This window comes from Moraxella sp. VT-16-12 (assembly GCF_002224245.2).
Classification (GTDB): Bacteria; Pseudomonadota; Gammaproteobacteria; order Pseudomonadales; family Moraxellaceae; genus Moraxella.
The window spans coordinates 1-56199 of record NZ_NKHK02000011.1 but is presented as its reverse complement, the minus strand read 5'-3'; the positions used below and the strand labels follow the sequence as shown (position 1 = coordinate 56199).

Genomic DNA, 56199 nt, shown 5'->3' with positions numbered 1-56199 from the left:
CCTGCCAACATCAATCACCCAGAATGTGAGCCGATGATTATTGGGCGTAACTTTTTGGTCAAAATCAACGCCAATATCGGCAACTCTGCCCTAGGGTCTAGCATTGAAGAAGAAGTCGCCAAAATGACATGGGCGACACGTTGGGGGGCGGATACCATCATGGATTTATCCACCGGTAAAAACATCCATGAAACGCGCGAGTGGATTATCCGTAATTCGCCTGTGCCGATTGGGACAGTGCCGATTTATCAAGCCCTTGAAAAGGTGGGCGGTGTTGCCGAAGATTTGACGTGGGAGATTTTTAAAGACACGCTCATTGAGCAAGCCGAGCAAGGCGTGGATTATTTTACCATTCACGCTGGTGTCTTGCTTCGCTATGTGCCACTGACCGCGGGTCGCTTGACAGGCATTGTCAGCCGTGGCGGCTCTATCATGGCACAGTGGTGTTTGGCTCACCACAAAGAAAACTTTTTGTACACGCATTTTGATGAGATTTGTGAAATCATGAAGGCTTATGACGTGTCATTTAGTTTGGGTGATGGATTGCGACCGGGCTGTATCCAAGATGCCAATGATGAAGCACAGTTTAGCGAGCTACGCACACTTGGCGAGCTGACCCAAAGAGCGTGGGAGCATGATGTGCAGGTGATGATTGAAGGGCCAGGACACGTGCCCATGCACATGATTAAAGAAAACATGGATTTGCAGCTTGAAGTGTGTAAAGAAGCACCATTTTATACGCTCGGTCCGCTCACCACCGACATTGCCCCGGGTTATGACCACATCACCAGTGCCATTGGAGCGGCGATGATTGGTTGGTATGGCACAGCAATGCTTTGCTATGTAACGCCAAAAGAGCATTTGGGTCTGCCCAACAAAAAAGACGTCAAAGATGGCATCATCACCTACAAAATCGCTGCCCACGCCGCTGACCTTGCCAAAGGACATCCTGCCGCTCAGGTACGCGATAATGCCCTATCTAAGGCACGCTTTGAGTTTCGTTGGGAAGACCAATTTAATTTGGCACTTGACCCAGATACTGCTCGTTCTATGCACGATGAGACCATGCCCAAAGAAGCTCATAAATCAGCACACTTTTGTTCTATGTGCGGCCCGAAGTTTTGCTCCATGAAAATCACCCAAAATGTGCGTGATTATGCCGCCAAGCAAGAGATGGAGCAAGGCATGCAAGAAATGAAAGCAAAGTTTCATGAAGAAGGCAGTAAGCTGTATCATGAAGTGTAAAAGATAATGGTGTGTATTTGATGAATTTAACTGATTTAAAATCAATAAGTTAAAAACTTTTTAAAATTTTATTTAAAAAATGCTTGACTTGGTTTTAAAATCCTATATAATACGCACCACAACAAGCGAGATTGGTAACAATCAAGTTTGATTGGGTGGTTAGCTCAGTTGGTAGAGCGTCTGCCTTACAAGCAGAGGGTCAGCGGTTCGAATCCGTTACCACCCACCATAGTTTTTTAACTTTACTGATAAAGTTAAGCGACCTAGCAGCGGTAGTTCAGTTGGTTAGAATACCGGCCTGTCACGCCGGGGGTCGCGGGTTCGAGTCCCGTCCGCTGCGCCATTTTTAACTGGTTTTTCCAGTTTAGCCCCCAAATCTCCCCTGATTTGGGGATTTTTTTATTAAAATTATTTAGCGGTTTTTTAAATTGTGTCAAAAGTTGATGTCTGCCATTTGGTACACATCATAAGCAGGCACTTCGTAAGGGTGGGCTTGCCTATAAGCCTGCACCACAGCATGAATTTTATCATCAGGTACGATGGTTTCTACACGCCATTCAGGCACATACTCTACCTTATCAATCTCACCGATGGCAGGATTTGAGCCTTTTAGGGGCTTAAACTGCCCCATGCCAAGCACCTGCCAAGAGCAATGACTGTATCCATCATACATGCCTGCTCCTGCATTAAATAGGGCGGTTTTGACCACTTCTACATGACTTTCTGGAATGTATGCAATAAATTTATACATTTAAGTTTACCAATAAGTATTGAGTTGTTTTAACTGAATTTACAAAAACTAAAACTTTATAATTTTAAAAAAACCCAAAGAAATCTTTGGGCTTTTACTAACAATTTTGACCAAACATCAGTCAAGTGGAACACCAATGCGTCTTGCCACTTCTTCATAGCCTTCTACCACATCGCCCAAGCCTTGGCGGAAACGGTCTTTATCCAGTTTTTTCTTAGTGTCTTTGTCCCATAGGCGACAGCCATCTGGCGAAAACTCATCACCCAAGACCACACGCCCATGAAACAGCCCAAATTCCAATTTAAAGTCCACCAACATCAAGCCTGCTTCATCAAAAATCTGGCTGAGTATCTCATTGACCTTGTGAGTGATGGCGTGCATTTGGTCAAGCTCATCGGCAGTGGCATAGCCTAGGGCAATGGCGGTGCTTGGGGCGAGCATGGGGTCGCCTAGCTTGTCATCTTTATAAAACAGCTCATAAGTCGGCGGTAATAGTGGCAAGCCTTCTTCTAGCCCCAAACGCTTCATCAAACCACCAGCAGCGTAGTTACGCACCACGCACTCCACAGGTATCATTTTTAGGTGCTTGACCAGCACTTCATCATCAGACAGCTGACGCTCAAAGTGCGTTTCAATACCCGCATCAGCCAATTTTTGCATGATAAAAGCGTTAAAACGGTTATTGACTTTGCCTTTGCGGTCAAGTTGGGCGATTTTTTCGCCATTAAAAGCAGACGCATCATTGCGAAAATGCAAAATCAGATAATCAGGATTGTCAGTTTTGTAAACAGATTTGGCTTTGCCAGTGTAAAGTAAGTCTTGTTTTTGCATGTCGTTTCTCAAAATTGGTGGGTGTTTTCAATCTATTATGATGATGTATCAAAGCACAACTACTGCACTTTTGGTGGCTTAGGCAGTGCGTACTGTGAGCCTGATTCGTTGGTGATGTCTAGTGTATTTTGACCAACGCTTGGGGTTGGGTACAGTGGCACAAACTCAGCACTACGCTGATTGGCAGGCAGTTTGATGGGGTCAAGTTTGTGGCTTTTTTGATAATCCAAACTGCCATTGTCTCGTTTACCTGTCCAACCTTTGATGGTGCTACAACCTGACACAGCCAGTGTGGCGACTAGCATCAGGGTGCTTATCTTTGTCATGTTCATGGGTTTGTTTCCGTGTTGATTAGCTGTGCTTTGATTAGGGCTTTGTCAATGATGGCTTGGGATTGTTCTGACAACCACACCAAAGGCAAACGAATGCCTTTATCAATCTTGCCCATTTTGTACAAGGCGTATTTGGTTGGTTGTGGGCTGGCTTCACAAAACAAGTCGGTGTGCAAATGCTTAATGGTGTCGTTGATGGCGTTTGCTTCATCAAATTTGCCATCTAGGGCAAGCTTAAATATCTGTCCCATCGCCTTTGGGGCGACATTGGACGTTACCGAGATGTTGCCTTTGCCACCAAGACGCACCAGCTCCACCGCTGTTGGGTCATCGCCAGAAAGTACCACCATGTTGTCGCCCACTCGCTCAATCAGGCTCTTGCCACGCACCAAATCACCAGTGGCATCTTTAATCGCCACAATGTTGGGTATCGTCATCAAACGTGCGACCGTATCTTCTGTCATGTCCACCACCGTCCGCCCCGGAACGTTGTAGAGCATTTGGGGCACATCCACCGCTTCGGCGATGGTTTTGTAATGCTGATAAATGCCTTCTTGGCTAGGTTTGTTATAATATGGCACAACAAGCAACGCACAATCCGCCCCCACTTTTTTGGCATGAGTGGTCAGCTCAATGGCTTCGGCGGTGTTGTTTGCCCCAGTACCTGCAATCACAGGCACACGACCGCCAACGTATTTCACAAAAAACTCAATCACCGCACAATGCTCGCTCATGGATAAAGTTGCACTTTCGCCCGTTGTGCCAACCGCCACCAACGCATCAGTCCCTTGCTCAATCTGCCAATCAATCAGCTCACCCAAACGTGGATAATCTACCGCACCATCTTTTGTCATGGGCGTGATAAGGGCGGTAATTGACCCTTTGAGTTTTGCCTTAATGGCATGATAATCATAAGTTGCCATGTTATTAACCCGTAACATTAAAAGCCCTAGTTTAGCATTTTCAAGGTCATTTTTGAATGTTTGATGAAAAAAATATTGGATAATTTATATTTTATATTAATTTATCATCTTTTATTTGCAATATAAAATATATTGTTTTTGTGTCTTTGTCAGGTTAAGTAGGTGTTTGATAATATTGCTGATATTTTTTAGCAGTATTGGATATTTGGTGTGAATGTGTCATCTTGATGATTTAAATAAAAAAATCACCTAAAAATATTGACAGCCACAAACCCCATCCGTCCAACAACAATCAACGAACAGGGCATAAGTGCCATTTATTTTGGGTGCATACTGGCGTTTTGGTAAGCGGTTTTGTCTTTTTGCCACACAGCCATTTTTATTCAATTCTTAGCCCCAAAATCGCTGGCGTGCCATCACGAATAATGCCGATTGTTACCACACCTTGCTTAGGTAAGCTGACTAAGGCTTGACCAAAGGCGGTGATGTTGGGGGTAGGGCGTTGGTTGAGACTGACGATGATGTCGCCTACTGACAATCCTGCTCGCTCTGCAATGCTGCCTATCTCCACACTGCTAATCACCATGCCACCTGACACATCATAGCGAGCGAGCATGGCGTTTTCACTGGGGGTGAGTTCTTTTAGGCGAATGCCAAGACGTGGTTTGTCGTCATTTTGTTCTTTGATGGTCAGCTCTTGGGGGCTGTGGTCAAATCTGCCTTGTAAGGTTAGGGATTTTTTATTGCGTTGAATGTTTAGGTGAAATGGGTCAGCAGGTTTGGCACTGCTAATTGCCATCACCAAATCAGACGCATGAATGATGTTTTGACCGTTAAAGGTCAGTACCACATCGCCTATTTTTAGTCCAGCTTTTTGGGCAGGCGAGTCAGGAGCAATGCGAGTTACCAACGCACCTTGTGGACGAGACAGTCCATAGGCTTCTGCTAAATTGCGGTCAATGTCTTGTAAACCTATCCCAAAATAAGCACGGCTTACCTTGCCTGTTGCCTTAATCTGTCTGTAAATGTCTATCGCCATGTCCATCGGAATGGAAAATGACAGCCCCATATGTCCGCCTGTGCCACTAAAAATGCGAGAATTAACACCGACCACTTCGCCTTTTTGATTAAATAAAGGACCGCCAGAGTTGCCTTGGTTGAGTGCCACGTCCGTTTGAATAAATGGCACAACCGCTTCACGGCTAAAATTACGACTTTTGGCGGATACGATTCCTGCCGATGCTGAATAATCAAAGCCAAATGGCGAACCAATCGCCAGTACAGGCTCACCAACTTTTAAGGCGGTGCTGTTACCAACTTTTAAGGCGGGATAACCTTTGCCTTGGATTTTTAGGACGGCAATGTCTGAGGCGGCGTCTGAGCCGACCAAAACAGCATCTAGCTCTGAGCGGTCTTTGAGAGTAACGGTGATGGTTTTTGCACCATCTACAACATGGTGATTTGTTAAAATGTATCCATCAGAGCTGATAAAAAACCCTGTGCCGTAGCCATATTCTATGGTGGGAATGTCAGGCACATTGACACGATTGCCAAAGAATTGGCGTAACACTTGGGCTTGGTGAGCCAATGCCAACTCTTCTTCGCTGACTGATTTGGTGATACTGACTCGCACCACACCATCAGAGACTTGCTCCACCAAAGAAGAAAAATCCACCGCAAGGGCAGCATGGGCTTGGGAGATGATGGGTAAAGGAGCAATGGATAAAAATAAAGCAAGTGTCAAGGTACGTAACTTATTTAGCATAAAAAATCCTATGTAATCACAAATTTTAACAGTCTATTGTAAATGAAAATTATCATCATGCCCTAAAATACGCCCATTCGTCAAGTTGGGATTGTGTTTTTATCTTGCTGATTTCTTTTTGTGGCATTTTAGCAAACAAACTGATTATGTTATAATAAAATTGCTTTTCATTTACTTAACCAATTGAGAAAATTATGAACATTATGACACTCACTGACAATGCTGCCAAAAAACTTGCCAAACTCAAATCCGCTGAAGGTAACGACAAACTCATGCTTCGTGTTTATGTAACAGGTGGCGGCTGTTCGGGGTTTTCTTATGGCTTTGATTTTGCCGAAGAGCTAGACGACGACGACGCCACGTTTGACAATGGCGATGCCACCTTGGTGGTGGACAGTCTAAGTTATCAATATTTGCACGGCTCAACCATTGACTATGTAGAAGGACTAGAAGGCTCACGTTTTGTGGTGGAAAATCCCAATGCCACGACAACATGTGGCTGTGGGTCGTCTTTTTCTATTTGAGTTTGACAAGTTACAAATCTTTTATCACTCTTAAATCAGCTTTTTATTCAATATTGGAAACGTCATGCAATTTTCTACTTTTGGTCAAAAATTCACTCGCCAAAGCGGTATTTTACAACTGATGGACGATTTGGGGCAAGCTTTGGCATCTGATAAGCCTGTCAATATGCTGGGCGGTGGCAATCCTGCGATGATTCCTGCGGTTAATGAAGTTTATCAAGCCACCTTAGAACAACTGGTGGCAGATGGTACGGCACTTAATAGTGTGGCGAATTATTCCACGCCACAGGGCGATAAGGCGTTTGTAGATAGTTTGGTGGACTTTTTTAATCGTCATTATGACTGGGGTTTGACAGCAGATAACATCGCCTTAACCAATGGTTCGCAAAATGCCTTTTTTTATCTGTTTAATCTGTTTTCAGGCGATTTTGGTGGCACGGATAAAAAAATCCTTCTGCCACTTGCACCTGAGTACATCGGCTATGCAGATGCTCATGTGGACGGCACGCATTTTGTGGCGGTAGAACCCATCATTGATGAGTGTACGCACGATGGGCAGGCGGGGTTTTTTAAATACCGAGTGGATTTTGAGCGATTGAAAAATCTGCCTACTTTGCAAAACGGGCAAATTGGGGCGATTTGTGTCTCACGTCCCACCAATCCTACGGGCAATGTGCTGACCGATGATGAGATGGATAAATTATCCGCCATTGCTCAGGCTCATGACATACCGCTCATCATTGATAATGCGTATGGTATGCCATTTCCAAACATCATCTACACCGACACAACCTTAAATTTTGATGACAATACGATTTTGTGTTTTAGTTTATCAAAAGTGGGTTTGCCAAGCGTGCGTACAGGCATTATCGTGGCAAATCCTGCGGTCATCAAGGCAGTATTGGCGATGAACGCCATTATCAACTTAGCTCCCACTCGCTTTGGGGCAAGCCTTGCCAAGCCATTATTTGATAATGATGAGATTATTCGTTTGTCCCAAACCGCCATTTTGCCGTTTTATCAACGTCAAAGCAAACTTGCTGTGCGTCTGTTAAAAGAGCAATTTGCCAATTTGCCTGTATATATCCACAAGCCAGAAGGGGCGATGTTTTTGTGGGTGTGGTTTAAGGATTTGCCCATCACCAGCCAAGAGTTGTACGAACGCCTAAAAGAACAAGGCACGCTCATCATTCCTAGCCGTCATTTTTTTGTGGGGATAGATACCACGCAGTATTGCCACGCTCATGAATGTATCCGCTTATCAGTTGCTCAAAGCGATGAAGTTTTAACAGCAGGGATAGCGATGATTGGTGAAGTGGTGCGGTCGGTATATGAATGATGACGTCTGCTGAGACAATCATTTGTTTTGTTGGGTGAGTTTTGTCAAATTTATTTTACCAAAATCTTGATGGAAAAAAATAATGAACAAGCACAAAACTTTAATTCATATTGCTGTTTTAGCGGCTACCATCATTGGCTCTATTTTATATTTTTATATTTTCAATGATTATCAAGAAATATTTAAAAACTCTTGGCTTTCATTGATTTTTATGGTGATTGTCATTCATGTATTGATAGAATTATTTTTTAAGCTGCTTTTAAGGGTTTTTCAAGAGAAGATTCCCCATATTTTTAAAAAAGAAAATGCTCTACCTGCCACACCAATGCAATGGCAATTCTATAATTTTGCAATGATATTCTTTACAGGTTTGCATATTTTATTTTTTGTGGTGTTGGTCGTTGCTATTTTAATACTTGGTGGATTGTGGTTATGGGTATATTATTTTGGTAGCTAAATGTTTTCCTTGCCCAATCTTAAAAATCATGTGATAATACAAAGTTTAATTTCTGGTTATCAATTTACTATTTTTCTTTTTAAATCAAAGGCTTACTATGGCTCAATATATTTACACCATGAACAAGGTGTCAAAAATTGTTCCCCCAAAACGTGAAATTTTAAAAGACATTTCACTGTCTTTCTTCCCCGGTGCCAAAATCGGTGTGCTGGGTCTAAATGGTGCGGGCAAATCCACACTTTTACGCATTATGGCAGGTGTGGACACAGAGTTTAACGGTGAAGCCCGAGCTCAGGCAGGCATTAAAGTGGGCTATCTGCCCCAAGAACCCCAGCTTGACCCAAATAAAGACGTGCGTGGTAACGTAGAAGATGGCGTGCGTGAAGCTCTAGATGCCCTAGAACGTCTAAATCAAATCTATGCCGAGTACGCCGAGCCTGATGCTGATTTTGATAAATTGGCTGCCGAGCAGGGCAAAATGGAAGACGTCATTCAAGCGTGGGACGCTCACAACCTAAACACTCAGCTAGAAAAAGCTGCCGATGCCTTGCGTTTGCCACCTTGGGACGCTGATGTGTCTAAACTCTCTGGCGGTGAAAAACGCCGTGTTGCTTTGTGCCGTTTGCTGTTATCTAAGCCTGATATGCTCTTACTTGACGAGCCGACCAACCATTTAGACGCAGAGAGCGTGGCATGGCTTGAACGCTTTTTAAAAGATTATTCTGGCACGATTGTGGCGATTACCCACGACCGCTATTTTCTTGATAATGTCGCCGAGTGGATTTTGGAGCTTGACCGTGGCTATGGCTATCCTTATAAAGGCAACTACACCGAGTGGCTGGAACAAAAAAATAAACGCCTAGAACAAGAACAAAAACAAGAAGAAGCCTTTGCCAAAGCCTTAAAGCAAGAGTTAGAATGGGTGCGTAAAAACCAAAAAGGTCAGCAAGCCAAATCTAAATCTCGTTTAGAGCGTTTTGAAGAGATGAACTCTCGTGAATTCCAACAACGCAACGAAACCGCTGAAATCTATATCCCGCCAGGACCACGTTTGGGCAACAAAGTCATTGAAGTTAAAAACATTTCCAAATCCTTTGGCGACCGCCTGCTGTACGAAAACCTGTCATTCACCGTGCCACCGATGGCAATTGTGGGTATTGTTGGTCCAAATGGTGCGGGTAAAACCACGCTGTTTAACATGATTACTGGCAAAGACACCCCTGACACAGGTTCGGTGGAAGTGGGCGAAAGCGTCAAAGTTGCCTATGTCGGTCAGGTGCGTGATGAGCTAGACGACAACAAAACCGTGTGGGAAGAAGTCTCGGATGGCTTGGACATGATTACGGTGGGTGAGTACACCACGCCAAGCCGTGCTTATATTGGGCGTTTTAATTTTAAAGGGCAAGACCAACAAAAACGTGTCGGCTCTCTGTCAGGCGGTGAGAGAAATCGCTTGCAACTTGCCAAAACCTTAAAACAAGGGGCAAACGTGATTTTGCTGGACGAACCATCAAACGACCTTGATGTCGAGACCTTGCGTGCCTTGGAAGATGCGGTAGAGGTTTTCCCCGGTACGGTGATGGTGGTGAGCCACGACCGTTGGTTCTTGGATAGAATTTGTACGCATATTTTGTCTTTTGAAAATGAAGAGCCAGAGTTTTTTGATGGCAACTACACCGAGTACGAAAAATGGCGTAAAGAACGCCTAGGGGCAGATGCCACGCCAAAGCGGATGAAATATAAGAAGATTGGGGGTTGAAAGTTCCAACAAAAAACAACGAATGGTTACTTGACTACTCGTTGTTTTTTGTATTTTTGGTTAAGTGGCAATGAATATTAAAAATATTTTTAAAGAAATACCAATAACATCATCTTATGATAAATGGATTTTTATCATAGCAATGCTGTTCGGTGTTATCACTGGCTACACTTATTTAAAATTTATTGATAAGCTATTCTTGTTTGGTGATATAGTTGATGGTTTGTCAGTTCTTGTGGCGATTGCTGTTGTATATTGCATTCTTGCTTTCTTGATTGGCATTTGTTTTATTTTTTCTTTATTAACTTCTTTTTTAATAAAGCATATTTACAATAATCATCAGTTAAATATTAGATTCTTGATTTTACAATTTTTATTTTTAACAGTCGGATTTTTTCCTTATTTTTTAATGCCATTTTTTGGATTAAGTTCTTATTCATTATGGTTTGTTTTTAGCTCTGTTATTTTGACTTCGGTTTTAAATACCTTTATTATAAAATATTCTGAAAATAAGAGTAGTAATAGTGATTTTGATGTTGTATTTTTAATTATTGCAATAACAGTATTTCAGCATTACCCTATCATTTTAAGTATTTTTCCTATATCAGATTTCTCCAATAAAAGTTTTGATGAATGGATGTTATTTTTACTCATTCCTAGTATTAATATTTTGATGTATTTTATATCTTTTTTGATTATTGCCATTATTCCAACCAAAAGTTTTGATATAAAAATTATATTTTTTATTATGTTTGGGGTATTTTTTGTTTCCTATTTTTCACTATTTTCCATTAAGGGTAAAGCACCTTATCAGTCTTTATATGCTGTTCGTTTTATAGAAAAACCCCAAGACTCATCTTGGTATCTTATTCATAACGGCAATACCGCATCAGAGACCATCAATGGTATGAACTCTAGCGATATTGAAAATAAAAAAAGAATATTCAATAATAAAGACTGCAATGATGATTGGTGTAAAGATGATGTATCAGTGATTTTGGAGCAAAGACAAAATGCCCTATACGGCTATATGGCATGGAATTTGGGTGATACCAAAGTCTTTTGTCCTGCATCTGTGGATTTTTTTGATGGTACAGACAATACAGAGAAGTCGAAAAAGTGCTTAGTCATTGATGGTAGATATTTGCAATTAATCAGTAACTACTATATAGGTAATGCCATAACACAGTAAAAATAGCAACTGCTCCGAGTAGAGTTTCGCTTTTTATATGAGTACAGTTGTGTTATTATTTGATTAAGTATCTTTAAAATCTTTTTTGGAGTAGATGGGCATGGATTATGATTTTATAGGTGAACTTCACGAAGGCTTGATGAGGGTAAAGAAAGATGACAAGTGGGGCTATATTAATAAAGGTAGTCAGGAAATCATATCGCCACGTTATGACAATGCATGGGGCTTTTCTTGTGGGGTGGCACGCATCAAACAAAATGGTAAATATGGCTATATTAATAAATTGGGTCAGGAAGTAATACCGCCAATCTATGATGAGGCTCGACGGTATTTTGGGGGCTTGATAAGGGCAAAAAAAGACAATAAATGCTATTTTATCAGTAGCTGGGGTAGGATTTATGATCATGCTTGGACTTTTTCTGAGCGTTTGGTAATGGTGGAGCGAGACGGTAAATATGGCTTTGTAAACAAGATGGGCGATGAGGTGATACCGCCGATTTATGATTATGTGGATGCTTTTTGTGAAAACTTAGCAGTGGTGGAGAGAGACAGCAAATATGGTTTTGTTGATAAGCTGGGAAATGAAGTAACACCAGTCATCTATGATGATTTTTGGCATTTGTCTGATCGTTTTTTAAAGATAAAAAAAGATAAGAAAATTGGCTTTATCAATGTTATCACCAAAGAAGTTATAGCACCAATTTATAGTAGTGCTTGGATGTTCAAGGAGGGTTTGGCAAAAGTAAAAAGAAATGGTAAACAGGGTTTTATTGATACATCAGGTAATGAGGTGGTACCAATATGTTATGATGATGCTTGGCATTTTTCTGAGGGTCTGGCAAAAGTAAAAAAAGATGGTAAATGGGGTTTTATTAATAAAACAGGTCATGAGATAATACCGCTAAACCATGATTATGTTGATGATTTTTGTGGGGGTTTGGCGATGGTGGAGTTAGATGCCAGGTGCGGTTTCATTAATCAGTTGGGTGATATGGTGATTGCACCCATCTATGACAGTGCTGAGAATTTTAAAGAAGGTTTGGCAAAAGTAAAAAAAGACGGCAAACAAGGTTTTATTGATAGGTTAGGTCAGTTCTATGACCGTGCTCAGGACTTTTGTGAGAGTTTGACCATGGCAGTGCAAGATAATAAATATGGCTATATCAATAAGTCATCAGGTCAAGTTTATGAGAGTGCTCAGCCTTGGTATGATGGTTTAGTTAGGGTAAAAAAGAATGGTAAATATGGACTGATTGATAAGTTGGGTCATGAGATGGTGCCACTAGATTATGATGAGATTGAGTTTTTTGGTAAAGATTTGGTAATCGTCAAAAAAGATGACAAATACGGCTTTATTAATAAATCAGGTTGTGTTGTGGTGTTGCTTATCTATGACGATGCCAAATGTTTTTGCGAGGGTTTGGCGAAAGTAAAAAGAAATAACAGATGGGGATTGGTTGATAGAACAGGTCAACAGCTAAAACAATCAAACTATGATAGGATTGAATTTTTGTGTGAAGGCTTGGCAAAGGTAAAAAAAGGTGATAGATATGGCTTTATTGATACATCGGGCAGTTTGGTGATTACACTAAACTATGAGGATGCGTGGAGTTTTTGCGAGGGTCTGGCAAGAGTAAAAAAAGATGGCAGATGGGGGTTTATTGATAAATTGGGCAATGAGGTCATACCGCTAATTTACGATGATGTTGAGGATTTTTGTCAAGGTTTGGCAAGGGTGAAAAAAGATGGTAAGTGGTATCAGATGAATAAAATGGGTCAAAAGCGGGATTAAAACAAAAGAACAAGCGAAATCTTAGAGTTTCGCTTTTTTTATTTATTATCAATATGTCATCTATTATTGATAAAAATATGGGTCATTGTGTATAATTTTATTTATGATGGTTTTAGACTGATGGAGCGATTGCTATGCAGTATTTTATAAAGACTTTTAGTTTGATGGCTATTTTTTGTTTGATTGGCTGTTCAGATGATGGCGATATTGCAAAGTCTGAACAAGTCAATGAAGCTGTACAAAAAAAGCAAGATGAATCCACGGTTACTGACGGGCAAAGTGATAAATATGGCTTGGTGGACAAATCAGGTAAGGTAATATTGCCACCAATTTATGATAAGATTGGCGATTTTTCTGAGAGTTTATTGATGGTGATTAAAGATGGTAAATATGGTTTAGTTGATAAGTCAGGTGATGAAGTCATGCCACTAATTTACGATGAAGTCAGACATCTCCATAAGGGTGTGGCAGAAGTGAAAAAAGACGGCAAAGAAGGTTTGATTGATGAATCAGGCAAGGAGGTCATACCATTGATTTATGATGAAGTTTATGTTTTACATGATGGCTTAATAAAGGTAAAAAAAGACGGCAAAGAAGGTTTGATTGATAAATCAGGCAAGGAAGTCATACCATTGATTTATGATGAGATTTATAGATTTGATGGTTTGTATGGTTTTTATGAAGCCCATGTTTTGGATGATGACCTGATAAAGGTGGTTAAAGACGGCAAAGTTGGTTTAGTTGATAAATTGGGTAATGAGGTCATGCCACAACATTATGATGGCATTGGTGTTTTTGCTGAGGGTTTGGTTAGTGTAAAAAAAGACGGTAAAGTTGGTTTTGTTGATAAAACAGGTCATGAGGTGGTGCCACTGATTTATGACGATGCTTGGGTTTTTTCTAAGGGTTTGGCGTGGGTAGAAAAGGGCGACAAATTTGGCTTGGTTGATAAATCAGGCAATGAAGTGGTACCACTGATTTATGATGGTGTTAGTTTTTTCTACGATGGCTTGATAGAAGTGAAAAAAGACGACAAATATGGCTTAGTTGATAAGTCAAATCATGTCATACTGCCACCAATTTATGATAAACTTTATGGTTTTAGTAATGATTTGGCAAAAATACAAAAAGACGGCAAATATGGCTTTATTGACAAAACAGGTAAAATAGTCATACAACCTGTTTATGATAATATTAAAGATTTTTCCAAAGATTTAAAAATAGTCAAGCAAAGGCAATAGGGCAAATTAAACAGTAAGATGATATTTTGATGTTTATTGTCTTTTTAATGGCATGAGAGATTATAAATAGACCAAAATAAAGCAAATAAAATTTGGTTAAGTTCATCATTTGTGTTTGAGTTAATGATAAAGATATCAAAAAATTAGCGTTGATATTATTTGAGAGTTTATTATTTTGTCAAATTGATGAGCAAGTATATTGTGGTTATGATAGAGAGCTTTTATTAAAAGAAATCCAAAGACTTTATAAAAAAACCAATTAATTTTATATCATCATAAAAAATACCGAGACATAAAATGGCGGTATTATTGTATTTGCTTAAAAATATCCTAATGGCTATTTTATTATTAGCCCCATTTATCACCTATTTTTTAAAATACAAATCACTACCGCCTAAGTTTTATCTATCTCATTACTTGTGTAATGAATTATGCCCTAATTATTGGTGCAGTTTGGGTAATAGATATTTATCTTGATGTTGTATTATAAAGTTATGATATAAATGAAAATGGCTTTTTTTGAAGAATACAAATTAAACACGGAGCAAAATAAAGCCATGATGGCGGTCATAAGTGATACCGGCAGGCGTTTTGCTCCTTTGATGGGATTAATTATATCTCCAATTTATGTTGGGTTGTGTTTTGGAGTTTGTGTTACAATTGCAAACATTCTTAAAACTTTTAAAGAGCTTGATGAATGAAGTGCATATTCTTTAAACGTCTTTCTCAAAAATATCTCATAGACGCCTTTACAGGCATGGCACAGGGGCTGTTTGTTACCTTGATTGCAGGGCTGATTATCTCACAGATTGGCACATGGCTAGATTTTGCCATGCTTATCAACATTGGCAAACTTGCCAGTATGCTGATGGGAGCTGGGATTGGTGTGGGCATTGCTTACTATCTTAAAGCCCCAACCTTGGTGGTGCTTAGTAGCCTTGTGGTAGGCATGATGGGGGCTCACTCTGGGGCATTGATGTCAGGGGTGATTTTGACTGCTGGTGATGTGCCATTGACCTTTAAGGCATTGCCGGGCAATCCCATTGCTGCTTATTTGACCACAGTGCTGTCTTATGTGGTGGCAATGTGTGTGGCAGGCAAAACCCGTTTGGATATTTTGCTGGTGCCACTGGTGATGTTTTTGGTAGCGTTGGCGGTGTGTGCATGGATTTGTCCACCTGTGGTAACGGCAGTAGAATGGATTGGTCTGGCGATTAAAGACGCCACTGAGCTACAACCATTTTTGATGGGGCTGATTATCTCTGTGGTGGTGGGGCTGCTGCTTACCATGCCGACCAGTAGTGCGGCGATTTGTATTGCCATTGGGCTAGGCGGTTTGGCAGGTGGGGCGGCTGTGGTGGGCTGTGCTGCTCACATGGTGGGTTTTGCGGTAGCCAGTTTTAGGGATAATGGCGTTAGTGGTCTGATTGCTCAGGGGCTAGGGACAAGCATGCTACAAATCCCCAATATTTTTAAAAAGCCAATTATTTTGTTGCCTGCGGTGGTAGCAAGTGCCATCGTTGGACCTTTGGCGACAGTGGTTTTTGGCTTGCACTGCTCAGCCAGTGGGGCGGGTATGGGCACATCAGGTTTGGTGGGGGTGTTTGCGGTCATTGATGCCAGTGGTGGCATGCTGTCGCCAACGATGATGTGGCTGGCGATTGTGCTACTTATGCTTATTGTGCCTGCCTTGGTGGCTTGGGTAGTGAGTGTTTGGCTCTACAAGACAGGCAAGATTGAGTTGGGTGATATGAAGCTGCCTTAACCAATTTAATTATTTGGCATGAGCCATACACAAAAAGGCATAAGGCACGGCATTTAGGCGACCTTCTTCAATCTCTTCACCGCATTCGGTACAAATGCCATAGCTGTTATTTTCTATGCGTAATAAGGCAGAGTTTACCAAAGAAAGCCCTTGCTCAGCTTCCACAAGTAGCTTTTTACGCATTTCATTATGAGTGGCGGTCAAGGCTTGGTCATCCCAATGCTGACCTAGCTCGTCTTGGGGGTGGCTCATGTGGTCGGTCAGTTTGTTGATGCGAGTTTCGTACTCGTGTTTTAGAGCAAGTAGTTCATCTTTGCGTTGGTTGATGTCAGTCATGATGTTCTCCAAATCTTAAAAAATCTATGTCTTATTATTGACGAAAATCCATAAAAAGGCAAGGGTTTTCAAGGGCATGAGTTGCTGTGGTTGAAAGAGTGCGTTAAGATGGGTATAATCTTTTAATTTATCATAGGTAATCCCCATGACTTATGCTCGCATCGCGCAAATCACCAGAAACACCGCCGAAACACAAATTTTTGTTTCGCTCAACATTGATGGCACAGGTATTGGCAAACTAGATACAGGTGTGCCGTTTTTGGACCATATGTTAGAGCAAATCACCCGTCATGGGCTGTTTGACCTTGAAATCAAATGCACAGGCGATACGCACATTGATGACCATCACAGCGTAGAAGATGTGGGTATTGCCCTAGGACAAGCCCTAAAAATCGCTCTTGGCGACAAAAAAGGCATACGCCGTTATGGGCATTTTTATGCTCCGCTTGATGAGAGCCTAAGCCGTGTGGTGGTGGACATTTCAGGAAGACCAAGTTTGCATATGGATGTACCGTTTACAAGGGCTTATGTAGGCAAGCTAGATGTGGATTTGTTTAGTGAGTTTTTTTATGGATTGGTCAATAACGCCATGATTACCTTACATATTGATAATCTAAAAGGCAAAAACAGCCATCATCAAATAGAAAGCGTCTTTAAAGCCTTAGCACGAGCCTTGCGTATGGCGTGTGAAATAGATGAGCGAGCCGCAGGCAAACTGCCTTCCACCAAAGAAATGCTATAAGGACAAATGATGACAAAAGTTGCGTTATTAGATTATGGGGTGGGCAATCTTTATTCGGTTGCCAATGCCCTGACGGTGGCAGGAGCGGACGTGGTCATCACCAACGACCCACAAACCATCAAACACGCTGATAAAGTCATGCTACCGGGTGTGGGGGCAATCAGTGATGCTATGCATCATATGAGACAAGCGGGCGTTGATGTGGCGGTCAAAGATGCTTTGGCAAACAAACCTGTCATGGCGATTTGTGTGGGCATGCAGGCGATGTTTGACTATTCTACCGAAGGCGGACAGGTTGAGTGCCTTGGGGTGATTGCCGGCAGTGTTGAGCGATTTGATGAGTCATGGACGGATAATGGACAACCCATCAAAATCCCCCATGTTGGCTGGAATGTGGTAAATACTGACACCGACCATCAGCTATGGCAAGGCTGTGCCAATCGCCATTTTTATTTTACGCACAGCTACTACTGTCAGCCTGATATGACGGACGTGCGTAATGATGGGGTGATTGTGGCGACGTGTGATTATGGGGTTCGGTTTTGTGCCAGTTTGATTAAGGATAATTTATTCATCACTCAGTTTCACCCCGAAAAAAGCCATGATGTGGGACTAAGATTGCTTCGCAATTTTATCCATTGGCAAATTTAGGTATGATTGCTAATTAGGGCAAATGATGATTGCCCTTTTTAATGGGTTATTCAAATGTGGCTAAATCAACATAAAAAGACTGACCCGTCCAAACATTGATGACGTTTTTTTTATCGTTTTCACCCTGAGATATTGGTAGATTTTAGTGCTGATTATCATCAAGAAACTATTGAGATTATTGTATTAATCATCAATAAATCAACAAGCATTTATAAACAACTTGCCAATGATGATATTTATGTTGATGATGAAGGTCATTTAATAAAAAAGTATGATGATGACAAACACAACATTTATTTGTGCCATCTTTATCTTTTGGCATACCAATGAGACGGCAATTATCATAAAGAAGGAAATGTTCAATTTTTGCTGAATCATTTTTTATTTGCTGAGAGTTTATTTTATTTTGATGAGCATGGTTATTATCGTTTGTTTGTTAAAAAATACAAAACAATAACGCACCAATTTTTGCTTGTTGGCATTGGTGAACGATTATCACATGACACACAACCGTTTTTAGATAACATCATCCACCAAGACAGTATTTGTCAAGTTTGTTTTTCTAATCTTGTGCTGACTTATGATGGATGGTTTCAAGGTAAGTTTGTGTGGCAAAATCAATCCATTCATATAAATATGGTCATCAAAGTGCCAAGTCAAATATTAGTAAAAAAGTTATATCCATTATTACATGATGTTTTAAATCATTGACTGATTTTGATAAAAAAAGCCAAACTCTTAGCCAAACAAATGCCATATAAAGAACACATCAAATGGCTAGAAGAAGACCATCAGCGATTAGATGAGTTGGCATTTATGCAGGCATTAAATCTATGTGATATTAGTGTTTATCAAGATGGTGGTATTGAGCTTGGTTGCGATGGTCAAGCATTATTTGGCGGGCATGGTGTGCTGGCAAAAATAAAACAGGGCGATGTTATTGATGTGTGTATTAATTAATGATTGTTTATTATTTATCAGACTTGTATTGTGATGTGCTGATTTTTATTATAAAATTTAAGTAAATTTATTTTTGTGTTTAATATTTAAAAGGAAATATGATGGATAATATCACGCACAACCCATCAGCTCGGCGTTTTGAGATGGTCATTGATGGCGTTACGGCTTTTTTGAGCTATGATGTCATGGATGATGATACACTGGATTATAATCACACCATTGTCCCAAGTGAGTTGGGTGGGCGTGGGGTGGGGACGGCTTTGGTTAAATATGCTTTAACTTATGCTCGTGAACATAACAAAAAAATCATCACCAGCTGTTCTTTTGTGGCAAGTTATGTCAATAAACATGATGAGTATCAAGATTTGCTAGTATAGATGAGCTTGACAAATGGGGTGCTTGACCTTATTATGATAATTTTTTGAGAAAATTATGGCAGTTTTACCCATTTTGCATTATCCTGACCCACGTTTGCGTACGGTTGCCAAAGAAGTTACTCAGGTTGATGATGCCATAAAAACGCTGGTGGCGGATATGTTTGATACCATGTATGATGCAAAAGGCATTGGACTTGCCGCCACACAGGTGGACAGGCATGTACGTGTGGTGGTGATGGATTTGGCACAAGAAAACAGCACGCCCCAACCACAGGTGTTTATCAATCCCAAAGTTACGCCATTGACTGATGAACTTTGCCCTTATAAAGAAGGCTGTTTATCCATTCCAGAGGTTTATGATGACATCATGCGACCTGCTCGCGTCAAGATAGAGGCTTTGGACGTTGATGGGCAGGCGTTTAGTGTGGAGGCTGATGGACTACTTGCGGTATGTATTCAGCATGAGCTTGACCATCTTAATGGCGTGCTGTTTGTGGATTATCTGTCTCGCTTAAAACAAGACCGTGCCAGAGACAAGGTGCGAAAGGTCATCGCCAAACAAAAATAACACCCAACCAATAAGACACCGTGATGGTGTCTTTATTTTTAAGCAAATATCAGATGAGTCAGATGGGATTGATGGTTTTTAAGCGGTTTAGCTCGCCTTTAACTTGGGCGATATGTGCGTCATTTAACAGATTGTCCAAATTTTTCCAAATAATGTGATAACCATAATCCCCATGTTTCATCTCTGCTCGTGCGTCATCAATGCTAACCCCTTGATAAATAATGCGATACATGGCAATGATGATGCCTGTGCGGTCTGCTCCATGACGACAATGAACAAGCACTGCCCCTGTTTTTTGGTGTTTTTCAATGGCATATAGTACCCGAGCAATGTCAGATGGACGAACACGCCATGTGGCAAGTGGTTCTTTGATGAGTGTCATGTCATCACCAAATAAGGCAGGGTTGTCATCTTGACCTTGGCGTAGGTTGATGATGGTTTTGATGGCATGGGCGTGTATGGCAGGCACATCATCAGCAATTGGCTGTTCGCTACGATACAAATGGGTATCTACTTGATAAAAATTGGCATCTGCTTTTAATGGGGCTGCCCAGTGGCTAGGTCGTGGTGTGATGGGCTGAGCGGTCATGCAGGCAGACAAGCACAGCACAAGCGGTAAGCTAATAAAAAATTTCATGGATAAATTAAGTAAATTAACTTATTATTATATTAACCTATTTTTAAGAATAAATAAATAGCCCTTGTGGTGGTCAAATTTCATCAGTATAATAGAAATGATGGCAGATTTGCCAAATCATATATGAATTTAGATATTTTTATGCGGACAAATAAAAGGAGTATTTATGTCAGTACCATTCATCACTTGTGATTTGTTGGATGATAATGAAGATAAAGTTATTGATGTCATACCACCAAGCCTAGATGGCAAGAGCTTTAAAAATTATGGCGGACACACCACCTTTGGCGGACAAATCGTAACGGTTAAATGCTTTGAAGACAATTCACGTGTCAAAGAAACCCTTGCCACCGCTGGTCAGGGTCGGGTATTGGTGGTGGATGGTGGTGCGTCCATGCGATGTGCTTTGTTGGGTGATATGATTGCCAAATCCGCTTGCGATAATGGTTGGGCGGGGATTATTATTTATGGCTGTGTGCGTGATGTGGATGAGATTGCTCGTATGGATATTGGCGTGATGGCTTTGGCAAGCATTCCTAAAAAGAGCGTACGCAAAGGGCTGGGCGAGATGGGTGTTAGCCTAAATATTGGCGGTGTGGCGATACATGATGGGGCGTGGGTGTATGCGGATAATAATGGCATCATCGTCTGTGATGAACCCTTAGTGTGAGCGAGTATCATCATTTAAACGAGCGTCAAGCTGTCTTGGCTTTATGGTATGTTGTCAATACATCTTTGACAGCGTATTATAAGCTGTATGATGCTTTTGGGTCTGCCAAATCTGCCCTTTGTCAGCCTGTGCAGGTGTGGCAAACGCTCAAAGTGCATTCATCTCACCAAAAACGCCATGCAGATGGCCCTGATGTGCTCGCGTTTTTAGCAAAGATAGATGAGCAAGTGGGATATGGGGCATATCAGTTGGTGTTTTGTGGTGATGATGCCTATCCTGACAGCCTAAATGCCATCTATGACCCACCGCCTGTGCTGTTTTGTCGTGGCGATGTCGCACGTTTAAAGAACAAACAGCTTGCTATTGTGGGCAGCAGAAACCCTACCGACCACGCCCAAAAACTCACCTTTGATTTGGCTCAATATTTGGCTCATCATGATTATACCATCACCAGTGGTTTGGCAGGTGGGATAGATAAGATGGCACATTTGGGGGCGTTATCGGTGGGCAAGGGGCAGACAGTGGGGGTGTTAGGTACGGGCATTGATGTGTGTTATCCAAAAAATCATCATGCCTTATATGCTCAAATCATCAATGATGGTGGCTGTTTGGTTAGTGAGTTGCTGCCCGCCACGCCTGCCACCAAACACACTTTTCCAAGACGAAACCGCTTGGTGGCAGGACTGTCTTTGGCGACCATTGTTACCGAAGCCACCATTCAAAGTGGTTCGCTCATCACCGCTCGTTTGACCGCAGAGCAAGGCAAGCAAGTTTTTGCTGTGCCAAGTCGCATAGATAATATCAATGCCGAAGGTTGTCATCACCTGATACGAGAAGGGGCAACTTTGATATATCACCCCAACCATGTTTTAGAAGACATCGCAGGTAGTGTGCCTGAATTTACCGCTTTGCCTAAGACGTTTAGCCGTGGCGTGTCTGCTTTTGATGAGTTAAATCTGACAGATACTGCCACCGGCACCACCAAAACGCCCATTCCTGAACATTTGGCATTTATGATGACGGCGTTGGGCAGTGAAACGTGTGATTTGGATAAACTCATCATGCGTACAAACAGACCAGCAGGCGAGCTGTTGGCGGTGCTGTTGGAGCTTGAAATGCTTGGTCATGTGGCAAATGTGGGTGGACGTTTTGCGGTCATCTAGTCCACTTTTATCCATATGGGCGATGTTTGTGTGTGGCTGTCATCACCAAAGGTCAAACTTGCATATGTGCTTTGGCTAAGCTCACCAACTTTGACCCATTGACCTTGTGGGAGAGTAAGGGTAGTGCTTAGGGCGTTTTGGCGGTGATTATGATGACTGTATTGGTTTAGGTTAAGAAGGATTTGACCGTTTGGCAAAAGCTTTGGCGTGGCATAAAAACCATCAGATAAGCTTACCCATGATGTCCCAAGATTTATCCAATAGCGAGTATTTTGCCGATGAGACTGATAAATCTGCCAGTTGGTCAGACCGATGAGTGTGTCAGAGCTGATACTCACTTGACCGCCTGATATGGTGCTGGCGGTGTAAATGTGTTGGTTTTGGTGGTATGTGTGCTGTTTTGATACTGCCCATTGAGCTGTATTTGTTTGGAGATGTGAACATTGATTTGACCGCCGTGTTGGTGCTTGCTCATGTGGTGAGCTGTGGCTACTGATATGGTCAAAGTAGCAGGAGCGGTATCTATTTGGCGTACAAGTGCAGACACACGAGCGTAGTCGGCTGGGTTTGCATGGATAATAAGTTGGTCTTGGTACAAAGTGGCTGTGCCACCCCCGCCACGATTTAGTTCATCTTGGGCAATACGAACGATGTCGGGGTTGCCGTAGGTGTGTATGACATAAATGTCGGCGTGGGCAACACAAGCAAGCAAAGCAAATAAAGCAGTGATGAGCTTTATCATTTAAGACCTAGCACATCTTGCATATCATACAGACCGTTTGGCTTATCAGTCAGCCAAATTCCTGCTCTAACAGCACCATTGGCAAAGGTCATGCGACTTTGGGCTTTGTGGGTGATTTCAATGATTTCGCCATTCATGATAAAAGATACTGTATGCTCACCCACAATCTCACCACCACGCACCGCATGAATGCCAATCTCGCCATCAGTGCGTTTGGCTTGACCGTGTCTACCATAGACGGCGGACGTTTTTAGGGTTTGTTTGCGTGCGGTGGCGACCGCATTTGCCATCATGAGTGCCGTGCCTGATGGGGCATCTAGCTTATGTTTGTGGTGATATTCTATGATTTCCACATCGGCATCTGTACCTAGTACCTTGGCGGTGGTGGCTAATAAATCCAAAGACAGATTAACCCCTGTGGAGTAGTTGCCTGCATAAACAATGGGAATGTGGTCGCTGGCATGACGTAGGGCATTTTCTTGGTCATCGTCCAACCCTGTTACGCCCACCACAAGTGGTAGGTGATGTTTGGTACAAATCTCAATGGTTTTATCAATGGCATTGGGCAAACTAAAATCAATCAGCACGTCCATTTTAGGCAAGTTTTCATCAAAAATCGTTAAAGGCACGCCCACTTTGCCCACGCCAATAAACTCACCTGCATCCACGCCAACCAATCCTGAAAAATCAGGCACAAATCCTGCCACCAAGGTGGTGTTTGGGTTGTCCAATACTGACTGTAACAGCATGCGTCCCATACGCCCTGATGCACCCATGATACCAACTTTAATACTCATTGTCGCTCCTTAAAATAGATGGCTGATAAATAGCTGATTATACCCAAAAATTTAAGATTTTCCCATCAATCTTGAAATAGTTTTTAAATTGATGTGGCATACATATCTGATTGTTTTAAAAAGTTCAAGGAATGTCATGAACAGCACCCATCTTTTTCTGCCTGTCATCTTATCTGTTTTTGCCAGTGGTTGCTTGTTTTTGCCTAAAAAGAAACCGCACGTTTATCATCTTTTGGGGAATGCAGAACAATCTGCCCAAAAACAAGCCAGTGTGCTTGCACAAAATATCCCCCTTGAACAAGAAACACGCCGTTGGAAGCTGATGGGCTCAGAAAAAGGTAAAACCTATTATCTTGATGTTAGTACAATATTTCATCATGCTGATACAACCACCAGAATGAGTTTTGGTGATAGATACATTCATGTTAAACCCTATAATTCAGCATTTGTAAAAATCCAAAACCAAGACGGTTCTTATGATATTGATAGTTATAATGTTGCGTGTTATGAAAATTTGTTTGAAAAATATAATTTTGGCAAATATACTGCTGACCATCATAAAAGAAAATTAGCAACTAATCTTACCTTTTTTATAAATGCATCTAACATTGCTACATACATCAATGAAAAAAACATCAATAAGATTGATGCTCAAATTGCCAAAGAAATGTGTCTGTTAGCTCCAAATAAAAGTTTTTTTTACCCCAATAAAAAATAAGCAAATTCAATATTTTCAATGTATTTTAGCAAAAATTTAAGTTAAAAAAACACGGCAACAAGACCGTGTTTTAACTTGATGAAACAAGGGTTAATCAAAAATGTCCTTGACTTCATCTTTGATTTTATCAAAAAAGCCTTTTTTCTTGGGGTCGGTGTGATTGTCGCTACTGAGCGTTTTGGCGAACTGTTCAAGTAGGGATTTTTGTTCGTGGCTAAGATTAGTCGGTGTTTTGACGATGACACGACAAATTAAATCCCCCTGCATGCCACTACGAGTAGTTACACCTTTGCCACGCACTCTGAGCAGTTTGCCACTTTGAGTGCCTTCGGCGATTTTGATTTTAAGTTTACCTGTTAAGGTTGGCACTTCCACATCGCTACCCAAAGCTGCTTTGGCGATGTCCACAGGCACATCCATGTGTAAATCTGCCCCATGTCTGGTAAAGATGTCATGTGGCAAAACATGGATTTCTACATACAAATCACCATTGGGCATGCCCCTGTCGCCTGCTTCACCCCTACCTGTCAAGCGTAAACGTTCACCATTATCCATGCCTGCTGGGATGGAGACTTCTAGGGTTTGGGATTTTTGTTGCTTGCCTTCACCATGACAGTCCATGCAGGGGTTTTTAATGGTTTTGCCATTGCCATGACACGCAGGGCAAGGCTGTTGCACCACAAAAAATCCTTGGGACATACGCACCTGACCATGACCGCCACAGGTGGTACAGCTAACAATGTCAGCATCTGATTTTGCCCCTTTGCCATGACAGGTTTTGCACGTTACCGATGTGTTGTAGGTGATGTCTTTTTTACAGCCTGCGACCGCTTCTTCTAAGGTGAGTGTTAGGCTATACAACAGGTCAGCCCCTTTGTTGTTGCGAGTGGCGCGAGAGCCCCCACCAAACGCCCCAAAGATGTCGCCAAAGCCACCACCAAAACCCCCTGAGCGACCACCCCCAAAGAAACTGCCAAAAATATCATTTAAATCATCAGCACTAAAACCACCACCCCCACCAAAGCCACCGTTATTCATGCCTTGTTCAAAAGCGGCGTGCCCCATGCGGTCATAAGCCGAGCGTTTTTGGGCATCTGACAGTACTTCGTATGCCATGGTGGCTTCTTTAAACTTCTCTTCGGCACTTGGGTCGTCTGGGTTTTTGTCGGGGTGATATTTCATTGCCAAACGGCGATAGGCTTTTTTAATCTCTTTTTCATCTGCCGATTTGTCCACGCCCAAAATGGTATAAAAATCTTTATTACTCATGACACTACCTACAATAACAAAAAATTGGTTTATTTATGGTGATGGTGTGCCAATAATCAAGATTTTACAGCGATTTTATGGTAAATTATCCAAAAAATTATCACAGAAACTCATGAAAACTTTATTAAAATTTGTAGCTGCTTTTTTGGTGGTGCTGTTGGTGGTGATGTTTGTGTCGCCTTATTATCAGCTATATCGTTTTAAAAACGCTTATGAGCAAAACGATTATGCTCTTATCATTGCGTCCATAGATTATGAGACGTTTCGCCCAAATTTAAAACAACAACTACACACCAAGATAGCAACCACCATCAGTCAGCAGGGTTTGGCGTTATTTTTGCCCATGCTTGGCGTGCCACAAAAAGAGCTTGAAAATTTTGCCATACGTTTTGTAGATGGGGCAGTGGATAAAGCCATCACCCCTGACAATCTAACCAAACTTGCCCAAGGCGACATCACCAAAGACAGCGAACCGCTATTGTTGGGGCTAATTTTTTGGCTGGGCGGAGATTTGGTAGATGTGGGGGCATTGATGCAAGATTATTTGGCGACAGGGGATATGCACCATGCCATTGCTCGCCAAGAGACGCTCATCAAACAAAACGCCAAACACCTAAACATCAAGCCTGCCGCCTTTGATGTTGGCTACTGTGGCATGAACTGTTTTTTTGTCAAGACTGCCATTAAAAATCAGCCCATCACCATCAAAATGAGCAGACATCAGTGGGTCATGTGGCAGATAGATGAGGTGGTGTTGCCATAAAATATGTCCATTTTTTGATGATAGGTAGGAGATAAAAGACAAACGGCAACTGTTTGATGGCAAATGGCGTGATATTTGCAGGTATTTATCTGTATATTTTTAATCAGATAAAGAGGTTTATCATGTCCAAACTTTCCCTAAATGCACTAAGCGATATTGATGGTTTTGTGGCGGCAGCTTTGGTGGACACCGAATCAGGCTTGGCGATGGCAACATTAGGCTCAGGCATTGACTTAGAATTGGCAGCAGCAGGCAACACCGAAGTGGTCAAAGCAAAACGCAAAACCGCCAAAGCACTTGGTTTGACAGATGCCATAGAAGACATTCTTATCACCCTAAGCGGTCAGTACCACCTAATTCGCCCTTTGGTGCGTAATAATGACCTATTTTTGTACTTGGTGCTTGACCGCCAAAAATCCAACCTAGCCATGGCTCGCCATAACCTAAAAAGTTTTGAAACCGAGCTTGATTTTTCATAAACTGACATTGCCAAAAAGCACTCTGATGGGTGCTTTTTTGTGTTTGGTGATTGTCTTAAAGTTACTTAATTTATGATAAAAAAGAATAAATACGTTTTGGTTTGTTGCTGTTAAAATGACCATTTGGACATAAAACTTTGTATTGATTTGTTAAATTATGAAAGTTGCGTGTTGTTTTTATAAAAAATGGGCAGTGTTTTGTTAGTTGGGCTTTTTGGTGTTTAAATACAGATACAAACCAACACACGCCAAGATTTGACAAACCATACCAATCTAATTACAATGCCAATCATGTATTTGGGGCAGTTTTATGCCCTTTTTGACCCTTTAATCACCAAAAATAACCATCAGCACCACACGCCCATCGTTACGCTTAACACAACAAATCACCCAAAAGATGGTTTATAGGTTTATCAGTTGGGCTAATGGTTGGCTTATCTTTAACGAGCAATGATAATGAACTCAACTTTTTATCTACCCATTTGGTTTAATGCTTCTTTGGTGGCAGGCATGAAGCGTGGCATTGAAAAAGAAGGTCTGCGTATGAGACCTGATGGTTATTCTGCCAAAAGTTTTCATCCTGCTGGTCTTGGCTCTAAACTGACCCACCCATTTATCACCACCGATTATTCTGAAAATCTGTTGGAGCTGATTACAGAGCCAAAATCTACCATCAAGGACGCATTAGATATGCTTCGTAAATTGCACGTCTTGGTACATCGCTCGCTTGAAAACGATGAGTTGTTATGGCCGTTATCCATGCCGTGCATGTTGTCGGATAATGATGATGACATACCACTGGCGGATTATGGCACATCTAACATCGGACGGCTCAAAACCTTGTATCGCATGGGGCTTGGTGTGCGATATGGTCGCAAAATGCAGACCATTGCTGGGTTACACTATAATTTGTCCATTGGCGATGATTTATTTGCGACATGGGCAAAGGCAGAAGGGGCAAATGATTTACAAGCCTTTAAAAACCAAAAATATCTTGGGCTCATTCGCAATTTTAAACGCCTAACGCCTTTGGTGTTGTATCTTTTGGGGGCAAGTCCAAGTGTGTGCGGGTGTTTTTTGACAGGGCGAGAGCATGACCTAATCCCTTTAAATGACAATTGTGGTGGCTGTACTTATTATCAACCAAATGCCACCAGCCTTCGTATGGGCAAACTTGGCTACACCAACAGCGTCCAAAAAGACCTAGACATTCGCTACAATGACTTAGATGAATACATCAAAGGGCTAAGACGAGCCATTGGCACGCCATTTGCTGATTTTACTGCCATCGGTGTGGACGATAAAGATGGCACGCCCATTCAGATTAATGACCATATTTTGCAGATTGAAAACGAGTTTTATAGCCCCATTCGCCCAAAACAAGTAACCCTGTCAGGCGAAACACCCACCCAAGCTTTGCAAAGTCGGGGCATTGCTTATGTGGAGTTTCGGGCGATTGACCTTGACCCATACAGTGATATTGGTATCACCACCGCCACAGCGTGCTTTTTGGAAGTGCTGGCGTTGTATTGTTTGCTGTCGCACTCTGCTGAGCTTTTGCCTGATGAAGAGAAGCACTTGGCGGATAATGTGGAGATGGTGGTAAATCATGGACGTAAAGACGGCGTATGCATTTATACAGATAAGGGCGAGCAAAAACTGCACGACTGGATAGTAAACACACTTAGTCAAATGCAAATCATCGCTGATGTTTTTGATGAATATCACGGTGGTAACGACTACCGAAGTGCGTTGGCACTCATGCAGGGCAAAGCCACCAATGTTCATTTAACTTTATCGGCTCAAATAGAGTCTGATTCTAGGCGGTTGGGCAGCACATGGCAACTGGGGCGAATCCTTGCCAAAAAGCACCAACATGAGTTATTAGGACACGCCCTAAGTAATGAAGATGCGTTTTATTATGCCAACATTGCCATACAATCTTTTGCCGACCAACAACAACAAGAGCGTGAAAACAACGTGCCTTTTAAACAGTTTATCCAAGAGTTTCGCTGATGAAGTATCTTACTTATCGTAATATCAACTTATTTTTGGTGGCAATGACCATCATTGCCAGTGTCTTTGCTATTGTGTTTTTACAAAACTATTTGGAGCTTGAACCTTGCCCATTGTGTATCTTTCAGCGAATAGGGTTGTGGACAATGGGGGCATTTGCGTTATTGGCAACGCTCATCAACCCCAAAAAACGTCCCTTACGTCTGGTGCTGTGGTTCGGCTCAGCGCTGGGCACGCTGTGGGGCTTGGGTGTGGCAGCTCGTCATGTGTGGCTGACCTATCTGCCGCCCGATAAAGTGCCTGCCTGTGGTCCGGGTCTTGAATATTGGGTGGAGACTTTGCCTGTGATGCAAGTTTTTAAAGAAGTGCTGACAGGGGCAGGCGAGTGTGCGGTGGTTGACTGGACATTGCTTGGTTTTTCGTTGCCTGAGCTGACTTTGGCACTATTTGTGTTTTTGGCGGGGGTGTTGGGTGTGTTATTTAAACACATCATTCAGCCAAAAGACTGATTTGCCCAAAGAATTGGTTTTGGTGTCTGTATTTTATAAAAACAAAGAAAAATCAGACACATTGCCTTAAAAATATTGATTTATCTGTTTTTTAATACCACTCATCAATTTTTCTAATAAGCCAGTTAAAATTCATTGTCAAATGAGTTTAAGTTTGATATAGTCAAAATTTTATAAGGGTAAAGACATGACCGTAGAGCCTTGGCAGTGGTTGGTGTTTGGCTTGTTGCTTATCACCGCAGAGATGTTTATACCGACCTTTTTTGTGCTGTGGTTTGGCGTTGGGGCGGTTTTGACGGCGGTGATTGGTTTGATTGTGCCTTTGTCTTTGCTGTGGTCTGTTTTGATTTGGCTGTTTTTGTCGTTGGTGTTTATTGGTATTTGGTTTAAATTTATCCAACCTAATTTTAAAAATCGCACCAAGGCAGGGTTAGGAGCATCTGTCATCATTGGTGAGACGGGCATGGTGGTCAAATCTCCCACTCAAAACAATGCAGGTGTGGTACGTTTTGCTACCCCCAAAGCAGGGGCAAGCGAATGGGCGTGCCGAAGTTCTGATGTGTTGATGGTGGGCGACAGAGTGCAGATTGTGGATATTATTGGTAATGAATTGTTGGTAGAAAAAGCATAGGAGTGATGTGGGTATGGGTGTTGCAATTGCGTTGGTGATTTTTATTATTTTTACAGTATATAAAGGCGTGCGTATTGTGCCACAGGGTGAAAAGTGGATTGTACAGCGTTTGGGCAAATACCACAGTACCTTGGAGCCGGGGCTTAGCATCATCATTCCTTATGTGGACGATGTGGCGTATAAAGTTACCACCAAAGACATTGTACTTGACATTCCCAGCCAAGAAGTCATCACCCGAGATAACGTGGTCATCATCGCCAATGCGGTGGCTTATATCAACGTTGTTCATCCAGAAGATGCGGTGTATGGCATTGAAGATTATGAACATGGCATTCGTAATTTGGTGCAAACATCTTTACGCTCCATCGTGGGGGACATGGATTTTGATGAAGCTTTATCCAGCCGAGACCAAATCAAAGCCAAGCTCAAACACGCCATCAGTGATGATATTTCTGATTGGGGCATTACCTTAAAAACAGTAGAAATTCAAGACATCAAACCATCACCCACCATGCAAATGGCAATGGAAGAGCAAGCTGCTGCCGAACGCCAACGCCGTGCGATGGTTACTCGTGCTGATGGTCAAAAACAATCGGCGATTTTGGAAGCGGATGGTCGTCTTGAAGCTTCTCGCCGTGATGCCGAAGCTCAGGTGGTGCTTGCTCGTGGTTCAGAAGAATCCATTCGCCTAATCTCGCAAGCAATGGACGGCAAAGAAATGCCTGTGGTGTATTTGCTTGGCGAGCAGTACATCAAAGCGATGAACGACATAGCACAGTCCAACAATGCCAAAACAGTGGTGTTGCCTGCTGATATTTTAAATACCGTCAAAGGCTTGGTGGGCGATAAATTTAAATAAACCACAAAACAACTGACAAACACAGCGACCGCCTTAGGGTGGTCGTTTTTTGATTAAATGGGTGAGTGTGATGTTGGTGAATTGTCATCATACCAAGATTTTTTTGTGGTACAATATTTGTCATTGTTTTCTTGGAAAAATTATCATGCACATTCATATTCTTGGCATTTGTGGGACTTTCATGGGGTCGCTTGCTCTGATTGCCCGTGAACTTGGACATACCGTAACAGGCTCAGACACTGCCATTTATCCGCCCATGAGTACTCAGCTACAAAACGCAGGCATTGAGATTTTAGAAGGTTATAAAGCAGAACATTTAAATCCTGCCCCTGACCTTGTGGTGGTGGGCAATGCTTGCAAACGTGGTATGGAAGCGGTGGAATATATGCTTGATAATCGTTTGTCTTATACCTCAGGTCCGCAGTTTCTTGCTGAACATATCTTGCAACATCGTCATGTTTTGGCAGTGGCAGGCACACACGGCAAGACCACCACCACCACCATGCTGGCATGGGTGTTGCAGTATGCAGGGATTGATACTGGGTTTTTGATTGGTGGCGTGCCACTTGTGGCAACCGATGATGAGCGTTTGAAGTCTGCTTTTGCTCACAGCTCACATTTGGGCAAGGACTATTTTGTCATTGAAGCGGACGAATATGACAGTGCATTTTTTGACAAACGCTCAAAATTTGTTCATTATCGCCCAACCACCGCCATTTTAAATAATTTAGAATACGACCACGCTGACATTTTTCCTGATTTAAAAGCCATTCAAACCCAATTTCACCACATGATTCGCATGATACCTGCAAATGGTCAAATCATCATGCCAAGCGATACAGACAGTCTAGAACAAACCTTGCAGATGGGTGTATGGACAGATGTGTGGCGGACAGGTGTTGGTGATGAATGGGGCAATCAGGATTGGCAAGCCAAGCTAGAAAAAGCGGACGGCTCTGTGTTTCATGTCAAGCACCATGACCAGACAGGTACGGTAACTTGGGGCATGAGCGGGGTGCATAATGTCAATAATGCCTTAGTTGCCATCGCTGCGGCTCATCATGTGGGCGTACCTGTTGCTACTGCCTGCGAAGCTTTGTCTGCGTTTGCAGGCATTAAACGGCGTATGGAGCTTATCGGTGAAGTGGCAGGCGTGCAGGTGTATGATGATTTTGCCCATCACCCCACCGCCATCACCACCACGCTTGATGGTGCTAAGAAAAAACTGACCGGCAGACGCATTTGGGCGGTGATTGAGCCACGCTCTAACACCATGAAATTGGGCAGTCATAAAGCCAACCTAGCACCGTCTGCATCTTTGGCTGATGTGGTGATTTGGTATGAACCACAAGGGCTGGCATGGGGGCTTGCTGAAACCATAGGGAATACACCAAATCAACACGTGTTAGCAAGTATTGATGAGATTTTGAATTTTATCAAAGCTCATGCTCGTGCTGATGATGCCATCATTGTGATGTCAAACGGTGGATTTGAAGGCATTCATAATAAGATTTTGGCGACATTGTAGTTTGTCTAAATAATCACTTAAACCGTGCCTGTCTTGGGTGCGGTTTTTTTATGACTACAAATGCTTAATGTGCTTGATGATGTGTATCATCTGTTTACAAAATGGCAAGTTTTATTTGATATTATCTGATATGTTCACATTTGCACTACATATTGGTTCTTGGTTTTTATGATTGATTTAGTATAATAAAACTATCTTTTATGATTAGTTTTACTAAAAGTTATGAAATAAAATTTGGGCATATTGCCAAAGTTGCCAATAGGAGTATGATTATGATGAGTTTCATTTGGATGTTGATTGTAGGATTTGTGGTAGGCTTGATTGCTCGTGCCATCAAGCCCGGAGCAGACAGCATGGGGTGGATTTTAACCATTGTTTTGGGTATCGTGGGAGCGTTGGTCGGTGGCTTTATCGGTTCAGCACTTGGTTTGGGCAAAAATGGTGGCTTTATGGGGCTGGTTCTGTCGGTCATTGGTGCGATTATTGTGCTGTTTGTGTATGAATTTGCCACAGGTAAACGCCGTATTGGTTAATAAACTTAGTGCTAAACGCAACCTAAATTTACCAAAACCACCACAAAAAACCGCCATCATCGGCGGTTTTTATGAAAATAAAAGGTTGCTTGCTGATGGCTATGCTTTATCATGACCTGTTATTTGTATGACCCACACTTCTGCTTGCGACCCCAGCCGAAATGGCACGCCCCAAAAGCCATAGCCTGATGACACCACAACATGCGTGTTATTAATAAGTTTATGACCATATGCCACACGATTGAGCAGTTTGACGATAAAATTGGCAGGAAAAATTTGCCCATTATGTGTATGTCCTGAAACTTGCAAATCTATGGGGAGTTTAACATTATCATCAATTTGGCTTGGTCGGTGGTCTAGCAGTATCACTAAATGAGACGTATCCACATCAGTCATCAGCTCGGCGGTGCTTTTGCGTGTGTGGTGGTGGTCATCAAAGCGACCAATGATGGTGATGGGCGTGCCATTGATGGTGAGTGTGTGGGTTTTATCATCTAAGAGTATCGCTCCGCCATCACGCACCGCTTCTACAATGGCTTGTCGCTCTTGTTGTTTGTATAAATCATGATTGCCCAAACTTGCAATCAGATTGCCATCAACAGAGCTGACCAGATTGTCAAAAGCGGTGTGCATTTTTTCACCATGATAAACATAAGTATCATCGTCCATAATGTCCCCAGGCATGAGCAGTAGGTCGGCTTGCTCGGTGCGTAAAATATCAGCCAATCGGTTTAGCTGTCTTGCTCCGACCAGATAACCCAAATGGGTATCGCTTGCCACCGCCACACGCACAGGATTGATGGGCTTGTCTATTTGTATGGACAGATGACGCACCAAAGGGGTGTAGGCATTATATACTGATAAGCCCATCAGTCCAACAAAGCCAGCTACTGCCATCAAGCGAATAAAGGCAGGGTGGGGCGTGATGTCTGCCAAACGCAGTCCACCGCAGATGAGCCAAACCGCCAAAATCGTCATCACTCCAAGCCACAGTACTGCCATATAACCCATGCCAAAGCGAAACTGACCGATAAATAACGTCGCCAAAAACAGATGGCTGATGACAAATGTGATAATAAAGATGGCAGTTTTTGCGTGGGGCAGGTAGGGTTTAACCAGCCAAAACACTCCCTTTGCCCCAATATAAGTAAACAGCTCAATCAGCAATACAGTGATGGATAAGAAAAAAATCCGTCTCATAAGCTGACCCCAAAAAACTCCAAGGCAGTGCGACAGATAAAGCTGGTATCAAATGTTTTTGTGTCATAATCATAGCTCATAAAGCCGATATGTCCGCCGTATTTGGTGGTCAGCAGTGCCACATCAGCTGACACGTCGCCATGCACCGCCACCACACCTAAAAATGGGTCATCTTCAGCGGTGATGATGAGTGTGGGTTTGACAATGTCCACCAAAAAGGGTAGGGCAGATGATTTGCGATAATAGTCGTTTTTTGAGCTAAATCCATGACGTGGGGCGGTAAACACACTATCAAAATCCCCCATGCGTTTGGCGGATTTTAGAGCGGACAACTCATCATCGCTCAGATGGTTGGCTAGGGCTTTTTTGACAATAGGGTTGAGCAGATATGGCGTATAAATGTGTTTGCCGAGCAGTCGCTCCATGGCAATGGACGCACTTGCCAAATCCACAGGAGCAGACACCACCACGGCACGGCTGGCAATGGCATCTGTGCCGTATTCGCCCATGTATTTGGCAAGAACATTGCCCCCAAGCGACACACCAACAGCACAGATGTGGGCAAATTCATGGCTTAAATGGCTTAAATAATGGTGAATCTCAGTGGTGTCGCCTGCATTATAAAACACCCTGCCAGAGACCGCCACGCCCCCACAAGAGCGAAAATGTGCCACCACAAAATGACAATCCGTTTGATGGACGCTTTTGGCAAGGGATTTGGCGTAGTGGCTTTGGCTAGACCCTTCCATGCCGTGAAATAAAACAACAAGCGGTTTTTGGTATTTGCCATCTACTTTGATGTCATCGGTTAAAAGATAATCAAAGGCGACATCGCTCTCATTGAGTGAGTCTTTGATGAGTATGCGGTGATAATTTGGCTGATATTTAACCACATAGCGGGGTAAAATCGTTTGTATGTGGGGATTTTTTAGCCAAAATGGGGGCGTAAATTGGGGTAGATTGAAGGTTATCATATGTCAAAGGGTTTTGGTAGCTGTTTTATAAAAAGCTCATGTTTGGTGTTGATTTGTGTATTTTGTTTATGATTTTTTGATTTTTAACACAAACCAAACCGCTTGCCCATCTATGGTCAGCTTGATTTGACTGCCGTCAGTCAGACCTTGTGGCAGATTGGTGCGAATGTGTCGCCCACGATGATAAAAAATAAACTGACCGCCTTGGCTGGCCAGCGTGGGGGTGATGGTGAGTGTGGGGGTGTCTCCCATCAAATCTGACAGTTTGTCAGCAAAGACTTTGGCATGGTTTAGCATTTGGGGGGCGATTTTATCAAACTGTTGCCAAGCAAAATCAGCCAAGCTGTGGGCGTGGCGTTTTGTCTTTTGTAGGTTTGCCATGATGGTGGGTGATTTAAAGATTTCTTGGGTGATTTTGTCTGCCAATCGTCCTGCCACGCTAAACTGCATGACATACACCGCGTCATAATCAGCACGCTTTTTGGGGTCTTTTAAGATGGCGTAGGCTTCATTGATGAGCGTCATTTGTCCGCCATCATTTGCCTTGTCGGGGTGGTGAGTGCGAGCAAGCTGGCGGTAAGCGTGTTTGATGTCTTGACTGCTGGCGGATTTGGATAGCCCCAGTATTTTATAATAATCATATTGATAACGTTTCATGAGTCATCACCCAAATCTGCCATCAGTGTTTCTAGCTCGTCCATTTTTTCTAAAAGCTCATTTTCAATGTCGTCCATTTGCTTTTGGTGCGTGCTTTGGCGGTCAAGCAATGATAAAAGTTTTGCTTTATTGTCATCATGGTATAAACTTTGGTCAGACAAACTCAGCTCAATGTCTGACAGCTCTTTGGTGAGTGTGTCTAGGGTTTTTTCCAGTTTGTCAATTTGCTTGCGTAGGGGGGCGGTTTTTTGGCGGTTTTCGGCATTGCGTTTGCGAAGCTTTTCTTTGGTGAGCGTGTCTTTTGTGGGGTTGTCGGTGGTGGTTTTGTTTTGGGCAAATTTGGCAAGGCGAGCTTGGCGTAAATGCTCGGCATAATCGGTCATATCCCCTGCAAATTCATCTGCCCGCCCATTTGCCACAAGTAGCAGGCTGTCGCATACCGTCATCACCAAATCTCTATCGTGCGACACCAAAATCAATGCCCCTTCATAGTCTTGCAGTGCCAGCATTAGTGCGTTTCGCATGGATAAATCCAGATGGTTGGTTGGTTCATCTAGCACCAGTACATTAGGCCTTCCCCAAACGATAAGTGCAAGGGTAAGTCTGGCTCGCTCACCGCCTGAAAATAGCTGACAAGGCGTGTCTATTTTATCACCTTTAAAATTAAAACTCCCCAAAAACGCCCGCAAATCTGCATCTGATGTCGTCCCTGCCAATCTTCTTAGTAAGATAAGCGGTGTGGCGGTATCGTCTAGGGCGTCCATTTGGTGTTGATTAAAATAGCCCAGTTTTAAATTATCTGACACTTTGTGCGTGCCTGATAATGGGGGTAGATGACCAACCAAAGCTTTTATCAAGGTGGATTTTCCTGCCCCATTTGCCCCAAGTATGCCCAAACGTGTGTCAGGGGTGATTTGTAGGTTTACTTTGTTTATCAAGGTGGTATCACCATAGCCGATATAAGCGTTATCTAAGCTGATGAGCGGTGATGATAAGGCGGTGGGTGGATAAAATTTAAAGCTAAATTCGCTTTGTGCCATGACAGGAGCAATGTTGGTCATGTTGGCAAGCTGTTTAACACGGCTTTGGGCTTGTTTGGCTTTGGTGGCTTTTGCTCCAAAACGGCGAATAAAGTTTTCTAGGTGGGCTTTAATCGCTTCTTGGCGTTCATAGGCTTGGGCTTGTTGGGCTAGGCGTTCGGCTCTTGTGCGGATAAACTGGGCGTAGTTGCCTGTATAAAGCGTGATGGTTTGCTGTTCAATGTGGGCGATGTGGCTACAAATCGTGTCCATAAAGGCTTGGTCGTGGCTGATGACCAAAATCAACCCATCAAATTTTACCAGCCACTCTTCTAACCACAAAATGGCGTCCAAATCCAAATGGTTGGTTGGTTCATCAAGTAGCAACACGTCCGCTCGGTGCATGAGTGTGCGAGCCAAATTTAGTCGCATACGCCAGCCACCAGAAAACTCATGCACCATTTTTTGGTGTTCATGTTCGCCAAAGCCAAGCCCTGATAGGATTTGTGAAGCACGAGAAACGGTGCGATAGCCGTCTATTTCATCAAAACGCTGATACAGTGGGGCGATGTCAGTTTGGGCAAGTGTGTGCTGATTGCTCAGTTTGTCGTTTAATTGATACCATTCATCATCGCCTGAGAGCACATAATCCAAAGCACTTTGGTCGGTGGTGTGTATTTCTTGTGCCATATGAGCGATTTGCCAGTCTTTTGGCATACTGATGGTGCCAATGTCGGTGGCGTGCTCGCCAAGCAAGGTGGCAAACAAGGTGGATTTACCCGTGCCATTATTGCCTGTCAGCCCGATGGTTTGTCCTTTGTGAAACTGTAAATCCACGCCGCTAAATAGCAGGCGACCGTCTCGGCGAACGGCAACGTTTTTAAGTTCTATCATGATGGGAGTTGCTGTTAAAAATAAGATATTTTAGCAGAAAATTTGATAAAAGTTATCATTGGTGTTGATGTCAATCCAAACAGTATCACCGTTTTGCTTTATCAGAACAAGTCTTTAAGTTTGTATGATGATTGGTAAACTTTTCATGATTTGTCTGTTTGATTGATGTGTCTTATCATGTCCGATACGATGTCGTTAGGCGATTGGTTGGCGTGGATACGATGTATGCGGTGGGCATGGTGCTGATGTTGATGTATAAAGCCTTGATAGGTGCGATAAAAAAAACTGCTGTCATTGCTTTCAAATCTGTCGGCGACACTGCGTTTGCCAGCTCGCTGTATGCCAATGACAGGGTCAAGGTCTAGCCAAAAAGTAACATCAGGCAAACGTGGCACAAAACCATCAATCAGGTATTGAATTTTAGCAAGTTTGGATGGATTGCCCCCATATCGCCCAAAGCCCTGATATGCCACCGTGCTGTCTATAAAGCGGTCGCACACCACCCATTTACCATCCGCCAAAGCGGGCAATATCACTTTATGCACATGGTCTGAGCGTGCCGCAAACATCAGCAAAAGCTCTGTGTCATCATCAATGTCGCTTTTGTTGCTAAGCAGTATCTCTCGCAAACATTCAGCAAGCTTGCTACCCCCCGGCTCTCGGGTGCGAATGTGTGCGATGCCTTGGCTACTGAGTTTTTGGCAAAAGCCATCAATGGCAGTGGTTTTGCCCACGCCTTCTGTGCCTTCAATGCTGATAAATTTTGGGGATAAAATGTTCATGGGTTGCTCTGTGGGGTGGTGGTTTCATCGGATTGCTGGCTGGCTTTCTCGGCGACAACAGAACGGTACTTGCTCACGGCTTTGTTGTGCTCGTCCAAAGTTACGCTAAATTTATGTCCGCCATGACCTGTCGCCACAAAATAGACATAAGGCACATCACTTGGGTGCATGGTTGCTTTTATCGCTTCGGCAGAAGGCAGGGCAATGGGCGTGGGTGGCAAACCATCAATTTGGTAAGTGTTATAGGCGGTTTTCTCGCCGATGTTGCTTTTGTAAATTTTGCCATCATAGCGGTCAAACAGCCCATAGATAATCGTGGGGTCAGTTTGTAGTCTCATGCCTTGGCGTAGGCGATTGACAAACACGGCTGACACGTCATTGCGTTCAGATTTGATGCCAGTTTCTTTTTCAATGATGCTTGCCATAATCAATGCTTCATAAGGGGTTTTGTAAGGCAAATTATCAGCACGGCTTTCCCACGCTTTTTGCAAGGTGGCAGTTTGGGTGTCATACAGGCGTTTTAAAATCGCTTTATCGGACGTGCCTTGGGCAAAAAAGTAAGTATCAGGAGCAAAATAGCCTTCTAAATTGCCGTTTGGGCTTTGGATACCTAGGGCATCAGCGACCGCTTTGTTGTCTCGCTCTACGTCCGCCCATGAATAGCCGTCCGCTTTGGGTGTGAGCAGTTCAAGACGAATGCCATCGGTGGATTTTAGGGTTTGATATAAATCTTTGATGGTTTTGCCTTCAATGATTTGCACTTTGACCATGCTTACTTTTGCCCCTTTGCCCAAAATATCCACCACTTGTTTTAAACTGGCATTGGCGGGGATAAGATAAGAGCCTTGATGAAGTTGCCCTTTGGCGTGCAGTTTTAAATAAAGTCTTGTGGCGGTGCTGGATGTAAAAGCAGAAGTTTGCCACGGACTGGCAACAAGCAGGCTGTGATAAGTGTCGCCTTTGGCAACATTTAACGTGTGCGCAGGGCGGTTTGTTGGGGCAAAAATGCTCATATAGATAACACCCAATCCCACCACCAAAGCGATGATGATAGCAAAGCTGACCAGTTTGGTAAATTTGTTTTTGGGTGCGTTTTTGGGTGCTTTGTTGGTTTTGGCGGTGTGTTTTGAGCTGGGCATGGTTTTTTGTCGCTTTTGATGGTCGCTATAAACCCACCTATTGTAACAAAAAGCCATGCCAGATTTGTTAAAAATTTGTGTTTAATGGTCGGCAGGTTTTGCTCCATGTTCTGACAGTACTGCCACCAACTCACCAATCTTTTGTTCAAGTAGTGCTTTGTCGCCTTTGGTTTCTACATTTAGGCGAATGAGTGGTTCGGTGTTGCTTGACCGCAGATTAAACCGCCAGTTGCCAAAATCCAAACTTAGCCCATCAAGTGTGTCTTTGCTTGGGTGAAGCGTGGCGTATTTTTGTTCTAAGGCTTGGCAAATTTGCTGGGCATTGACATCACCTAGGGTAAAGTTTAGCTCACCCGAGCTTGGAAAATTGGCAATATAAGTATTAACCAGCTCGGAGAGTGTTTTGCCTGTTATTGATAAAAGCTCAATCACCAACAGCCACGGTATCATGCCACTATCACAATAAAAAAACTCACGAAAATAATGATGAGCGGACATTTCGCCGCCATAAATCGCCCCAGTTTGTCTCATGACTTGTTTGATAAAAGAATGTCCTGATTTGCTGATTTGGGCGACGCCTTGGCTTTTGGCGATGACATCTTGGGTGTTGTAAATCACACGTGGGTCATAGACGATGGACTCGCCTTGGTGCTTTTGTAAAAAGGCTTGGGCAAGCATGCCAACAATATAACTGCCTTCAATAAAATTACCTGCTTCATCAAACAAAAAACAGCGGTCAAAATCGCCATCAAACGCCACGCCAAAATCTGCCTTGTGAGCCACGACGGCGTCTGATGTGGATTTTTGGTTGACGATAATCATGGGGTTAGGAATGCCATTGGGGAATGAGCCGTCTGGCTGGTGATGGATTTTGATGAGCTCTATGTTTGCTCCCAAGCGTGTTTCTAGCTCGTCCACCACAGGGCCTGCCGAGCCGTTGCCTGAGTTGATGACGATTTTTTTGGGCGTGAATTTGCTGGTATCCACAAAGCTCATCAGTTTATCAATATAAGCGGTTTTGTCAGTATTTGGCGTTACTATACCTTTGGTGGCTGGGCTAAATTTGCCACTTTGTGCCAACTCTTTGATGTCGCCAAGCCCTGTGTCTGCTGAGATGGGGCGAGAGTTTTCACGCACCAGTTTTAGCCCGTTGTAATTGATGGGGTTGTGGCTGGCAGTAACTTCAATACCACCGATGGCATCATAAAAACTTGTGGCAAAATACACCTCTTCGGTGCCTGTCATGCCAAGGTCAAGCACGTCCACGCCAGCATCTGTGATGCCGTCTATGGTGGCAAGTTTGAGTGTGTGGCTAGATGGGCGAATGTCGCTACCGATGACGATGGTGGGTTTGGGGTGGCTAGTCTGACCAAGCAGTATCTGCCCAAAAGCACGTCCAATACGATAGGCGATGGTTTCGTCTAAGTTTACGCCAAGCTCGCCACGCACGTCATAGGCTTTAAAACAAGAGATGGTGATGGGGTCAAAAGTGTTCATGGTTTTCCTAAAAATGATGGGTTATCAATATCAAATCAGATAGAATAAACATAAGGGTTAAATGTTAAATCGCCACTAACACATCTCTTCGCTGGGCTCTTGGTGTTTGTTGTTGAGTGGTTCAATGTTTATGGCAGTGGCATAATACATACGTATGCCGCATACCGTTTGTATGCCAAAGGCGTTGAGTGTTACTTTGGCAGGGCGACTGATTGCCCCTGTGCGTTCTTGCCAAAACCATGGGGGCAGATGTAAAAAAGCCTTTTTGACCAAATCAATATTATTAGGCAATGGCTGGTGTACTGAAAGCAGCTCGCCAGTATTTTCATCGTATTTTCTAGGCTGGTCTAAATACACTTGATTGAGCGTGATGTCAATGTCATCCATGTCGTAGCTGTCATCAATATAAGGCAAATCACGGTGGCTATGAAAGGGCGTAAACATCAAATTCAGCTCATCGCTGTCATTCCAATGTAAGGTCAAATTGCCATTTAGGGTCATGTTGCCATGAAATACCACCATGCTAGATTCTATAAACCAGCCATCATCTTGTTTTTGTATAAAAGCAAGGTACATTTTATCATTGGGGATTTTTATCTGTGCAAGCGTTTCGGCTGGCTCATCAGATTTTAAGTCTGAACTGGCAAAAGCATGACTGGCAAAACTGGCACACAAAACAAACATCAAAGAAAGGACAAACTTTGACATCGCAATTCTCAACGGATGGATATATTTAAGTATAACAAGATTTTTGGGGGTTCACAATTGCTTTGGTGTAGCATTTGGTAAATGCAAAATCGGCATAAACTCTTGGGGTTTTTGACTAAGTTTTTTGCCAAGTTATCTTATAAAATTGTCCTATAAAATCATGGCAAAATTTGCTATGCTAATCAAAAGCACTGAGTGATGAGTGAAAATTTATCCGTTTATTGTAGGTATGTTAAGGAACAGTTATGAATGTCGCAAATAGTATCACTGACCTGATTGGTAACACCCCTTTGGTTGAGCTACAAAACCTAAGCAAAGGTTTGCCTGCTCGGGTGCTTGCCAAATTGGAATATTTTAACCCCGCCAGCTCCGTCAAAGACCGTATTGCTCTGTCTATGATAAACGAAGCACAAAAAGCGGGCTTGATTGACCAAAACAGCACCATTGTTGAAGCCACATCAGGCAACACAGGCATCGGACTTGCGATGGTGTGTGCGGCTCGTGGTTATCGCTTGGTGATTACCATGCCTGAGAGCATGAGCCTTGAGCGTAGAGCCTTACTGCGCGCTTATGGAGCAGAGCTGGTGCTAACGCCAGCGGCAGATGGTATGGGTGGGGCGATTGCCAAAGCCGAAGAGCTGGCAAAACAAGATGGTTATTTTATGCCACGTCAGTTTGACAACCTTGCCAATCCCAAAATCCACCGTGAAACCACCGCCCAAGAGATTTGGCGTGATACCGATGGACAGGTGGATATTGTGGTGGCAGGCATTGGCACAGGTGGCACGATTACTGGCGTGGGCGAAGTGTTAAAAGCCAAAAAGGACAGCATAAAAATCATCGCCGTAGAGCCTGCCGATTCGCCAGTATTTAGCGGTGGTCAAAAAGGCGCTCATAAATTACAAGGGCTTGCCCCCGGGTTTGTGCCAAGCATTTTGAACACACAAATTTATGATGAAGTCATCACCGTAACCACCGAAGATGCCTTTGCGACTGCTCGTGCGATGGCAAGCCAAGAAGGGATTTTGGTGGGGATTAGTGCAGGGGCTGCCGTTTGGTCAGCACTACAAGTTGCCAAACGCCCAGAAAACGCAGGCAAACTGATTACAGTGATTATCCCGTCATCAGGTGAGCGGTATTTGTCCACGGCATTGTTTGCCGATTTGGCACAGTAATTTTTAATAGACAAACCCAAGTTTTTGCTTGGGTTTTATTGTATGCGGTAACTGATTCTTTGTGGGTGAGCATCATTTGTTTTTAGGGAGCTCCAACTACTCCTATTTTATTTAATATTTTGCTGGCACCAGCAAAATTATTTCCCATCTTTTTATTAAAGTTCTCTCTTTCATGATTTTCAATGGTTTTTGCCATCAGCTCTATTGTGCCATGAAAAGCTGTCGCCAAACCTTGACCTGCTTGTGATACTTGATCAATGGTGCCCCCATTATTGCCAGGGGCATTTTTTAAAGTGTTCCCACCAATAACCACATTACCAATAGAATATTTTGTCACAACACAACCTCTCTTTCTTTTAGCATTTTTTTACAATGTCGTCCCAATAATTCACCAATAAGATACATGAAGCCAAATCCTATAAAGACAAATATACTAAGGCCAATTTCCAAATAAACACCTGATTTTTTATAGCGTTCTGATAGATTTTTAGTTTGTTCATAACTACGTATTTCCTTACCATCCACCTGTAAAGAAACCAGTTGTGGATGTGGGTTTTTTAGCCATAAAAATCTGTCTTGATAATACCAACCAATTTTGGCGTGTTTGTTTTTATAAGGTTCTATTTGTTCATCAGTAAAACACCAGTTTGCCCGAGCAAAGTGTCTGGCACTATAACCACAATAATATTCTGTCCATTGATTGCTGTTTTGTTCTTTAAGTAAAAGTACGTTATAATCAGAGCCTTTTAATACTTTTTGATAAGACACATTAAGAATGCCTTCGCTGTATTGCACCCGATCTAGTTCTGCAATGCCACGCCCGCCCAATTCACTCAAAGGAGATAGGATACCAAACCAAACTATGGATAAGCCTGCAATCACTCTGATAAAAACAGAGTAACTATAATAATCACGTATTTCTTCTTCTGTTTTTAATGGTGCTTGTTCCATTTAATTATCCCAACAATATAAAATCTATGATACAGTTATGATATGTACATATGAATAAATAATAATCAATAACCATAATCTTAAATAAAAAGCTATTATAACCATTAGATACAAGTTTACAATTATTTTCTATTATTTCTATTGTTAATCGTGTATAAATTAATCAATACGCCCCAGTAAATACCTAAAAAATCGCTCTATGGACTCATAAAGCCCTTAGAGCGATATTTAAAACTTAATATTATTTATTCTTAGTCGCCATTCATTCAACTTTGATTGAGATTGGGGTAATCTGTTCTAACTGCCCTTTTTGGACTCTACGCTTGGCTTTTAGGCGTGCCAATGCAAGGATTTTAGGCACAGATTTGGGTTTGAAAAATCAATCCTACCAAATTCTGGATTATTTCTGATGGTTCTTGCTGTTTTCATAGCCTTTTCTCTGTTATACTTCTGCTCTGTGAACGGAAAATATTCTGGCGTTGTCTTACAATGATCCAATGCACAATCAAAACTGCACCATAACCACTCATTCCAGTGGTGTAATAACGCTTTTTTGCACAATGAATGCAATAATCCTGCGGAAATAATAGGTTTTGAACGGTTAATTATTTGCAAAATCAAGTTTTAATTGGCACTTTTTGACTGTATTGCTTTTGCTCACTCCTCTACTGAAAACACCCTAATCCTTACCATAGGGCTTAGGAAAACTGCTTTACGACCACACTGAACAACACTGACCCAATCAGTAAAGCAGGACTTTTCATGCCAAAAGCCACATCAAAACCGCAAATTTTCAAAAGACAGAAACAAAAAAGCATTACAATACATTTACATTATAATGACTCTTAACTAGTCAAAAAGCTCGCTATGAGTATCTAGGGCAACCAGTTTAATTTTGTTGCCATCCAATTTATACACAAGGAGCAAATCAGGCTTGATGTGGCACTCTCGGTAGTCTTTCATGTTGCCTTTGAGTGGATGGTCTAGGTATTTTTGGGGTAGTGGCTTGCCGTCAATCAAATATCCCAAAACATCAAGCAAGGGCTTAGAAATACCATGCTTTTTCAAGCCTTTGAAAAAATCACTGCTTGGCTTAAACTCTTTCATCACAAGCCCTTAATAGCTCGTCAATGCTTGCATAGCTTGGTACATCATCGTTTTCAAGCTCCGCCATTGCTCTTAGTAGTTTTTGGCTTGGCTTAGGTTCTTGGCGTTTTTCAAACGATAGGGGCAAACTGCCAGTATCTGCAACTTGCTTTAATACCAATCGCATGAATTGGCTTGGAGTCATGCCAAAACTTTCAATCACACCAAATGATTGAGCTTTTAAATTATCATCCAGCCTTAAATTAAAATTTGTTGCCATATGCACACCTTATGTAATTTTAATGTAAAACAATTATAAGCCAAAAGTTTTATAAAAACAAGCAAATTTACCTTCCTAGTCCCTTTTGCTGTTGGTTTTGCTTACCAACAAACGGGGATGGGTTTTTTGGAACGGTAATGCACAAACAGCCTATCACTGTTGATAATTTATGATATAAAACCCATTATTTGTTATAATGGATTTTATTTTGTGTAAATCTTATGACACCCACCGACCAATTTTCTGACCTTGTCGCCTTGATGGCACGCCTTCGTACCGACTGTCCTTGGGATGCCAAACAAACCAACCACTCTTTACAAAAATACGCCATTGAAGAAGTCTTTGAGCTCATCGGTGCGATACAAGCCGATGATGGCACGCCACTTGCCACAGACGACATTAAAGGCGAGCTGGGCGATGTGCTACTTCAAGTCATCTTTCATGCTCAGTTGTATGGTGAGCAAGGCCGCTTTACCATTAGTGATGTGATTCATGCTTTGCAAGAAAAACTCATCAGACGACACCCCCATGTCTTTGACAAAGAAAACCTGACAACGGACGCAGACGTGAAACGCCGTTGGGATGAGATTAAAGCACTAGAAAACGCAGGCAGACCCAAGCAGCTGTTGTCTGATGTCAAAGCAGGCACCGCTCTAAACCAAGCTCAAAACTTACAAAAACACGCTGCCAAAGTCGGCTTTGATTGGGGCAGTTTGCAAGGCGTGCTTGATAAGCTCCACGAAGAGCTAGGCGAGCTGACTGCCGAGCTGCCCACAGGGGATTTTGCCTATCAAAGCGGGGCATTAAACCAAGAGCAGCAAGCCAAAATCGCCGACGAGCTTGGTGATGTGCTGTTTGTATTGACGAATCTTGCTCGTCATGTGGGTGTGGATAGCGAGCTGGCATTACAAGGAGCAATCAGTAAATTTAGACGACGTTTTGCCTTTGTAGAACAAAAACTTTTGGAACAAGGTAAGGATTTTACGGACACTAGCTTAGCACAGATGGACAGCTATTGGGAAATGGCAAAGACAAATGAAAAATAAAGCCATCATCTGGGTATTTGGTCTGATGGTTGCCATCAGCACTCACGCCAACCAGTGTTATAGCGACCCACGCCTTGCTTATCAGGCACTCATTGCCAAACAAACCCAAGCCAAAACAGACAGCGAGCGTATCAACATCAATACTGCCAGCGTTGGTGAGCTTGCCACCTTGCAGGGCGTGGGAGTAAAAACCGCTCAGGCGATTGTGGATTATCGTGAGATGTTTGGGCGTTTTGAGAGTGTGGACGATTTGACAAAAGTCAAAGGCATTGGACAAAAAACCTTAGAAAAAAATCGCCATCGGCTTGTTGTTTATTAGCTTTTTTGTTGGATAAGCGGTAAAATAGACAGTTTATATTAAAAATTAACAAAAACAATCAGGAGCGTATGGCATGGCAACCAAGCCAACAAATAAGCCAAGCAAGCCAGAAAAAAAATCAAAAAAACCCAATGCCCAGCGTTATTTGGCAAAATCGTTGGGGCTTGACAGACGCACTTTACCGCATAGCATTGTGGATGTGGTGGGGGTATTACAACGTGCAGGATTTGAGGCGTATATTGTTGGTGGTGGGGTGCGTGATAGTTTGCTTGGGCTTGCCCCCAAGGATTTTGATGCCGTAACCAATGCTCGCCCCCATGAGATAAAGGCGATTTTTGGGGGGCGGTGTCGGATTATTGGCAGACGTTTTCAGCTGGCTCATGTCTATTCAGGGCGTGAAATGATAGAGGTGGCGACGTTTAGAGCCCCGCCCAAGGACGACACTCACACCACCGAAGAGGGCATGATTACCCGTGATAATGTTTGGGGGACGATAGAGCAGGACTTTGCTCGCAGAGATTTTAGTATCAATGCGTTGTACTATAATCCCATCAAAGGTGAGGTGTTGGACTTTTGTGGGGCGATAGACGACATCAAAACCAAGACGCTTAGGCTACTGGGTGATGCCAAAGTGCGGATTGAAGAAGACCCTGTGCGACTGTTGCGGGCGTTGCGATTTAAAGCAAAATTGGGCTTTGAATTTGATAAAGCACTGGCAAAGCAGTTTTGCCAAGATAATTGGTCGCTACTTGAACAAGTGTCCACCCACAGGCTGTATGACGAAACCCAAAAAATGTTTAATGGTGGCTATTTAGCACCACTGTTGCCCTTGCTTTTTGATTATGGGGCGATGGGCAGCTTGATGAATCATGCCCCAAGTGTTCCTACCGCTTTGATGATGGCTGTGGCAACCAACACCGATAAGCGAGTGGCACAAGATTTGGGCACAAACCCTGCTTTTGTTTATGCCGTTTTGCTTTGGGAAAATTATTTACACGCATTGGCTAAATTTAAAAAACAAGGCGTGCCATTTCATGATGCTCAAATCAAAGCTAGTCGTAAGGTATTTGATGCTCAAAAATTTAAAACCACCATTCCCAGATTTGCTGAAGATTTCATCACAAGTATTTGGCTGTTGCAACCCAAACTGGTCAATCCACGCCCCCGAGAAATCGCCAATCTTGCCACACACGTTAAGTTTCGCCCCGCACTTGACTTTTTGCTGATGCGTGAGTGTTTTGATGAGTGTTTGTTGTCTGAGCCAACCAACAACATGGGGGTATGGTGGCAGGATTACCAAAGTGCAAGCAGTCATGACAAGGCGGTGATGGTGCAAAATCTTGGTCATGATAAAGGCGTGCCAAGACGTCGCCGTCAGCGTGGCTCTGATTTGGCTGATGTGGTGCTTGATGATAAGCCTAAAATTAAAGAGCCAGCAAAGGCTGCTCCCATTGCAGACAGTGCGGTTCAAATGCCAATTTTTGAGCAGATAACATATAGCGAAAGTGATTTTTTAAAACTGCTTGCCAACGATGAGCCATATATCCCAAGCCAACGCTATCGCAAGCGTGAGCCATCATCAACCCTGTCTTTAAAAGAACGTCAAGAGCAAGATTTGATGGGTGATGTCTTGGATGATAAAGCGGACAAAACCGCCAAACCAAAAAAGCAAAAATCTGTCAAATCTGACCAAAAGTCGGATAAGCCCAAAAAAGACAAAAAGAGTAAAGCCGATAAAAGCAAGACAAATAAACCAAAAGATAAAGTGAGCAAGCCTAAAAAACGCAAAAAATCCAACGCCAAACCAAGGGCAAATCATGACTAAGTTTGTGCAAATTTATCTGGGGCTAGGTGGCAATATTGCTAATGAGCTGGGCGACCCAAGTAGTCATATCATGGCGGTGTATGATGCTTTGCAGGCTGATGAGCATTTTTGTGAAGTCAAATTGTCATCGTTATATACATCCAAGCCCTTTGGGGTAACTGACCAGCCTGATTTTGTCAATGCGGTACTCTCTGCTAAAACTGCCCTTGCCCCCCTTGAACTGCTTGATGTTTGCCAAGCCTTAGAAAACCGTGCAGGACGAGTGCGACTGCGTCATTGGGGCGAGCGTAGCCTTGATGTGGACATTTTGCTCTATGGCGATGAGAAGATAGACAGCGAGCGTTTGATTGTGCCACACAAGGGGCTGTTTGAGCGTAATTTTGTGCTCATTCCCTTGTTGGAGTTTGATACTAATTTGTGCGTAGGCGAGCAAAGATTGGCAGATGTGGTGGTGGCAAATGACCACACAGGACTAAAACGATTATAAGAGTGCCATCTGTGTGCTGACAGATGGTTTATCGTTGATTGGTATAAAAACAAGACAGTTTAAAACATTCATCTATCATAGGGCAAATCTAAGCTAGTTTCACCAGTCAGGCTTGATAAACGCACAAAAGACAGCATTTAATAGCCAGTTTAGCTTTTATTTGAGTGCATTATGACTGACTTAGCCCAAAAACCCAAAACCCCCATCACCTTATCCACCCTAAACAAATACAAAAAAACTGGCGAAAAGTTTTCATGTTTGACTTGCTATGACGCAAGTTTTGCTCATCTGATGGACGTTGCCGAGATTGACACCATTTTGGTGGGGGACAGCCTTGGTATGGTGGTGCAAGGACAAAGCTCCACTTTGCCTGTAACAGTTGCAGATATGGTCTATCACACTGCCAATGTCGCTCGTGGTAACGGCCATGCGTTGATTATGACCGATTTGCCCTTTATGAGCTATGCCACCTTGGCAGATGCCATTAGCAGTAGCCGTGCGGTCATGCAGGCAGGGGCAAATATGGTCAAATTAGAAGGCGGTAGCGAGCTTGCCCAAATTGTTCAAACTTTGGCAAATAACGGTGTACCAACTTGCGTGCATTTGGGATTAACGCCCCAGTCAGTGAACGTTTTTGGTGGCTATAAAGTACAAGGCAAAACCGAGAGCCAAACTGCCAAACTGCTTAGCGATTGCGAGATTTTGGTGGGGGCAGGGGCGAGCATGATTTTGCTAGAATGTGTGCCAAGTGCTTTGGCAAAACAAGTAACAGAGCGTTTTGATGTGCCTGTCATTGGTATTGGGGCAGGCGTGGATACGGATGGTCAAGTGTTGGTCATGCACGATATGCTCGGTGTCTATACCCGTAAACCTGCCAAATTTGTCAAGGATTTTTTAAGTGATGCTAGCAATGAAACAGGCGATATTGTTGGGGCATTTAAAAACTTTCATCAAGCTGTTAAGGATAAGGCGTTTCCAACGGTGGCACATAGTTTTTAGGATAAAATACCATGCCTTATCACCGCTACCAACTTAACAGCCCTTTAACTCCACACGAAGTCGCCCAAGCATTAAGCGACAACATTCGCTCGCCACGACCGACCATTGGTGATATGTTTAGAATGTCGTTTGGTGTACTCGGAAAATGGTTGGGTCAGCGTGATGATGGTGGCACTTGGTATGGTACAGCAAATCATCATCGCTTTAAAATATATCGGCACATCAGCTACCGCAACAGCTTTTTGCCAGTAGTGATAGGCACGATACAGCGTACGCCCACAGGTTCACAGGTAGATGTTGTGATGAGACTGCATTGGAGTGTATGGTTGGTGCTGGGACTATTTGTGTTGGTGGGTTTGTCAATACTCTTTGAAGGGGTGATAACCCCTGCCGATGATAAGATGTTACTTGTTATGCCTATTGGTATATTAGTATTTGTGAGTGTATTGGTGGGCGTGGGCTTTTGGGCAGAAGTTAATAAAGCCAAGGAGCTACTTGCCGAGCAGCTCCACGCCACTTAATAAACCCATCACCCTAAGTTGCTTGGGGTGTGGTCAGCCTTTTGGTTTTAACCCAATTCTAGCCCCCGACTACCATGTTTGATGTCGCTTGTGGACAGTCCTATGTTGCTTAGGGCGGATTTGGCGTCTTGGATACGTTGGTTGATGGCGGTTTGGTTGTTTTGATTGACTGCTTCCATATACATCGCCATTTGTAGGCTACCCAGCCAATAGAGCGTCTCTGCCATGGTCTGCTTATCGCTGGCACTCATGTTGGCGATACTTTCATCACTTAGGGCGTCTTTAAGCTGTTCTACCATGCCATGTCCTTTAAGACTGGCAAGGTCAGAGCGTGTGGCAATGCCATAGTTTATCACCACCCAGTACGCCATCGCTGTGGCAATGCTATTTGGGTCGTAGCCATCTGATTTTAAAGCGGTTTTCACTTGACCAATCAGGTTGGACTTGGATAAGCGGTCTAGGTCGGCTGTTGCTTGACTGGTGAGCCGTCCTTTGTTTTGTAAATCTTGGCGTAGCGTGTCTATCATTTGGCTATTAAGCTGACTGCTGACGCTGTTTGAGTGGCTATAACGGTGAGCATTGCTATAATCAGGTGTTTTGGGTGTGGCGGTACTTTGGCTTGTACTTCCTTTGCTCGTGCTAGATTTGCCAGAGCTGGCTTTGCTAGATTTACCAGATGAGCTGGTGGTCTTTTTGGTGGTGGATTTTTTGCTAGATTTTGCCTTTTTGTAGGTTTTTTTGTAGCTGTCATCGTTGAACCAAGAGTTTTGCATAATGGCATTATCAATGTGCCAAGTATAAAAATAATTGTCTGCTCTATAACCATAGTCAAAAGCACTCGCAGGCGTGGTCGTTGCCATCATGCCCGTCATCGCCAGTACCATGGCTGATAAGCCAAATTTCAATTCTTTCATCGCTGCTCCTTGTTTTGACCATCATAAGAATTTCTATCATAAAATAAAAGTAGTTATCAATCAAGCAGTTGTTTGGGATAAGTGGTTGTTTTTACAAAAATAAACATTCTTTGTTTTGGGTCAAATCCCACGGTTTTACTTGGATTTTGTGGTACAATACGCCATTTGGATTGGCATTTATGAAAATTTTTAATCACATCAGCGAGCTACAAACCGCCCTAAACACCCACCGCCAAGACGGACAAAACATCGGTTTTGTGCCAACCATGGGTAATTTGCATGATGGGCATTTATCCTTGGTGAACATCGCTAAAGCTCATGCCGACATTGTGGTGGTGAGTATTTTTGTCAATCCTACGCAGTTTGGCGTGGGTGAAGATTTTGACAGCTATCCACGCACGCTTGATGCCGATGTTGCCAAGCTAGACACGGCAGGCGTGGATTATGTATTTGCCCCCAGTGTGGATGAAATGTACCCAAGCTATCCGCCTAGTGTGCAAGTATTATCAGGTGAAATTACCAAGATTTTGTGTGGTAAGTCTCGCCCCACGCACTTTGATGGCGTGGGTTTGGTGGTCTCTAAGCTCTTTAATATCGTACGCCCTGACGTTGCCGTTTTTGGCAAAAAAGATTATCAACAGCTTGCCATTATCAGACAGCTCAATGATGAGCTAAATTTTGGCATTGACATCATTGGTGGTGAGATTGTGCGTGCTGATGATGGGTTGGCGTTGTCATCTCGCAATGGTTATTTGACCGCCAGTGAGCGAGCGATTGCCCCAAACTTACAGCGTTTATTGGTACAGATGGCAGATGAATTAAAGCAGTTTGGCACAGATGGCATATCCGCACTGGTGCAAAAATATACTGATTTAATCAATCAAACAGGCTTTGTGGTGGATTATTTGGCGGTATATAACGACAAACTGCACACGCCAAAAGCCAATGACAAGCACTTGGTGCTGTTGGTGGCAGCGTATTTGGGCAAGGCACGACTGCTAGACAACCTAGAAATTAAGTGGCAGTAGCAATAAACAAGCAAGAATCATCTGCTACGATACTCACTAGGCAAATCAAGATGGCGGATTTGCCAAGCATAAACATAATCAAAATTTGGTTACATCAACAAACAGGGGATATGATGCAACAAGACACCTCCATTATCATTGTCTCGGGGCGTTCAGGCTCAGGTAAAACATCTGTGCTAAATATTTTAGAAGATTTTGGCTATTATGTGATTGACAATCTGCCTTTGTCTTTGGTGGCAGATGCGGTGGATAATTTGGTTGGTGATGACACCAAAAAAGTGGCACTGGGCATTGATGTGCGTACGCCCAAGGCGGATTTGTCAGGTTTTGGCATGGTGCATAAAGACTTGATGGATAAATATGGCAATGCCGTCAAAATCTTATATGTTACCGCCCAAGAAGGGGTGCTGGTGGCACGTTTTGGGGCGACTCGCCGAGTACACCCACTTTTGCCTGCCGCCAATAACCTGCCCAATGCGTTGGCTCGTGAGATTGAGCTGTTAAAACCGATTGCCAGTTGTGCTGATATTAAAATAGACACCAGTACGCTGAATATCCACGAACTTAAAGAGCAAGTCAGACAGCATTTGGGCGTGGATAATGTTGTTACAGTTAATGTTTTGTCTTTTGGGTTTAAACATGGCTCACCCATAGATGCAGATTTTGTGTTTGATGTGCGGATTTTGCCCAATCCACATTGGCAAGAAAACCTACGCCCCAAAACAGGGCAAGATGATGAAGTCAAATGCTTTTTTGCTGATTATCCAGAAGTGGACGATATGGCAAAAGACATCGCTGAATTTTTAATAAAATGGCTGCCACAGTTTTTAAATAACAACCGCTATTTGGTTACCATTGCTATCGGTTGCACAGGGGGCAAACACCGCTCAGTCTATGTCAGCGAAAAAGTGGGCAAGCTATTAAGTGGCAACTTGCCAAAAAATATGCCTGTGGTGGTCAAACATCGTGAAAAAAGATATTGGTAATCACCAATAATCATAAATGTAAGGTTTTTTGATATTAAAGTGTCTAAGCTGAAACGTTTAATCATCAAAAAAGGTTGTGTTATGTTGGTGCATTTTATCAAAAAAACATCAGTGGCATTGTCAATGGGAGCAATGTTTTTATTGGGATTGTCGGCACACGCTGCCCAAATCCATGCTCAATGCCAAGATGATGACTTGACGGTGGTTGTGCTTGGTTCGGGTGGACCTGAGCTAGATGATGGGCGTGCTTCCACAGGCTATTTAATACAAGAGCAGGGCAAGGCACGGTTTTTGATTGATTTTGGGGCAGGGACATCACTAAATTTTGAGCGTGCGGGCGGTCGTATTGAAGATTTGTACGCACTTTTATTTAGCCATTATCATGTGGACCACAGCAATGATTTGCCTGCTTTGATTAAGGCGAGCTTTTTTTCTAGCCGTAGCCAAGATTTGCCCATTTATGGACCAACAGGCAATCACATCATTCCCAGCACATCTGTTTTTATTGAGCGACAATTTGGTCAAACAGGTGCTTATCCCTACTTGTCTGACTTTTTAAGTGGTGATGCCAATTTCGCCATTCGTCCCATAGATGTCAATGCTGATTTGAAGCACCCCCAGATATTTAGCAAGCAAATCAATGGCTTTACTGTTAAAGCAATGCCCATCAGTCATGGACTGCTACCATCTTTGGCGTGGCGTATTGAAAAAAATGGTTGCTCCGTGGTGGTCTCTGGTGATACCAGCAATCAAGGGCATACATTGGATGCTCTTGTTAAGGGCAGTAATATCTTTATCGCTCACAATGCTGTACCTGAGCACAGTCATGATAATGTTGCAACACACCTACACATGACGCCATCAGAGATTGGACGAATTGCCAATTTAGGAACAAACAGCTTGGTGTTGTCGCATTTTATGAAACGCAGCCAAGACCACCACCACACCCAAAACGCCATCAAGACACAGTATCAAGGCAAGTTGCAGTTTGCCAATGATTGCGACATTTATTCTGTAAAAACAGGAGATAAAATTGGACAATGTCTATAAACAGGTGGTGAAGTGTGGTTTGTTGGCACTTGGCATTCACCACAAATTAAATATTAAGGAGTTTTTATGATTGATTGGTCAAAAATGGACATGCGAGTGTCTCGCACCGAAACAAAAAAAGCTCACGAAAGACTACAAGCACTTGCCATGCCTTTGGCAAAACTTTCTAAAAAACAGATGGCGGATTTGCCAGTGAGTGAATATTTTTTGGATGAGTTGCAGCATTTGACCCAAATCAGTGTCGCTGCTGCCAAAAACCGCCAAATCAAACGTATTGGTAAATTGATTGTTGAAGAAAATCGCCACGCCTTAACTCATGCCTTATTTGAGCTGTTGTTTGACCCTGCCCAGCGTAGCAAAGTCCAAACGTGGCAACATCGTTTGACCTTAAATGATGAGCAAACCATCAAGCAGTTTGTTAAGCAGTTTAAGGCAAGTGAATATAACAGCATCTATCAGCTGCTACTGTGGATAGCGTATGCCAAGCATCTAGGTGATGATGAGCTGCTTGATGAGAGCGAAGCGGATTTTGACAGTTATATCAAAGAAGTGGCGATTTTGTCGTTATAAGTTTTATAAAAACCCCATGATTAACATGGGGTAATATGATTAGTTGATTTGGTCTTCTGCCCCATCTGGGACAAACACATAACCCATGCCCCAAACGGTTTGAATATAGCGAGCCTGAGAAGGGTTGTCTTCTATCAGACGGCGAAGGCGAGACACTTGTACATCAATAGAACGTTCCATCGCTCCCCACTCACGCCCACGGGCAAGATTCATGAGCTTATCACGCGTTAAAGGCTCTCTGGGGTGTTGCACTAAGGCTTTTAATACAGAAAACTCTCCTGTGGTCAATGTAACGACATTGCCATTACGAGTCAATGTACGTGTGGATAAGTCCAATGTCCATGAGCCAAATTTGACCACTTCCACTTGATGTGTAGGTGCTCCGGGTAGCTCTCTGTTTTGGCGACGAAGTACTGCTTTAATGCGAGCTAATAACTCTTTGGGATTAAATGGTTTTGGTAAATAGTCGTCTGCTCCTGCATCAAGCCCTGCAATGCGGTCAGTGTCAGAGCCTTTGGCTGTTAGCATGATGATGGGTATGTCTGAATTATCGGCACGTAAACGTTTACAAATAGCAATGCCATCTTCATCAGGCAACATCAAATCTAACACAATCAGTGAAAACGCTTCACGTTGCATGAGTTTGTCCATTTGTTTGCCGTCATGAGCCACTCGCACAACAAAGCCATCATCTTCTAAAAAACGCTGTAACAACGCTCTAAGACGAGCATCATCATCAACCACTAAAATTCGGTGAATCACATCTTCGGTCATTGTAAACTCCGATAGTATATATGGTATAATCACACCATAATAACATAGCCAAGCCCTGAAAGTTAAGGGGGAAATTGAATAATTTTGTATTTTAATTTCTCAATAAAAAATCATGATTTATCAAATAGTTGCTAAAAAATTATCTTCTATGTGTCAAGAAGATTAAAATTTTTAAAAAATTGTATTGACACAATATAAATGCTGGGGTATAATACGCACCCTAAATGGCGATGTAGCTCAGCTGGTTAGAGCGTACGACTCATAATCGTAAGGTCAAGAGTTCAAGTCTCTTCATCGCCACCAATTCTCATATAATTTTAAAGAAATCTCTTGACTTTACTTTAAAATATTGTACAATGGGAAGTGTTTCAAGGTTATTTGAAATTTTTTAAAATAATGCTTGACACCATAAAAAATCAGCGTATAATACGCACTCATTCGCTGGACGACAGAC

At 42.8% G+C, this 56199-nt stretch carries 63 protein-coding genes and 3 tRNA genes (1 of these 66 only partly in view); 41 read left to right on the top strand and 25 right to left on the bottom strand.

The features are described 5' to 3' along the window. The 3 genes from thiC to CEW93_RS09545 all read left to right on the top strand — a co-directional run. A protein-coding gene (gene thiC, locus CEW93_RS09555) for a phosphomethylpyrimidine synthase ThiC (RefSeq protein ID WP_089538956.1) crosses the window boundary here: on the top strand, window positions 1–1245 show its 3' portion. It extends 624 nt beyond the left edge of the window; 1245 of the gene's 1869 nt are visible here — the last part of the coding sequence; its start codon lies off the left edge, out of view; its stop codon occupies window positions 1243–1245. Window positions 1246–1398: 153 nt separating this feature from the next. Continuing rightward, window positions 1399–1474 (top strand) — tRNA-Val (locus CEW93_RS09550). 37 nt (window positions 1475–1511) lie between these two features. Further along, window positions 1512–1588 (top strand) — tRNA-Asp (locus CEW93_RS09545). 90 nt (window positions 1589–1678) lie between these two features. On the opposite strand, the gene CEW93_RS09540 is transcribed toward CEW93_RS09545, so the two are convergent. The 5 genes from CEW93_RS09540 to CEW93_RS09520 form a co-directional block, all read right to left on the bottom strand. Next, window positions 1679–1996 (bottom strand): YqfO family protein, encoded by a 318-nt coding sequence (locus CEW93_RS09540; protein ID WP_089539096.1) that lies wholly within the window; start codon window positions 1994–1996, stop codon window positions 1679–1681. A gap of 117 nt (window positions 1997–2113) precedes the next feature. Further along, a complete protein-coding gene (gene purC / locus CEW93_RS09535) occupies window positions 2114–2827 on the bottom strand; it encodes a phosphoribosylaminoimidazolesuccinocarboxamide synthase (protein ID WP_089539095.1) in 714 nt (237 codons plus the stop codon). 59 nt (window positions 2828–2886) lie between these two features. After that, window positions 2887–3159, bottom strand: a complete 273-nt coding sequence (locus CEW93_RS09530; protein WP_089539094.1) for a hypothetical protein — start codon at window positions 3157–3159, stop codon at window positions 2887–2889. Beyond that, on the bottom strand, window positions 3156–4082 hold the full coding sequence (dapA, locus tag CEW93_RS09525) for a 4-hydroxy-tetrahydrodipicolinate synthase (protein ID WP_089539103.1): 927 nt from the start codon (window positions 4080–4082) through the stop codon (window positions 3156–3158). Before dapA ends, CEW93_RS09530 begins: the two co-directional genes overlap by 4 nt. A 379-nt stretch (window positions 4083–4461) precedes the next feature. Beyond that, complete coding sequence (locus tag CEW93_RS09520; protein ID WP_089539093.1) at window positions 4462–5847, bottom strand: Do family serine endopeptidase; 1386 nt, start codon at window positions 5845–5847, stop codon at window positions 4462–4464. Window positions 5848–6041: 194 nt separating this feature from the next. On the opposite strand from CEW93_RS09520, the gene erpA reads away from it, so the two are divergent. The 9 genes from erpA to CEW93_RS09475 all read left to right on the top strand — a co-directional run bounded on the left by erpA (window position 6042) and on the right by CEW93_RS09475 (window position 15916). Then, window positions 6042–6371: an iron-sulfur cluster insertion protein ErpA gene (gene erpA / locus CEW93_RS09515; protein ID WP_089539092.1), complete on the top strand. Its 330-nt coding sequence runs from the start codon at window positions 6042–6044 to the stop codon at window positions 6369–6371. Window positions 6372–6435: 64 nt separating this feature from the next. Then, window positions 6436–7710 (top strand): valine--pyruvate transaminase, encoded by a 1275-nt coding sequence (locus CEW93_RS09510; RefSeq protein WP_089539091.1) that lies wholly within the window; start codon window positions 6436–6438, stop codon window positions 7708–7710. An 82-nt stretch (window positions 7711–7792) separates the two neighbouring features. Then, complete coding sequence (locus CEW93_RS09505) at window positions 7793–8167, top strand: hypothetical protein (protein WP_089539090.1); 375 nt, start codon at window positions 7793–7795, stop codon at window positions 8165–8167. Window positions 8168–8264: 97 nt separating this feature from the next. Next, entirely contained in the window at window positions 8265–9926 is a 1662-nt protein-coding gene (gene ettA, locus CEW93_RS09500) for an energy-dependent translational throttle protein EttA (RefSeq protein ID WP_089539089.1), read from the top strand. A 70-nt stretch (window positions 9927–9996) separates the two neighbouring features. Further along, window positions 9997–11118: a hypothetical protein gene (locus tag CEW93_RS09495; RefSeq protein ID WP_089539088.1), complete on the top strand. Its 1122-nt coding sequence runs from the start codon at window positions 9997–9999 to the stop codon at window positions 11116–11118. 100 nt (window positions 11119–11218) lie between these two features. Next, complete coding sequence (locus CEW93_RS09490; protein WP_186727957.1) at window positions 11219–12910, top strand: WG repeat-containing protein; 1692 nt, start codon at window positions 11219–11221, stop codon at window positions 12908–12910. A gap of 134 nt (window positions 12911–13044) precedes the next feature. After that, entirely contained in the window at window positions 13045–14151 is a 1107-nt protein-coding gene (locus tag CEW93_RS09485; protein ID WP_089539086.1) for a WG repeat-containing protein, read from the top strand. Window positions 14152–14654: 503 nt separating this feature from the next. Beyond that, window positions 14655–14852: a hypothetical protein gene (locus tag CEW93_RS09480; protein ID WP_089539085.1), complete on the top strand. Its 198-nt coding sequence runs from the start codon at window positions 14655–14657 to the stop codon at window positions 14850–14852. Further along, window positions 14849–15916: a PTS transporter subunit IIC gene (locus tag CEW93_RS09475; protein ID WP_089539084.1), complete on the top strand. Its 1068-nt coding sequence runs from the start codon at window positions 14849–14851 to the stop codon at window positions 15914–15916. The genes CEW93_RS09480 and CEW93_RS09475 overlap by 4 nt, the downstream gene beginning before the upstream one ends. Window positions 15917–15925: 9 nt before the next feature. Here CEW93_RS09475 and CEW93_RS09470 read toward each other — a convergent pair whose 3' ends face one another. Next, window positions 15926–16252, bottom strand: a complete 327-nt coding sequence (locus tag CEW93_RS09470; RefSeq protein ID WP_089539083.1) for a TraR/DksA C4-type zinc finger protein — start codon at window positions 16250–16252, stop codon at window positions 15926–15928. A 145-nt stretch (window positions 16253–16397) separates the two neighbouring features. On the opposite strand from CEW93_RS09470, the gene hisB reads away from it, so the two are divergent. The 5 genes from hisB to def all read left to right on the top strand — a co-directional run bounded on the left by hisB (window position 16398) and on the right by def (window position 19550). Continuing rightward, window positions 16398–16994, top strand: a complete 597-nt coding sequence (gene hisB / locus CEW93_RS09465; protein WP_089539082.1) for an imidazoleglycerol-phosphate dehydratase HisB — start codon at window positions 16398–16400, stop codon at window positions 16992–16994. Window positions 16995–17003: 9 nt separating this feature from the next. Continuing rightward, the gene (hisH, locus tag CEW93_RS09460) at window positions 17004–17645 is read left to right on the top strand and encodes an imidazole glycerol phosphate synthase subunit HisH (protein ID WP_089539081.1); all 642 of its coding nucleotides are present in this window, start codon (window positions 17004–17006) and stop codon (window positions 17643–17645) included. Between the two features lie 750 nt (window positions 17646–18395). Next, a complete protein-coding gene (locus tag CEW93_RS09455; protein ID WP_089539078.1) occupies window positions 18396–18605 on the top strand; it encodes a hypothetical protein in 210 nt (69 codons plus the stop codon). A gap of 101 nt (window positions 18606–18706) precedes the next feature. Next, window positions 18707–18982 (top strand): GNAT family N-acetyltransferase, encoded by a 276-nt coding sequence (locus CEW93_RS09450; protein ID WP_089539077.1) that lies wholly within the window; start codon window positions 18707–18709, stop codon window positions 18980–18982. A gap of 55 nt (window positions 18983–19037) precedes the next feature. Next, window positions 19038–19550, top strand: a complete 513-nt coding sequence (gene def, locus CEW93_RS09445; RefSeq protein ID WP_089539076.1) for a peptide deformylase — start codon at window positions 19038–19040, stop codon at window positions 19548–19550. 58 nt (window positions 19551–19608) lie between these two features. Here the strand turns inward: def and CEW93_RS09440 are convergent, their stop codons facing one another. Further along, a complete protein-coding gene (locus CEW93_RS09440; protein ID WP_222432745.1) occupies window positions 19609–20187 on the bottom strand; it encodes a tyrosine-protein phosphatase in 579 nt (192 codons plus the stop codon). Between the two features lie 166 nt (window positions 20188–20353). Between CEW93_RS09440 and rraA the strand changes: the two genes are divergently transcribed. Together rraA and dprA are read left to right on the top strand one after the other, a co-directional pair. Beyond that, the gene (rraA, locus tag CEW93_RS09435; RefSeq protein ID WP_089539075.1) at window positions 20354–20857 is read left to right on the top strand and encodes a ribonuclease E activity regulator RraA; all 504 of its coding nucleotides are present in this window, start codon (window positions 20354–20356) and stop codon (window positions 20855–20857) included. Further along, on the top strand, window positions 20854–22020 hold the full coding sequence (dprA, locus tag CEW93_RS09430) for a DNA-processing protein DprA (RefSeq protein ID WP_089539074.1): 1167 nt from the start codon (window positions 20854–20856) through the stop codon (window positions 22018–22020). Before rraA ends, dprA begins: the two co-directional genes overlap by 4 nt. Here dprA and CEW93_RS09425 read toward each other — a convergent pair. The 3 genes from CEW93_RS09425 to dapB are packed head-to-tail and all read right to left on the bottom strand — an operon-like array spanning window position 22017 to window position 23559. After that, entirely contained in the window at window positions 22017–22358 is a 342-nt protein-coding gene (locus CEW93_RS09425) for a hypothetical protein (RefSeq protein WP_089539073.1), read from the bottom strand. The two genes, dprA and CEW93_RS09425, sit on opposite strands and share 4 nt — an antisense overlap. After that, a complete protein-coding gene (locus CEW93_RS09420) occupies window positions 22355–22762 on the bottom strand; it encodes a hypothetical protein (RefSeq protein WP_089539072.1) in 408 nt (135 codons plus the stop codon). Before CEW93_RS09420 ends, CEW93_RS09425 begins: the two co-directional genes overlap by 4 nt. After that, window positions 22759–23559, bottom strand: coding sequence for a 4-hydroxy-tetrahydrodipicolinate reductase (gene dapB / locus CEW93_RS09415; RefSeq protein ID WP_089539071.1), 801 nt, complete (start codon window positions 23557–23559; stop codon window positions 22759–22761). The genes CEW93_RS09420 and dapB overlap by 4 nt, the downstream gene beginning before the upstream one ends. A gap of 193 nt (window positions 23560–23752) precedes the next feature. On the opposite strand from dapB, the gene CEW93_RS09410 reads away from it, so the two are divergent. Then, entirely contained in the window at window positions 23753–24277 is a 525-nt protein-coding gene (locus CEW93_RS09410) for a hypothetical protein (RefSeq protein ID WP_143822751.1), read from the top strand. 90 nt (window positions 24278–24367) lie between these two features. Here CEW93_RS09410 and dnaJ read toward each other — a convergent pair whose 3' ends face one another. After that, on the bottom strand, window positions 24368–25546 hold the full coding sequence (dnaJ, locus tag CEW93_RS09405; protein ID WP_089539069.1) for a molecular chaperone DnaJ: 1179 nt from the start codon (window positions 25544–25546) through the stop codon (window positions 24368–24370). 112 nt (window positions 25547–25658) lie between these two features. Between dnaJ and CEW93_RS09400 the strand changes: the two genes are divergently transcribed. From CEW93_RS09400 to CEW93_RS10850, 9 genes are all read left to right on the top strand, one after another. Beyond that, a complete protein-coding gene (locus CEW93_RS09400) occupies window positions 25659–26309 on the top strand; it encodes a DUF2939 domain-containing protein (RefSeq protein ID WP_186727956.1) in 651 nt (216 codons plus the stop codon). A gap of 122 nt (window positions 26310–26431) precedes the next feature. After that, the gene (locus tag CEW93_RS09395; RefSeq protein WP_089539101.1) at window positions 26432–26788 is read left to right on the top strand and encodes a hypothetical protein; all 357 of its coding nucleotides are present in this window, start codon (window positions 26432–26434) and stop codon (window positions 26786–26788) included. Between the two features lie 456 nt (window positions 26789–27244). Further along, window positions 27245–28804: a glutamate--cysteine ligase gene (gene gshA / locus CEW93_RS09390; RefSeq protein ID WP_255504077.1), complete on the top strand. Its 1560-nt coding sequence runs from the start codon at window positions 27245–27247 to the stop codon at window positions 28802–28804. Beyond that, the gene (locus tag CEW93_RS09385) at window positions 28801–29313 is read left to right on the top strand and encodes a disulfide bond formation protein B (RefSeq protein WP_370511950.1); all 513 of its coding nucleotides are present in this window, start codon (window positions 28801–28803) and stop codon (window positions 29311–29313) included. The genes gshA and CEW93_RS09385 overlap by 4 nt, the downstream gene beginning before the upstream one ends. Window positions 29314–29500: 187 nt before the next feature. Next, window positions 29501–29944: an NfeD family protein gene (locus CEW93_RS09380; protein WP_089539065.1), complete on the top strand. Its 444-nt coding sequence runs from the start codon at window positions 29501–29503 to the stop codon at window positions 29942–29944. Between the two features lie 13 nt (window positions 29945–29957). Then, complete coding sequence (locus CEW93_RS09375) at window positions 29958–30803, top strand: SPFH domain-containing protein (RefSeq protein WP_089539064.1); 846 nt, start codon at window positions 29958–29960, stop codon at window positions 30801–30803. A gap of 145 nt (window positions 30804–30948) precedes the next feature. Further along, window positions 30949–32331, top strand: coding sequence for a UDP-N-acetylmuramate:L-alanyl-gamma-D-glutamyl-meso-diaminopimelate ligase (gene mpl / locus CEW93_RS09370; RefSeq protein ID WP_089539063.1), 1383 nt, complete (start codon window positions 30949–30951; stop codon window positions 32329–32331). Between the two features lie 272 nt (window positions 32332–32603). After that, window positions 32604–32864, top strand: a complete 261-nt coding sequence (locus CEW93_RS09365) for a GlsB/YeaQ/YmgE family stress response membrane protein (protein ID WP_222432744.1) — start codon at window positions 32604–32606, stop codon at window positions 32862–32864. Then, the gene (locus CEW93_RS10850) at window positions 32830–32979 is read left to right on the top strand and encodes a hypothetical protein (RefSeq protein ID WP_186727955.1); all 150 of its coding nucleotides are present in this window, start codon (window positions 32830–32832) and stop codon (window positions 32977–32979) included. The genes CEW93_RS09365 and CEW93_RS10850 overlap by 35 nt, the downstream gene beginning before the upstream one ends. On the opposite strand, the gene CEW93_RS09360 is transcribed toward CEW93_RS10850, so the two are convergent. The 8 genes from CEW93_RS09360 to CEW93_RS09325 form a co-directional block, all read right to left on the bottom strand. Further along, window positions 32964–34064, bottom strand: a complete 1101-nt coding sequence (locus tag CEW93_RS09360; RefSeq protein ID WP_089539062.1) for a metallophosphoesterase — start codon at window positions 34062–34064, stop codon at window positions 32964–32966. The genes CEW93_RS10850 and CEW93_RS09360 overlap by 16 nt on opposite strands. Then, window positions 34061–35038 (bottom strand): YheT family hydrolase, encoded by a 978-nt coding sequence (locus CEW93_RS09355; protein WP_089539061.1) that lies wholly within the window; start codon window positions 35036–35038, stop codon window positions 34061–34063. The genes CEW93_RS09360 and CEW93_RS09355 overlap by 4 nt, the downstream gene beginning before the upstream one ends. Before the next feature lie 66 nt (window positions 35039–35104). Then, on the bottom strand, window positions 35105–35695 hold the full coding sequence (locus tag CEW93_RS09350) for a DnaJ domain-containing protein (RefSeq protein WP_089539060.1): 591 nt from the start codon (window positions 35693–35695) through the stop codon (window positions 35105–35107). Then, window positions 35692–37608: an ABC-F family ATP-binding cassette domain-containing protein gene (locus CEW93_RS09345; RefSeq protein ID WP_089539059.1), complete on the bottom strand. Its 1917-nt coding sequence runs from the start codon at window positions 37606–37608 to the stop codon at window positions 35692–35694. The genes CEW93_RS09350 and CEW93_RS09345 overlap by 4 nt, the downstream gene beginning before the upstream one ends. Window positions 37609–37751: 143 nt before the next feature. Then, entirely contained in the window at window positions 37752–38390 is a 639-nt protein-coding gene (gene tmk, locus CEW93_RS09340) for a dTMP kinase (protein WP_089539058.1), read from the bottom strand. Then, window positions 38387–39529: an endolytic transglycosylase MltG gene (mltG, locus tag CEW93_RS09335; protein ID WP_089539099.1), complete on the bottom strand. Its 1143-nt coding sequence runs from the start codon at window positions 39527–39529 to the stop codon at window positions 38387–38389. Before mltG ends, tmk begins: the two co-directional genes overlap by 4 nt. An 81-nt stretch (window positions 39530–39610) precedes the next feature. Continuing rightward, window positions 39611–41026 carry a phosphomannomutase CpsG gene (locus tag CEW93_RS09330; protein ID WP_089539057.1) on the bottom strand — a complete coding sequence of 472 codons (1416 nt, stop codon included), beginning with the start codon at window positions 41024–41026 and terminating at the stop codon, window positions 39611–39613. A 75-nt stretch (window positions 41027–41101) separates the two neighbouring features. Then, window positions 41102–41734 carry a hypothetical protein gene (locus CEW93_RS09325; RefSeq protein ID WP_143822750.1) on the bottom strand — a complete coding sequence of 211 codons (633 nt, stop codon included), beginning with the start codon at window positions 41732–41734 and terminating at the stop codon, window positions 41102–41104. A gap of 245 nt (window positions 41735–41979) precedes the next feature. Here CEW93_RS09325 and cysK point away from each other — a divergent pair, with 245 nt between their 5' ends. Then, window positions 41980–42909, top strand: a complete 930-nt coding sequence (gene cysK / locus CEW93_RS09320) for a cysteine synthase A (protein WP_089539055.1) — start codon at window positions 41980–41982, stop codon at window positions 42907–42909. An 82-nt stretch (window positions 42910–42991) separates the two neighbouring features. Here cysK and CEW93_RS09315 read toward each other — a convergent pair whose 3' ends face one another. From CEW93_RS09315 to CEW93_RS09300, 4 genes are all read right to left on the bottom strand, one after another. Continuing rightward, window positions 42992–43246, bottom strand: a complete 255-nt coding sequence (locus CEW93_RS09315) for a hypothetical protein (protein WP_089539054.1) — start codon at window positions 43244–43246, stop codon at window positions 42992–42994. Continuing rightward, complete coding sequence (locus tag CEW93_RS09310; RefSeq protein ID WP_089539053.1) at window positions 43243–43860, bottom strand: hypothetical protein; 618 nt, start codon at window positions 43858–43860, stop codon at window positions 43243–43245. The genes CEW93_RS09315 and CEW93_RS09310 overlap by 4 nt, the downstream gene beginning before the upstream one ends. 849 nt (window positions 43861–44709) lie before the next feature. Beyond that, window positions 44710–44967, bottom strand: coding sequence for a type II toxin-antitoxin system YafQ family toxin (locus CEW93_RS09305; protein ID WP_089539052.1), 258 nt, complete (start codon window positions 44965–44967; stop codon window positions 44710–44712). Next, on the bottom strand, window positions 44954–45226 hold the full coding sequence (locus CEW93_RS09300) for a type II toxin-antitoxin system RelB/DinJ family antitoxin (protein WP_089539051.1): 273 nt from the start codon (window positions 45224–45226) through the stop codon (window positions 44954–44956). Before CEW93_RS09300 ends, CEW93_RS09305 begins: the two co-directional genes overlap by 14 nt. Window positions 45227–45447: 221 nt before the next feature. Between CEW93_RS09300 and mazG the strand changes: the two genes are divergently transcribed. From mazG to CEW93_RS09270, 6 genes are all read left to right on the top strand, one after another. Beyond that, window positions 45448–46272 (top strand): nucleoside triphosphate pyrophosphohydrolase, encoded by an 825-nt coding sequence (gene mazG / locus CEW93_RS09295; RefSeq protein WP_089539050.1) that lies wholly within the window; start codon window positions 45448–45450, stop codon window positions 46270–46272. Further along, a complete protein-coding gene (locus CEW93_RS09290) occupies window positions 46262–46591 on the top strand; it encodes a ComEA family DNA-binding protein (RefSeq protein WP_089539049.1) in 330 nt (109 codons plus the stop codon). Before mazG ends, CEW93_RS09290 begins: the two co-directional genes overlap by 11 nt. Before the next feature lie 73 nt (window positions 46592–46664). Beyond that, window positions 46665–48416: a polynucleotide adenylyltransferase PcnB gene (gene pcnB, locus CEW93_RS09285; RefSeq protein ID WP_089539048.1), complete on the top strand. Its 1752-nt coding sequence runs from the start codon at window positions 46665–46667 to the stop codon at window positions 48414–48416. After that, window positions 48409–48903: a 2-amino-4-hydroxy-6-hydroxymethyldihydropteridine diphosphokinase gene (gene folK / locus CEW93_RS09280; RefSeq protein ID WP_089539047.1), complete on the top strand. Its 495-nt coding sequence runs from the start codon at window positions 48409–48411 to the stop codon at window positions 48901–48903. Before pcnB ends, folK begins: the two co-directional genes overlap by 8 nt. A 171-nt stretch (window positions 48904–49074) precedes the next feature. After that, on the top strand, window positions 49075–49902 hold the full coding sequence (panB, locus tag CEW93_RS09275; protein WP_089539046.1) for a 3-methyl-2-oxobutanoate hydroxymethyltransferase: 828 nt from the start codon (window positions 49075–49077) through the stop codon (window positions 49900–49902). An 11-nt stretch (window positions 49903–49913) separates the two neighbouring features. Next, on the top strand, window positions 49914–50423 hold the full coding sequence (locus tag CEW93_RS09270) for a hypothetical protein (protein ID WP_089539045.1): 510 nt from the start codon (window positions 49914–49916) through the stop codon (window positions 50421–50423). Window positions 50424–50470: 47 nt separating this feature from the next. Here CEW93_RS09270 and CEW93_RS09265 read toward each other — a convergent pair whose 3' ends face one another. Further along, complete coding sequence (locus tag CEW93_RS09265) at window positions 50471–51337, bottom strand: DUF6683 family protein (protein WP_089539044.1); 867 nt, start codon at window positions 51335–51337, stop codon at window positions 50471–50473. A gap of 179 nt (window positions 51338–51516) precedes the next feature. Here CEW93_RS09265 and panC point away from each other — a divergent pair, with 179 nt between their 5' ends. The 4 genes from panC (at window position 51517) to yjgA (ending at window position 54971) form a co-directional block, all read left to right on the top strand. Next, the gene (panC, locus tag CEW93_RS09260) at window positions 51517–52365 is read left to right on the top strand and encodes a pantoate--beta-alanine ligase (protein ID WP_089539043.1); all 849 of its coding nucleotides are present in this window, start codon (window positions 51517–51519) and stop codon (window positions 52363–52365) included. A gap of 113 nt (window positions 52366–52478) precedes the next feature. Continuing rightward, window positions 52479–53351 (top strand): RNase adapter RapZ, encoded by an 873-nt coding sequence (gene rapZ / locus CEW93_RS09255; RefSeq protein ID WP_255504073.1) that lies wholly within the window; start codon window positions 52479–52481, stop codon window positions 53349–53351. 81 nt (window positions 53352–53432) lie between these two features. Further along, complete coding sequence (locus CEW93_RS09250; RefSeq protein WP_222432743.1) at window positions 53433–54401, top strand: MBL fold metallo-hydrolase; 969 nt, start codon at window positions 53433–53435, stop codon at window positions 54399–54401. Between the two features lie 66 nt (window positions 54402–54467). After that, on the top strand, window positions 54468–54971 hold the full coding sequence (gene yjgA, locus CEW93_RS09245; protein ID WP_089539042.1) for a ribosome biogenesis factor YjgA: 504 nt from the start codon (window positions 54468–54470) through the stop codon (window positions 54969–54971). A 39-nt stretch (window positions 54972–55010) separates the two neighbouring features. On the opposite strand, the gene ompR is transcribed toward yjgA, so the two are convergent. Beyond that, on the bottom strand, window positions 55011–55745 hold the full coding sequence (gene ompR, locus CEW93_RS09240; protein WP_089539041.1) for a two-component system response regulator OmpR: 735 nt from the start codon (window positions 55743–55745) through the stop codon (window positions 55011–55013). A 226-nt stretch (window positions 55746–55971) separates the two neighbouring features. On the opposite strand from ompR, the gene CEW93_RS09235 reads away from it, so the two are divergent. After that, window positions 55972–56048: transfer RNA gene (locus CEW93_RS09235), tRNA-Met, on the top strand. The last annotated feature ends 151 nt before the right edge of the window (window positions 56049–56199 follow it).

Coding starts and splice junctions, on each gene's coding strand:
- CEW93_RS09540 (WP_089539096.1), bottom strand. CDS start 1,996: ATGTATAAATTTATTGCATACATTCCAGAAAGTCATGTAGAAGTGGTC.
- purC (WP_089539095.1), bottom strand. CDS start 2,827: ATGCAAAAACAAGACTTACTTTACACTGGCAAAGCCAAATCTGTTTAC.
- CEW93_RS09530 (WP_089539094.1), bottom strand. CDS start 3,159: ATGAACATGACAAAGATAAGCACCCTGATGCTAGTCGCCACACTGGCT.
- dapA (WP_089539103.1), bottom strand. CDS start 4,082: ATGGCAACTTATGATTATCATGCCATTAAGGCAAAACTCAAAGGGTCA.
- CEW93_RS09520 (WP_089539093.1), bottom strand. CDS start 5,847: ATGCTAAATAAGTTACGTACCTTGACACTTGCTTTATTTTTATCCATT.
- erpA (WP_089539092.1), top strand. CDS start 6,042: ATGAACATTATGACACTCACTGACAATGCTGCCAAAAAACTTGCCAAA.
- CEW93_RS09510 (WP_089539091.1), top strand. CDS start 6,436: ATGCAATTTTCTACTTTTGGTCAAAAATTCACTCGCCAAAGCGGTATT.
- CEW93_RS09505 (WP_089539090.1), top strand. CDS start 7,793: ATGAACAAGCACAAAACTTTAATTCATATTGCTGTTTTAGCGGCTACC.
- ettA (WP_089539089.1), top strand. CDS start 8,265: ATGGCTCAATATATTTACACCATGAACAAGGTGTCAAAAATTGTTCCC.
- CEW93_RS09495 (WP_089539088.1), top strand. CDS start 9,997: ATGAATATTAAAAATATTTTTAAAGAAATACCAATAACATCATCTTAT.
- CEW93_RS09490 (WP_186727957.1), top strand. CDS start 11,219: ATGGATTATGATTTTATAGGTGAACTTCACGAAGGCTTGATGAGGGTA.
- CEW93_RS09485 (WP_089539086.1), top strand. CDS start 13,045: ATGCAGTATTTTATAAAGACTTTTAGTTTGATGGCTATTTTTTGTTTG.
- CEW93_RS09480 (WP_089539085.1), top strand. CDS start 14,655: ATGAAAATGGCTTTTTTTGAAGAATACAAATTAAACACGGAGCAAAAT.
- CEW93_RS09475 (WP_089539084.1), top strand. CDS start 14,849: ATGAAGTGCATATTCTTTAAACGTCTTTCTCAAAAATATCTCATAGAC.
- CEW93_RS09470 (WP_089539083.1), bottom strand. CDS start 16,252: ATGACTGACATCAACCAACGCAAAGATGAACTACTTGCTCTAAAACAC.
- hisB (WP_089539082.1), top strand. CDS start 16,398: ATGACTTATGCTCGCATCGCGCAAATCACCAGAAACACCGCCGAAACA.
- hisH (WP_089539081.1), top strand. CDS start 17,004: ATGACAAAAGTTGCGTTATTAGATTATGGGGTGGGCAATCTTTATTCG.
- CEW93_RS09455 (WP_089539078.1), top strand. CDS start 18,396: ATGCCATATAAAGAACACATCAAATGGCTAGAAGAAGACCATCAGCGA.
- CEW93_RS09450 (WP_089539077.1), top strand. CDS start 18,707: ATGGATAATATCACGCACAACCCATCAGCTCGGCGTTTTGAGATGGTC.
- def (WP_089539076.1), top strand. CDS start 19,038: ATGGCAGTTTTACCCATTTTGCATTATCCTGACCCACGTTTGCGTACG.
- CEW93_RS09440 (WP_222432745.1), bottom strand. CDS start 20,187: ATGAAATTTTTTATTAGCTTACCGCTTGTGCTGTGCTTGTCTGCCTGC.
- rraA (WP_089539075.1), top strand. CDS start 20,354: ATGTCAGTACCATTCATCACTTGTGATTTGTTGGATGATAATGAAGAT.
- CEW93_RS09420 (WP_089539072.1), bottom strand. CDS start 22,762: ATGATAAAGCTCATCACTGCTTTATTTGCTTTGCTTGCTTGTGTTGCC.
- dapB (WP_089539071.1), bottom strand. CDS start 23,559: ATGAGTATTAAAGTTGGTATCATGGGTGCATCAGGGCGTATGGGACGC.
- dnaJ (WP_089539069.1), bottom strand. CDS start 25,546: ATGAGTAATAAAGATTTTTATACCATTTTGGGCGTGGACAAATCGGCA.
- CEW93_RS09400 (WP_186727956.1), top strand. CDS start 25,659: ATGAAAACTTTATTAAAATTTGTAGCTGCTTTTTTGGTGGTGCTGTTG.
- CEW93_RS09395 (WP_089539101.1), top strand. CDS start 26,432: ATGTCCAAACTTTCCCTAAATGCACTAAGCGATATTGATGGTTTTGTG.
- gshA (WP_255504077.1), top strand. CDS start 27,245: ATGAACTCAACTTTTTATCTACCCATTTGGTTTAATGCTTCTTTGGTG.
- CEW93_RS09380 (WP_089539065.1), top strand. CDS start 29,501: ATGACCGTAGAGCCTTGGCAGTGGTTGGTGTTTGGCTTGTTGCTTATC.
- CEW93_RS09375 (WP_089539064.1), top strand. CDS start 29,958: ATGGGTGTTGCAATTGCGTTGGTGATTTTTATTATTTTTACAGTATAT.
- mpl (WP_089539063.1), top strand. CDS start 30,949: ATGCACATTCATATTCTTGGCATTTGTGGGACTTTCATGGGGTCGCTT.
- CEW93_RS09365 (WP_222432744.1), top strand. CDS start 32,604: ATGATGAGTTTCATTTGGATGTTGATTGTAGGATTTGTGGTAGGCTTG.
- CEW93_RS10850 (WP_186727955.1), top strand. CDS start 32,830: ATGAATTTGCCACAGGTAAACGCCGTATTGGTTAATAAACTTAGTGCT.
- CEW93_RS09360 (WP_089539062.1), bottom strand. CDS start 34,064: ATGAGACGGATTTTTTTCTTATCCATCACTGTATTGCTGATTGAGCTG.
- CEW93_RS09355 (WP_089539061.1), bottom strand. CDS start 35,038: ATGATAACCTTCAATCTACCCCAATTTACGCCCCCATTTTGGCTAAAA.
- CEW93_RS09350 (WP_089539060.1), bottom strand. CDS start 35,695: ATGAAACGTTATCAATATGATTATTATAAAATACTGGGGCTATCCAAA.
- CEW93_RS09345 (WP_089539059.1), bottom strand. CDS start 37,608: ATGATAGAACTTAAAAACGTTGCCGTTCGCCGAGACGGTCGCCTGCTA.
- tmk (WP_089539058.1), bottom strand. CDS start 38,390: ATGAACATTTTATCCCCAAAATTTATCAGCATTGAAGGCACAGAAGGC.
- mltG (WP_089539099.1), bottom strand. CDS start 39,529: ATGCCCAGCTCAAAACACACCGCCAAAACCAACAAAGCACCCAAAAAC.
- CEW93_RS09330 (WP_089539057.1), bottom strand. CDS start 41,026: ATGAACACTTTTGACCCCATCACCATCTCTTGTTTTAAAGCCTATGAC.
- CEW93_RS09325 (WP_143822750.1), bottom strand. CDS start 41,734: ATGTCAAAGTTTGTCCTTTCTTTGATGTTTGTTTTGTGTGCCAGTTTT.
- cysK (WP_089539055.1), top strand. CDS start 41,980: ATGAATGTCGCAAATAGTATCACTGACCTGATTGGTAACACCCCTTTG.
- CEW93_RS09310 (WP_089539053.1), bottom strand. CDS start 43,860: ATGGAACAAGCACCATTAAAAACAGAAGAAGAAATACGTGATTATTAT.
- CEW93_RS09305 (WP_089539052.1), bottom strand. CDS start 44,967: ATGAAAGAGTTTAAGCCAAGCAGTGATTTTTTCAAAGGCTTGAAAAAG.
- CEW93_RS09300 (WP_089539051.1), bottom strand. CDS start 45,226: ATGGCAACAAATTTTAATTTAAGGCTGGATGATAATTTAAAAGCTCAA.
- mazG (WP_089539050.1), top strand. CDS start 45,448: ATGACACCCACCGACCAATTTTCTGACCTTGTCGCCTTGATGGCACGC.
- CEW93_RS09290 (WP_089539049.1), top strand. CDS start 46,262: ATGAAAAATAAAGCCATCATCTGGGTATTTGGTCTGATGGTTGCCATC.
- pcnB (WP_089539048.1), top strand. CDS start 46,665: ATGGCAACCAAGCCAACAAATAAGCCAAGCAAGCCAGAAAAAAAATCA.
- folK (WP_089539047.1), top strand. CDS start 48,409: ATGACTAAGTTTGTGCAAATTTATCTGGGGCTAGGTGGCAATATTGCT.
- panB (WP_089539046.1), top strand. CDS start 49,075: ATGACTGACTTAGCCCAAAAACCCAAAACCCCCATCACCTTATCCACC.
- CEW93_RS09270 (WP_089539045.1), top strand. CDS start 49,914: ATGCCTTATCACCGCTACCAACTTAACAGCCCTTTAACTCCACACGAA.
- CEW93_RS09265 (WP_089539044.1), bottom strand. CDS start 51,337: ATGAAAGAATTGAAATTTGGCTTATCAGCCATGGTACTGGCGATGACG.
- panC (WP_089539043.1), top strand. CDS start 51,517: ATGAAAATTTTTAATCACATCAGCGAGCTACAAACCGCCCTAAACACC.
- rapZ (WP_255504073.1), top strand. CDS start 52,479: ATGCAACAAGACACCTCCATTATCATTGTCTCGGGGCGTTCAGGCTCA.
- CEW93_RS09250 (WP_222432743.1), top strand. CDS start 53,433: ATGTTGGTGCATTTTATCAAAAAAACATCAGTGGCATTGTCAATGGGA.
- yjgA (WP_089539042.1), top strand. CDS start 54,468: ATGATTGATTGGTCAAAAATGGACATGCGAGTGTCTCGCACCGAAACA.
- ompR (WP_089539041.1), bottom strand. CDS start 55,745: ATGACCGAAGATGTGATTCACCGAATTTTAGTGGTTGATGATGATGCT.